The organism is Streptomyces sp. NPDC053750, from assembly GCF_044544295.1.
Taxonomy (GTDB): Bacteria; Actinomycetota; Actinomycetes; order Streptomycetales; family Streptomycetaceae; genus Streptomyces.
The window spans coordinates 284779-330717 of record NZ_JBITXB010000010.1; the positions used below are offsets into that span (position 1 = coordinate 284779).

Below are 45939 nucleotides of genomic sequence, written 5' to 3' on the forward strand. Positions count from 1 at the left end.
GCCTGCTTGACTTCCAGGGCTATACCGCCGACCTCGCCCTGCATCCGCAGCAGGGGCGCGAAATGCGTCTCGTGGTAAAGCTTGCCGCCCACGGTCAGCAGGTCGGTGAAGCGCATCCTCCCCACCACGTTCTCCCGCTCCAGGCCCAGCCAGCCCAGCAGCGTGGTGTTGATCTTGGCGATGGTGCCGTCCATCAGCGTGGACAGGTACCCGCAGGGAGCGCTCTCGTAGAGTTCCTCGGCACTGTCCTCCAACAGTGAGGCGAAGATCGCACTCGGTTCCTCCCCGTTGCCGGGGTCGGAGGGGTCGGGCTGCTGACCGGTTCGGCACATCACTTCAGACGCGCCAGGAAGTCGGTGATCGCCTCGTTGGTGGCCTCCGGCGCGGACAGCTGCGGGCAGTGTCCGGTGGCGTCCAGCGTGACCAGAGTCGAGCCTTGGATCGCACCGTGCACGAAGGCACCCACCTCCCGCGGGGCGATGACGTCCTGGGTGCACTCCAGCACCAGCGTCGGCACGCTCACCCTCTTCAGGTCGTCCCGCGAATCCGACAAGAACGTCGTCCGGGCGAAGACGCGCGCCATGTCCGGGTCAGTGGCACAGAAGCTGTTCTTGAGTTCCTCGCCCAGTTCGGGCCGATCGGCGTTGCCCATGATGACCGGTGCCATCGCCGCCGACCAGCCCAGGTAGTTGGACTCCAAGGACGCCAGCAGCTCGTCGATGTCCTCGGCGCTGAACCCGCCCCGGTAGGCCTCGTCGTCGATGTATCGAGGGGACGGCGCGACCATGACCAGGGCACCGATCCGCGAGGGGGCCGTTTCGGCCGCCAGCACGCCGATCATCGCGCTCACCGAGTGCCCCACCAACACCGCGTCGCGCAGGTCGAGGGCTTCGCAGACCTCCACCACATCGCGGGCATAACCGTCCAAGGACGCGTAACGGTCCCCCGAGAACGCGGACAGATCCGAGCGGCCCGAGCCCACGTAGTCGAACAGGACCACCTGATAATCCTCGACCAGGGCGGGCAGGGTCAGCCGCCACATGTTCTGGTCACAGCCGAACCCGTGCGCCAAAACCACCGTGCGCCCCAGCGGGTTACCGGTGACAGTGACGTTGTTCCTGCGCTCGATGTCCATGACGCCACTCTCTCAGTTCTCGTCGACAGCTTCCCCAGGGGGCCGAATCACCCCACGCCCCACCCGCCGCCTTCACATGTGACAGATATGACATACGCGAGCACATACGGGACCGGGGCCATGCACGGATCGGCGGCGGAGGTGGGGGTAGGTGCCGTCGGCGTGCGTGGGGAACGTATGGCGGCCGTCATGGAAGCAAACCCGGGTGAGCGAGACGACGCGGCACCAGGCGGCCGACCCACGGACGCCGGCCGGGTCAACCCTGCTCATCTGTTGTGTACGCCATACCAAGGGACCGATTCACGCCAGGGATCCCGGCCGATCCGTACCGTGCCCCGGCGTCAATACCGCATCAGGGGGTAGACGCGACTGGACGAGACCAAACCACGGATGTGTATTCAGGTGGACAAACCAGCGGTCAGGGCGGTGGGTTGGGCGCGGTCCCTTCCGATGAGCAGCGACGTGAAAGCGGCGAGGGACTGGTCCCGCGAGCGCCTGAGGACACTCGGCTGGACGGACAGCGCTCCGCAGACGGTGGATGCGGTACTCCTGACCGTTTCGGAACTGGTCACCAACGCTCATATTCACGCCCACAGTGACGCCCAGCTGGTGATGACGTGGGACACGCGCTGCCTGCACGTCGCTGTCCATGACGCCTCCAGCGGCCTGCCCACTCCCCGGCCTCCGAGCGCCGAACGCATCGGCGGGCGGGGCATCCTTCTTGTCGATGCCCTTGCCGACAGCTGGGAAGCGCGCCCCTGCCCCTACGGCAAAACCATCGTCGCCTGCTTCCACCCGCCCGCCGCACCTGAGCCCGACGGCCAGCAGACGTAGGAGTACGCCCGGCAGGCCACGGTCCTCGACGTTGCTTCAGTTGAAGGTCTGTCACGACTGGTGACGGGCCTCCGGGTCCCGGAGCACCTGTTCGCGGACTCGCTCGCAGCACCGGCTGATCAGCCGGGAGACGTGCATCTGGGAGATGCCGAGCTGTTCGGCGATGCGGCTCTGGGTCATGTCGTCGAAGAACCGCATGTAGAGGATGGCGCGTTCCCGTTCGGGCAGGGCGGCCAGGCGGCCCTTGACGGCCTCGCGGTCGACGACGGTGTCCAGGGCCGGGTCGGGCGCGCCGAGGGCGTCGCCGAGGGAGTAGCCGTCCTCGCTGCCGGGCAGTTCGGCGTCCAGCGAGAGGGCGGTGAAGCTCTCCAGGGCCTCCAGGCCCACCCGGACGTCCTCCTCGCTGAGGGAGGCGTGCTCGGCCAGCTCGGCGACCGTGGGCCGGCGGCCCGAGATGGTCTGCGACAGGTCCTGACCGGCGAAGCGGACGCGGTTGCGCAGCTCCTGGACCCGGCGCGGGACGTGCAGGGTCCACATGTGGTCCCGGAAGTGCCGCTTGATCTCGCCGGTGACGGTCGGCACGGCGTAGCTCTCGAAGGCGTTGCCGCGGTCGGGGTCGTAGCGGTCGACCGCCTTGACCAGACCGAGGGCGGCGACCTGGCGCAGGTCCTCGTAGCTCTCGCCGCGGCTGCGGAACCGTCCCGCGAGCCGTTCGGCCATGGGCAGCCAGGCCTCGACGATCCGGTCGCGGACCGCGTCGCGTTCCGGGCCGTCGGGCAGGGTGGCCAGCCGACGGAAGGCGTCGGCGGTGTCCGGAGCGTCGTCGTGCGGGTGCTTCACGCTGGCGTGGATCGGCATGGTGCGTCGCAACTCCCTCGGAGCGCGGGGTCTGTCGTCGCGCCGGGCGGCGGCCCGGTCGGCGCGGGCGGCACCGGGGACTCGAACAGCCCACCGGTGCGCGGGGCGGGCGTCACCGTGCGACGACACGGCCCTTGGTCGGGCGGTCACCGTGGGAGGAGGTCCGGTCCGGACGGACGCGTCCGTCGCGGCCTCACGCCGCTCCCACGGACGTGCCTCCTGTCCGAAGCACTGCATCTGCACCTGCCCCCGCGCCCGCGCGCCAAACACCCCGATGTCCCCGGCGGCCCCTGAAGCCGCCGGAGCTACCGCTGGCGCGGCTGGGTGAAGCGCAGCATGTTGCCGGCCGGGTCGCGGAAGGCGCAGTCGCGGACGCCGTAGGGCTGGTCGACCGGTTCCTGGAGGACTTCGGCGCCGGCGGCGCGGATGTGCTCGAAGGTGGCGTCGACGTCCTCGGTGGTGAAGATGACGCCGCGCAGCAGGCCCTTGGCCAGCAGCTCGGCGATGGCCTCCCGGTCCGCGGCGGAGGCGTTCGGGTCGGCGAGCGGGGGTTCGAGGACGATGTCCACGCCGGGCTGCGCCGGCGAGCCGACGGTCACCCAGCGCATCCCCTCGAACCCGACGTCGCCGCGCACCTCCAGTCCGAGTACGTCCCGGTAGAAGGCGAGCGCCTTGTCGTGGTCGTCGACGGCGATGAAGCACTGCGAGAGGTTGATGTCCATGCGCCTCACGCTACGGGCGGCGGCGCGGGCCTGGCTTCTCCGTTCCTGACCGGTCGGGTGTAGATCTTGGCGACGCAGGCCGGGACGGCGGCGCCGTCGCCGTGGTCGCGGGCGCGGTACGCGCTGGGGCTCTCGCCGACCAGTTCGGTGAAGCGCGCGCTGAAGGACCCCAGCGAGGTACAGCCGACCTCGAAGCAGACCTCCGTCACGCTCAGGTCGCCGCGCCGCAGCAGCGCCTTGGCCCGCTCGATCCGGCGCGTCATCAGATAGCTGTACGGCGTCTCCCCGTACGCGGCGCGGAAGCTGCGGGAGAAGTGGCCCGCCGACATCAGGGCGACGCGCGCCAGCGCCGGTACGTCGAGCGGCTCGGCGTACTCGCGGTCCATCAGATCACGGGCGCGGCGCAGCCGGGCCAGGTCCTCCAACGTCGTCACGCCACCCACGATCCCACAGCCCACGGTCCCGCAGCACCGGCCACGACCGGTACCGGCGCTGTGGGCCCGTTCACGGTCAGGCGCCGACGTAGGCCGCGAGGTGCTCGCCGGTGAGGGTGGAGCGGTCGGCGACGAGGTCGGCGGGGGTGCCCTCGAAGACGACCCGGCCGCCGTCGTGGCCGGCGCCGGGGCCGAGGTCGATGATCCAGTCGGCGTGCGCCATGACGGCCTGGTGGTGCTCGATGACGATGACCGACTTGCCGGCGTCGACCAGCCGGTCGAGCAGGCCGAGCAGCTGCTCGACGTCGGCGAGGTGCAGGCCGGTGGTGGGCTCGTCGAGGACGTAGACGCCGCCCTTGTCGGCCATGTGCGTGGCCAGCTTCAGCCGCTGCCGCTCGCCGCCGGAGAGCGTGGTGAGGGGCTGGCCGAGGGTGAGGTAGCCGAGGCCGACGTCGGTGAGCCGCTCGAGGATCTTGTGCGCGGCGGGGGTGCGGGCCTCGCCGGCGCCGAAGAACTCCTCGGCCTGCGCCACCGACATCGCGAGCACCTCGCTGATGTCCCGGCCGCCGAGCCGGTACTCCAGCACCGCGGGCTGGAACCGCTTGCCCTCGCAGTCCTCGCAGGGGGTGGCGACGCCGGCCATCATCGCCAGGTCGGTGTAGATGACGCCGGCGCCGTTGCAGGTGGGGCAGGCGCCCTCGGAGTTGGCGCTGAACAGGGCCGGCTTGACCCCGTTGGCCTTGGCGAATGCCTTGCGGATCGGGTCGAGCAGTCCGGTGTACGTCGCCGGGTTGCTGCGCCGCGAGCCCTTGATGGGGCTCTGGTCGACCGAGACGACGTCCGCGCCGGGCGGGACGGAGCCGTGGATCAGCGAGCTCTTGCCGGAGCCCGCCACACCGGTGACCACGCACAGCACGCCCAGCGGGACGTCGACGTCGACGCCCTGGAGGTTGTGGGTCGTCGCGTCGCGGATCTCGAGCGCGCCGGTGGGCTTGCGCACCGTCTCCTTGAGCGTGGCGCGGTCGTCGAGGTGGCGGCCGGTGACGGTGCCGGTGGAGCGCAGGCCCTCGAGGGTGCCCTCGTAGCAGACGGTGCCGCCGGCCGTGCCGGCGCCGGGGCCGAGGTCGACGACGTGGTCGGCGATCGCGATCGTCTCCGGCTTGTGCTCGACGACGAGGACCGTGTTGCCCTTGTCCCGCAGGCGCAGCAGCAGGTCGTTCATCCGCTGGATGTCGTGGGGGTGCAGTCCGACGGTGGGCTCGTCGAAGACGTACGTGGTGTCGGTGAGCGAGGAGCCAAGGTGGCGGATCATCTTGACGCGCTGCGCCTCGCCGCCCGACAGCGTGCCCGCCGGCCGGTCCAGCGAGAGATAGCCGAGGCCGATCTCCACGAACGAGTCGAGGGTGTCGCGCAGCGCGGTGAGCAGCGGCGCCACCGACGGGTCGTCGAGGGTGCGGACCCATTCGGCGAGGTCCCGGATCTCCATCGCACAGGCGTCGGCGATGCTGACCTTCCCGATCCGCGACGACCGCGCGCCCTCGCTGAGCCGGGTGCCCTCGCACTCGGGGCAGGTGGTGAAGGTGACGGCCCGCTCGACGAACGCCCGGATGTGCGGCTGCATCGCCTCCTTGTCCTTGGACAGGAACGACTTCTGGATCTTCGGGACGAGGCCTTCGTAGGTGAGGTTGACGCCGTTGACCTTCACCTTGACCGGCTCGCCGTAGAGGAAGTCGCGCAGCTCCTTCTCGGTGTAGTCGCGGATCGGCTTGTCGGGGTCGACGAAGCCGGACTGGGCGTAGACCTGCACGGTCCACTGGCTGTCCGACTTCCAGCCGGGGATGGTGAAGGCGCCCTCGGCGAGCGACTTGGTGTCGTCGTAGAGCTGGGAGAGGTCGATGTCGGAGACCTTGCCGCGGCCCTCGCAGTGAGTGCACATGCCGCCGGTGCGCTCGTAGGTCGCCTTCACCGCCTTCTTGTTGCCGCGCTCGACGGTGATCGCGCCGCTGGCGCGGACGGAGGCGGTGTTGAAGGAGTAGGCGCTGGGCGGGCCGATGTGCGGGTCGCCGAGCCGGCTGAAGAGGATGCGCAGCATCGCGTTGGCGTCGGTGGCGGTGCCGACGGTGGAGCGGGGGTCGGCGCCCATCCGCTGCTGGTCCACGATGATCGCCGTCGTCAGCCCGTCGAGGACGTCCACCTCGGGCCGCGCCAGGTTCGGCATGAAGCCCTGCACGAAGGCGCTGTACGTCTCGTTGATCAGCCGCTGCGACTCGGCGGCGATGGTGTTGAACACCAGTGAGCTCTTGCCCGATCCGGAGACACCGGTGAACACCGTCAGACGGCGCTTGGGGATCTCGATGCTGACGTTCTTGAGATTGTTCTCGCGGGCGCCGTGCACGCGGATCATGTCGTGGCTGTCGGCAACGTGCGGTGCGGGCGACTGCGGGTCCGTCCTCTTGGCGCTGCTCATCGTGTCTCCATCGTCTGTCGGGCGGGGCCGCGGGGCGGTCTCCGTCGGCCAGTACACGCTAGAGGGGGCGTGGTGGCCCGCGCTTCTCGATTACTGACCGGAAATCGGAACGGACCGGTCCGGGGGAATCCGTGTCGGCCCGCGGTGTCCGGGTACGCGGTCGGCACCCTGAGGATGTGGAGGGAGACATGCAGCGAGGCAGCGACCGGATGAGCGTCCACCGCGACGACGAGATGAAGCACGAACTGCAGGGTCTGCTCCGGTCCGGGCACCCCACCCGTACCGAGGAGTGGAACGACCCGGAACCGACCGCCGAGGACGACCCGGACGTCATGTACGGCCCGGTGACCCCCGGACGCGGACCGACGTACCTGGAGGCTCTCCGGCTCGAACTGGCCCGGAACCTGACCCGGGGCACCTTCCCCGCGAGCCCGCGGGAACTGTCCCGCGCGCTGCGCCGCGGCAACGCGCCGGACGCCCTGGTCGAAGGGATGGAACGGCTCCCGAACAAGGCGCGCTACGACAACGTCCAGGAACTGGCGGTGGCCCTGACCGAGAGCGGCGGGCCCGGATCCGCCGGGCCGCGCGGCGCGTAGCCGCCGGGAAGGGCGGGCTCGTATGAACGAGAAGCCGGCCGAGTACGTGAAGGACGTCATGACCCCGGGTGTGACCGCCGTACGCCCGGACTCCTCCCTCGTCGAGGCGGCGCAGCTGATGCGTACGCAGAACATCGGCGATGTGGTCGTCGCGGACGGGCAGGACGTCGTGGGCCTGCTCACCGATCGGGACATCACGGTGCGGGCGGTGGCGGAGGGCGTCGATCCGATGGCGGTGAGCGTCGGGGCGGTCTGCACCCGGGGCCCGCTGGTGGTCGCCCCGGACGACCCGGTGGCGGACGCGGTCGCGCTGATGCGCGAGCACGCCGTGCGCCGCCTGCCGGTCGTGGAGGACGGGCTGCCGGTCGGAATGGTGAGCCTCGGCGACCTGGCCGAGGCCCGGGCTCCCGGCTCGGCGCTCGCCGACATCAGCCGTGCGGAGCCGGACGCCCGGGACAGCGGCTGAGGCCGCCCGGGACGGCGGTTGAAACGGGGCCGAACGAGACACGCGCGCCGGGCGGCGACACCGGCCGACGCGCCACGAAAGGAACACGGACCACATGCGCATCGCATTTCTGGCCGCGCCCGAAGGCGTGGAGCAGGTCGAGCTGACCGAACCGTGGCAGGCGGCCGAGGACGCGGGGCACGAGCCGGTGCTCGTGTCGACGCAGTCCGGTGAGATCCAGGGCTTCCACCACCTCGACAAGGCGGACACGTTCCCCGTGGACGAGGTGGTGGGCGACACGTCGGCCGACGCGTTCGGCGGGCTGGTGCTGCCCGGCGGGGTGGCCAATCCGGACTTCCTGCGGACCGACGCGAAGGCCGTCGCGTTCGTCAGGGATTTCTTCGAGCAGGGCCGGCCGGTGGCCGCCATCTGCCACGCCTCGTGGACGCTGATCGAGGCGGACGTCGTACGCGACCGGGTCATGACCTCGTGGCCGAGCCTCGCCACCGACCTGCGCAACGCCGGCGCCACCTGGGTGGACGAGCAGGTGAAGGTCTGCGACCACGGCGAGAACGTCCTCGTCACCAGCCGCAAGCCGGACGACCTCGACGCGTTCTGCGAGACCTTCCTCGCGGAGTTCGCCAAGGCGGGCGGCTGAGGCGCCCGAGCACTGAGCACTGCCGAGGTCGAGTGCCCGTCCCTGCCCGGGACGGGCACTCGGCTCACGCGCCGGGGGCCGCGGCGTTCCCGCAACCGCGTTCCCGGGCGCCCTCGCGGGTGCGGCCCGCGGCGACCGGGCGCCGTGGGTTGCGGCGCAGCCACTCCCCCTCGAGCTGCGCCATGCGCTCGTTGTGGGCCCGCAGCGCGTCGTTCGACCCGTACAGCAGGGTGTCGTGGCGCGTGCGGTGGATGGTCTCCAGCTCCTTCATGAGCTGCTGGTCGTCCAGGCGACCCGGGTCCACTCCGGTCATGGTGTCGTCCCGTGTGTCGTGTTCGTTCATGCGGGCCGGGTACCCGCCCCGCAGCACTACCACCCCCGAGCGGCACCCGGGAGGGAGCCACCATGGATCTCGCGTTTCTGCACCCCCTCTACGAACACCAGGGGCCCTGGGCCTCCGTGTACGTGGACCTGTCCCGGCACACGGAGGACACCCCCCACGAGCGTGAGCTGACGGCCGCCGCGGTGGCCCGGGAGCTGGCGGAGCAGGGCGCCGACGACGCGACCTGCCGGGCCGTGCGGGCGGCGGTGGAGGAGCTGCGCCACGCCACCGACCCGCACGGGCGGGCGCTGTTCGCGTGCGGCGGGCGGGTGGTCCTCGATCCGCCGCTGGCCCGGCCCCCGTACGGCGGGACCACCGCGGACTGGGCGCCGCTGCCGCACGTCGCTCCGCTGCTGGAGCTGGCCGGGGAGGATCCGGTGTGCGTGGTGGCGTACATCGACCGCAAGGGCGCCGACTTCGAACTGCGCAGTGGGCTGGGCAGCTCGGACGCCGGCGGTGTGACCGGCAGGCAGTGGCCGTTGCACCGCACGAGCAGCGTCGACTGGTCGGAGCGCCACTTCCAGCTGCGGGTGGAGAACACCTGGGAGCACAACGCGGCGGAGATCGCGGACTCGCTCGCCGTGTGCCAGGAGGAGACGGGCGCCGATCTGCTGATCCTGGTGGGCGACGACCGGGAGCGGCGGTCCGTGCACGAGCGGCTGCCCAAGCGGTTGCAGGAGCGGATCGCCGAGGCCTCGCGCGGCGCCGGCAGCAGGCTGCTGGACGACGAGGTGGAGCAGCTGCGCGACGACCACGTGCGGTCGCGCGCGCGGGAGGACCTGGACCGGTTCCTGGCCGCCCGGACGCCGGACGACGAGGGCCGGGCCGGCGCGGCGGAGGGCGTGCCCGCGCTGGTCGAGGCCGCCCGGGAGCACCGGATCGACGAGCTGTTGATCATCCCGGACGCCCCCGACACCCACCGCGAGGTGTGGATCGGCGAGGAGGCCGACCAGCTGGCGGTGCGCCGTACGGAGCTGAAGACGCTCGGCGAGCAGAACTCCTGGTCGGCCCGTGCGGACGACGCCCTGCTGCGCTCGGCGGTGATGACCGGCGCACCGGCGATCTCGGTGACCGCGGCCCTGCCGTCCGAGGCGGCGGCCAAGGCGCCGGTGGGCGGCCTCGGCGCGCTGCTGCGCTGGAAGTGACGACGGCGGCCCGCCTCCGGGACCGCCTTCAGCGGGCCCGCTCCACCCGCCGTTCGTCCCAGACCGGCTCCGGCGTCTCGCGGACGCGTCCGTCGCTGCCGAAGACGAGGTAGCGGTCGAAGGAGCGGGCGAACCAGCGGTCGTGGGTGACGGCGAGCACCGTGCCCTCGAAGCCCTCCAGGCCCTCCTGGAGGGCTTCGGCCGATTCCAGGTCGAGGTTGTCGGTCGGTTCGTCGAGCAGCAGGGCGGTGACGCCCTGGAGTTCCAGCAGGAGGATCTGGAAGCGGGCCTGCTGGCCGCCGGAGAGCCGGTCGAAGGTCTGCTCGGCCTGCTGGGTCAGCTCGTAGCGGCGCAGCCTCGACATGGCGGCGCCCCGGTCCTGGGCGTGTTCGGTCCACAGGATGTCCAGGAGGGTGCGGCCCAGCAGCTCCGGGTGGGCGTGGGTCTGCGCGAAGTGGCCGGGCACCACGCGCGCGCCGAGCTTCCAGTTCCCGCTGTGCGCCACGTCGTCGCCGGCGAGCAGCCGCAGGAAGTGCGACTTGCCGGAGCCGTTCGAGCCGAGGACGGCGACCCGTTCGCCGTAGAAGACCTCCAGGTCGAAGGGTTTCATCAGGCCGGTGAGTTCCAGCTGCTCGCAGGTGACGGCGCGTACGCCGGTGCGGCCGCCCTTCAGGCGCATTTTGATGTCCTGCTCGCGCGGCGGCTCGGGCGGGGGTCCGGCCTCCTCGAACTTGCGCAGCCGGGTCTGCGCGGCGCGGTAGCGGGACGCCATGTCGTCGCTCACCCCGGCCGCCTGGCGCAGGGTCAGTACCAGCTTCTTCAGCTGTGCGTGCTTCTCGTCCCAGCGGCGGCGCAGTTCCTCGAAGCGGGCGAAGCGTTCGCGCCGGGCGTCGTGGAAGGTGGCGAAGCCGCCGCCGTGCACCCAGGCGTCGGCACCCGCGGGGCCGGGCTCCAGGGAGACGATCTTCTGGGCGGCGCGGGCGAGGAGCTCGCGGTCGTGGGAGACGAAGAGGACCGTCTTGCGGGTCTCCTTCAGCCGGTCCTCCAGCCAGCGCTTGCCGGGGACGTCGAGGTAGTTGTCCGGCTCGTCGAGCAGCAGCACCTCGTCGGTGCCGCGCAGCAGCGCCTCCAGGACGAGGCGTTTCTGCTCGCCGCCGGACAAGGTGCTCACCTGCCGCCACTGGGCCTTCTCGTAGGGGACGCCCAGCGCGGCCGTGGTGCAGATGTCCCACAGGGTCTCGGCCTCGTATCCCTGGGCCTCGGCCCAGTCGGCGAGGGCCTGCGCGTAGCGCATCTGGGCGGCCTCGTCGTCGACCGTCATGATCGCGTGTTCGGCGGCGTCGACGGCCCGGGCGGCCTCGCGGATGCGGGGCGGCGCCACGGAGACGAGCAGGTCGCGCACGGTCGTCTCGTCCCGGACGGAGCCCACGAACTGGCGCATCACCCCGAGGCCGCCGCCGACGGTGACGGTGCCGCCGTGCGGTTTGAGCTCCCCGGACAGCAGGCGCAGCAGGGTCGTCTTGCCGGCTCCGTTGGGTCCGACCAGGGCCACGACGGCCCCCTCGCCCACCCGGAAGGAGGCGTCGCCGAGCAGCGCCCTCCCGTCGGGGAGGTAGTACTCGAGGTGCGCGGCTTCAAGATGACCCATGGGGCCGGATTCTGCGGCTCCGGCCACGTCCGGGGCAAACTCTTTTCGCCCGTCGCGCACGGCACGCCCGCACGTGCGGCAGGCCGCACGCAGCAAACGCCGCCCGCAGGGTAGGTGGGGATCCATGAGCCCCGACGTAGACCTCACCACCCCGACGCCCGGACCGCATCCCTTCCGCAACGGTTTCCTGCGGCTGGACCAGCGCCTGTTCGACACCGTCGCCGCCCGGACCTGGCCCGGCGCCGACCCCCTGCTGCCCCGTCTGAGCCGTGCGGCCAACCACGGCGTGCTGTGGTTCGCGGCCGGCGCCGCGCTCGCCGCGTCCCGCACGCCGAGGGCCCGTCGCGCCGCGGTCCGGGGTCTTGCCTCGCTCGGTCTGGCCTCGCTGACGATCAACACTCTCGGCAAGCGCTCGGTGCGCCGGCCCCGCCCCGTGCTGGACCCGGTGCCGCTGGTCCGGCAGCTGAAGCGGCAGCCGATCACGACGTCCTTCCCGTCCGGACACGCCGCCTCCGCCGCCGCGTTCGCGACCGGGGTCGCGCTGGAGTCCCCGGCGTGGGGCGCGGCGGTGGCGCCGGTGGCCGCCGCGGTCGCCCTCTCGCGGGTCTACACCGGCGTCCACTTCCCGAGCGACGTGCTGGCCGGCGCGGCCCTCGGGGCGGGGGCCGCGTTCGCCGTACGGGGCATGGTGCCGACGCGCGCCCAGCACCTCCCGCCGGCCCGGCCGCGCGCCGACGTGCCGGCGCTGCCCGGGGGCGAGGGCCTGGTCATGGTGGCGAACATCGGCTCGGGCACCTCGGACCGGGTACGGGCGCTGTGCGACGCGCTGCCCGACGCGGAGGTCGTCGAGTGCGAGCCGGAGGACCTGCGGGCGGAGCTGGAGAAGGCCGCGGGCCGTGCCCGGGCGCTCGGCGTGTGCGGCGGCGACGGCACCGTGAACGCCGCCGCCGAGATCGCGCTCCGGCACGGGCTGCCACTGGCGGTCCTGCCCGGCGGCACCCTCAACCACTTCGCCTACGACCTGGGCGTGGAGGACGTACGGGATCTGTGCCGGGCGCTGGAGCGCGGTGAGGGCGTGCGCGTGGACGTGGGCCGGTTCGCCTCCGGCGGTCGGCGCGGCATCTTCCTGAACACCTTCAGTCTCGGCGTCTACCCCGAGCTGGTGCGCGAGCGGGAGCACTGGTCGCCTCGGATCGGCGGCTGGCCGGCCGGGGTCCTCGCGGCCGTGCGGGTGCTGCGCGCCGACCGGCATCCGCTGGAGGCCGAGGTCCGGGGGCGTCTGCGCCCGCTGTGGATGCTGTTCGCGGGCAACGGCACGTACCACCGCAGGGGCATCGCCTCGGGCCGTCGGCTGGACCTGGCGGACGGGCAGTTGGACGTGCGGGTGGTGCACGGTGGTCGCCGGCCGGCCCTGCGTCTGCTCTCCGCGGCCCTCGCCGGTCCGCTGACCCGCTCCCCCGCCCACGCCGCGGTGCAGGTGCGACATCTGCGCCTGTCCGGTGTCGCGCCGGGGACGCTGATGGCGTTCGACGGTGAACTGACCGAGACCCGGGGCGATCTGACGCTGGAGAAGCTGCCCCAGGCGCTCACGGTGTACCGCCCGCTGGCGCCGTCCATCATGTGAAACACCGGTCTCATCATCCGGTCGGCGGGCGTACGGTGATCCCATCGCCGGGAGAGGGGATCCACCATGCCGAAGCCGCAGGAGACCGCCGTCTACACGCACGGGCACCACGAGTCCGTGCTGCGCTCGCACACCTGGCGCACCGCCGCCAACTCCGCCGCCTACCTGCTCGACTCCCTGAAGCCCCACATGCGGATCCTGGACATCGGCTGCGGGCCGGGCACCATCACCGCGGACCTGGCGGCTCTGGTCCCGGACGGGCACGTGACCGGCGTGGACCGGGCTCCGGAGATCGTGGAGCAGGCCCGGGCGACGGCCGCCGGACGCGGGCTGGCCCACACCGACTTCACGGTCGCGGACGTCCACGCGCTGGACTACCCGGACGACACGTTCTGCGTGGTCCACGCCCATCAGGTGCTCCAGCACGTGGGCGACCCCGTGCAGGCGCTGCGCGAGATGAAGCGGGTCGCGAAGCCGAACGGGATCATCGCCGTCCGCGACTCGGACTACGGCGCCATGACCTGGTACCCGGCGTCCCGGGGCATGGACGACTGGCTGGACCTGTACCACCGCGTGGCCCGCGCCAACGGCGGCGAGCCGGACGCCGGACGCCGGCTGAAGGAGTGGGCGCTGCGGGCGGGGTTCACGGACATCACGACGACCTCCGCCACCTGGACCTTCTCGACACCGCAGGAGCGCGCGTGGTGGAGCGGCCTGTGGGCCGACCGCACCGTGGCCTCGTCCTACGCCGAGCGCGCCACCGAGGGCGGCCACGCGACGGCGGAACAACTGCGGGCCGTGGCGGCGGCGTGGCGGGAGTGGGGAGAGCGGCCGGAGGGCTGGTTCAGCGTCCTGCACGGAGAGATTCTGTGCCGAAAGGAAGCCTGACGTACGCCTGATCGGTGAATTCCGGGAAACCAGTACGACAGGAGGTTCAACATTATGGTTCCGCTTCTGCTCGTACTGCTTCTCGCCATCGTTCTTTTCGGCGCCGGATTCGCCGCGAAGGTGCTCTGGTGGATTGCCTTGGCAGTCCTGGTCGTATGGCTGCTGGGCTTTTTGGCCCGCGGGACGACGGCCGGCGGCGGCCGGGGGCGCTGGTACAGGTGGTGAACCGCATGCGGTGACAACCCGCGAATGAGGCTGCTGCCCCGGGAGGCTCACTCCCGGGGCAGCAGCGGTCCCAGCGGCCCGAGGTCCAGGTTCAGGTCCTCGGGCCGCAGGCCGTAGCGGTCGCGCAGTTCGGTCATCCGGTCGTCGAGGAGCATCAGGGTCAGCCCGATCCGCTCCTCCTGCTCCTCGCTCAGGTCGCCCTCGTCGACCCGGCGCAGCGCCTGGCGCTCCATCAACTGGCGCAGCAGTTCGACGACGGTCAGCACCAGCTTGACCAGGTCGCGTTCGACCGTGTCGGGTTCGAGGTCGAGGCGCTTGCGCCGTTCGGGTTCGGTCATGTCAGTGCCCGAACGGCGAGGAGACGTTGCGGTTGACCGAGCTGATCAGCGCGTTGAGGTCGATGCGGACCAGGTCGACGTCCGCGATGCGCAACGTGACGTCGCCGGTGATGACGACGCCGCCGGCCAGCAGCCGGTCGAGCAGGTCCACGAGGGCGATCTCACGGCGTTCGACTACGGTCACGGCCCCTCCTCCCCTTCTCCGGTGGCCTCTCCGGCGAAGGAATAGGCCGCCCACGGTCCGGTGAGTTCCACGCGAATTCCGGGGGCGTCGTCCTTCGTGCGGTCCACCATTTCCACGAATTCCTCGGAAACGTCCCGGCGCACCAAATAGGCGGCGTTGAGAACGTTCCGGCCCGCGGCACCGGAAAGGCTGGGATTCTGCGGCGCGTGCAACCGTGCGTCGTCGGCCCGGGAGGACAGCGTCTCGTGGAGGCGGGTCGCGAACTCCTCGGCCCGCGTCCACAGGTCCTCGTTGGCCCGGGTCTGGCGGCGCCGCTGCCGCAGGTAGTCCCGGCCCGACGCCGGTTTGGGAGCGGGCCCGGCGGGCTCCGCGGCCCGCTCGGGCGCCGCCTCGACGTAGACCTTGACGCCCCACTCCACCCGGCCGTCCAGCCGGTCGAGCGTGCGCAGGAAGGCCGCTTCCCGCTCCTCCATCATCACGCGTACGCCGCTGTCGTCCCGGAAGACGGTGGCCAGCCGGAGCGGCAGCGGGGTGGTGACGGCGGTGAGCGCGTCGATGACCTGCTGGTGGGCGCGGGCGGTGCCGGCCAGCCAGTCCAGGTCCTCCAGGTGGGCGCGCAGCGCCTCCTCGGAGAAGTCGGCCTCGGGCACATGGCTGACGACGGCGATCAGGCCGTGGTGGGCCAGCAGCCGGGGCGGGTCGCCCGCCACCCCCGTCAGCTGGGTCTGGAGGGCCGCGCCGAAGGGGCGGCAGACGGCGTAGACGTACCGCAGTCCGGTCACGGTGCCTCCCTCGGTACACGGCCCGGGTCCAGCTCGCGCAGACGTTCACGCAACTCGGCGTTCTCCCTCGTCAGTTCGTCGCGCCGGGCGCGCGAGGAGAGCGCGGGGTCGCTCTCCCACCAGTCGATGCCCATTTCCTTGGCCTTGTCGACGGAGGCGACGATGAGCCGCAGCTTGATCGTCAGCAGCTCGATGTCGAGCAGGTTGATCCGGATGTCGCCGGCGATCACGATGCCCTTGTCGAGCACCCGCTCCAGGATGTCGGCGAGGTTGGCGCTCTGTCCCTGGCCGTAGGGTTCGGGCAGTCGGCCGGGTGTGGTCATCGACGGCTCCCGCGCTCGGCGTACTCTTCCTCGTCGTCGTACTCGTCCGCCTCGTATTCACCCTCGGGCTCGTCGTCGTAGTCGCCCTCCGGTTCCTCGTCGTACTCGCCCTCGTCCTCGTCGTGGTCGTCCTCGCCCTCGTCGTGCTCCTCGTCGTGGTCGTCCTCCGCCTCGTCGTGTTCCTCGCCGTTCTCCTCGCCGTTCTCCTCGTCGTGCTCCTCCTGCTCCTCCTGCTCCTCCTGCTCCTCGGCGAGGGCGTCCTCGTGGCTGCGGACGACCTCGCCGTCGCGGATCTCGCCGCGCCAGCCGTCCTCCGCCTCGCCCTTGAGGGTGACGAAACGGACGTAGTTCTTCAGGTCGAGCCGGGCCCGGCGGCCCTGGGCTCGCCAGATGTTGCCGGTCTTCTCGAACAGGCCCGAGGGGTAGTACTCGATGACCAGGATCACGCGGGTGAGGCTGTCGGCGAGCTGGTGGAAGCTGACGACGCCCTTGGTCGTGCCCTTGGCGCCCTCGGATGTCCAGGAGATCCGGTCGTCGGCCACCTGCTCGGTGGTCGTCGCCTTCCAGCTGCGGTTGGACCAGAAGACCTTCAGCTGCCAGTCGGAATGGGTGTCGTCGGCACGGTTCGCGCTCTTGACGCCCTTGGCGAAGGTGCTGAAGTCCTGGTACCGGGTCCACTGGTCGTAGGCCGTGCGCAGCGGCACGCCGACGTCGACGTACTCGATGATGACGGTCGGCTTCTGGCCGCCGCCCTTGCCCTTGCCCTTGCCTTTGCCCTTGCCGCCGACGAGGCCCTTGAAGGCACCGACCACGTTGTCCTTCACTCTGCCGGCGCCGACCTCGAACGCGGCCCGCATCGGGCTCTTGCCCTCGGCGAGCTTGCGTCCGCCGTCGAGTGCGAGCTTGGCGAATCCGGGGCTGTTGCCCTCCGCGATGTCGTTGAGCTTGCCGGTGGTCTCGCCGAGCTTGGTGCCGACGCCGGTCAGCAGCCGCGTGACCTGGGCGGCGAGGTAGTCCTGCACCTCCGCCTTGAGCCGGTCGGCCGCTTCGCTGTGGGCCACGTCGGCCAGCGGGTTCTGCTTCGCGGCTTTGCCCGCCGTGGAGGCCGCGGAACCGAGGGTGTCGCTCATCGCTCACCACCGCCCTTCGACTGCCGGGGGCCGGCACCGCGAGCGGCGCTCCTGGCACCCGCCGTCTTCTTGCCGACCGCCTTCTTGGCGGGCTGCGTCCGCTTCGCCGCCGCCTTCTTGCCGGGGGCCTTGGCGGCGGCCTTCTTCGCGGGCGCGGGCGCCTTCTTGGCCGCCTTCCGTGCCGGGGGCGGAGCCTTCTTCGCGGCCCGTTCACGCCGGGGCTCGCGCCGCGCCTCGGGCTCCTCGCCGCGCTCCTCCCCGTTCTCTTCCCTGTTCTCCTCCCCGTTCTCTTCCTCGTCCCCCTGCTCCTCGTCGTACTCGTCGTACGGCTCCGAGTCCTCCGAGTCCTCGGAGTCCTCGGAGTCGCGGGAGTCGCGGGAGTCGTCGGATCCGACGCCCGGCACCTGGGAGGTCACGCCGGAGAGCTGGTCACGCACCTCGGCGGTGCGCCCGTGCAGACGGTCGGCGAGCGCGTTGATCTGCCGTTCGACCATGGCGCCCGAGGCGGCCTTGCCCACTCCCCTCAGGTCCGTGCGCAGCTGATCCCCGATCTCCTTGAACTGCGGGTTGTTCTGCAGCTGGGTGGAGACCAGTTCCGCGATGCCCTTCGGGGTCAGGTTCATCTTCTTGCCGGCCACCATGGTGCCCACGGCGACCGCCATCTTCAGTTTCCTCGTACGTCCCAGCAGATAGCCGGCCCCTACCGCGAGGCCGAGTCCCACTCGATTCATGGTGCCGTCCCGTTGCCCAATCCCGCGCGGTTGCGCGAAGCGAACTCAAGCCGGTCCAAAAGCTCGTCCTCCCGTAGGTCGAACTCCTCCTCGGTGATCTCACCGGCTCCCAACTGCTCCTCCAGACGGGCCAGTTCGGCCCGGACCGTCGCGGGGTCGTAGTAGATCCGCTCGGCCTCGTTCAGCAGCTGTCTGACGGCCCAGGCGCTGCCGCGCACAGGAGCCAACGGCAGCAGCAGGACCTCGGAGATCAGTCCCACGGTGCTCACCTCATCCCACTCCGGCGCCCCCGCCGCCGGCCGCGGTGCCCGCGGGCTCGGACGGGCCGGGCTCCACGAAGCTGTACGGCGGTAGCGGCCCGTTGACGCGGACCTCCAGGTGCGGCATCTCGCCCCGCACCCGGTCCACGGCTGCCAGGAACTCCTCGGCCGACTCCCTGTTCACCAGGAACGACACGTTGGCCAGCCAGCCGGTGGACTCGGGGCCCACGCTCACCGCCTCGGCGGCCCCTTCCAGGGCCCGCTCCAGTGCGGTGGCGTCCTCGGCCTCCTTGCCCTTGACCGCGGCCGCGACCATCTCGCCGAGCTGGATCTTGTCCTCGTAGCTGCCGCCGCCCGACTGCCGGTTGGCCTCGGCCAGGGCGCGGATCTCCGGGTTCCGGGCCATGACGTGGTGCAGGACGGCCTCTTCGACGTGGTTGGCCTTGATGTTGTACTCGACCCGGCCGTCCAGCGCCCCGAGGCGTTCCCGGTAGTGCTCGGCCCGCTCGGCGAGCACGTCGGTGACCGCCTTGTCGTCCGGGGCGACACTGCCGAACCGCATGGGCAGCACACAGCCGGCCGCGCCCACCTCGCTCAGCACGGTCTGGTGGGCGAGCAGCTCCCTGCGCTTGGGGCGCAGATCTTCGGGCGCGTCACTGACGACGGCCGCCAGCTCGCCCTCCTTGAGGATCCGCACCCCGCGCGGCGGGTCACCGACGCCGCCCAGGTCCTCGGGGAGCGAGGGATGCGATACGGCGGTGATGCCGTAGACGTACGTGCTCACTCCTGCTCCTCCTTGCGGCGCGAGGGCGCGGACCTGCGGGCACGCGGACGCGAGGCGGTCTCACGCTCGGAGCCGCTCTCCTCACGGGCCTGCTTGAACGCGTCGGAGATGGTCTCGGCGGCGCCGGACAGCGCTCCCTTGGACTTGCCGCGGGCGCCGGACTCGGTCATCTCGCCGACCAGGTCGGGCAGGCCCGGGTCCTTGCGCGGCCCGGCCTCCAGGTCGAGCCGGTTGCAGGCCTCGGCGAAGCGCAGGTACGTGTCCACGCTGGCGACGACGACGCGTACGTCGATCTTCAGGATCTCGATGCCGACCAGGGAGACGCGCACGAAGGCGTCGATGACGAGCCCCCTGTCCAGGACGAGCTCAAGTACGTCGTAGAGACCGCTGCTGCCGCCTCCGCCGCCGGTCTGTTGTGCCGGTACGACAGTCATGCCTGTTGTTCCCTCCATCAGTCGGGTACGGGGTGCGGTGCGTCCGGTCGGGCGGCCTAGCGGCCGCCGGCTCCGCGGGCGTCGGCCCGGCCCCGCTCGTAGCGCCTGACGCGCCGGTAACCGGTGAGCAGCCCGTCGGTGTCGATCTCCACCTGGTAGCTCGCCATCAGGCTCATCGTGTCGGGGATGCGCTCGAGCTCGAGGACCTCGACCTCCAGCGCCCAGCCCTCCTCCGTCTGCTCGAAGGACGACACGGACTCGACGGTCATGCCGGTCAGCTCCGCGAGCTGGGCACGCGCCTCGCGCAGAACCTCCATCGGCCGGGGCCGACGCGACTCCTGTGATTCATGTGACTTCTGTGAACTCTGTTGTGAATCTTGCGACTCGGACGTCTTGTTCGTGTTCGACATGGCCACCTCCCCCTCCGTGTGGCCGCAAGAGTGTTCGCCAAACCTCCGGAGGACCTCCGCATGTCGGGCGGCTCAGCCGCGCAGGGCGTTCAGCCGCCGCCGGGCGGGCCCCAGGGACCGGCCGCGGCTCATGAGCCCCTCCCAGGGCCGGGTGCGTGCCTGGTCGACGGCGTCCGCGATCGTCCAGCGGCGGGCGTGCAGCGCGGGGTCGTCCAGCTGGTCCCAGGAGACGGGAGTGGCCACGGGGGCGCCGGGCCGGGCACGGACGGTGAAGGGGGCGACCGCGGTCTGCGCGTAGGCGTTGCGCTGGATGTCCAGGTAGAGCCGGTCGCCGCGGTCCTTCTTGCGGACGGCGGTGGTGAGCCGGTCGGGGTGGGCCGCGGCCAGGACGTCGGCGACGTCCCGCGCGAACTCCCGCACGTCGTCGAAGTGCTGGTGTCCGGGCAGCGGCACGACGACGTGCAGGCCGCGGGAGCCGGTGGTCATGAGCCCCGAGGGCATCTTCAGTTCGTCGAGCAGCTCGCCCAGCAGTGCCGCGGCCCGTCGGACCGCCCCGAAGTCGTCGCCGGCCGGGTCGAGGTCGAAGACCATCCGGTCCGGCCGGTCGACCCGCCCGGCCCGGGAGAGCCAACGGTGCAGGGTGAGGGCGGCCTGGTCGGCGAGGTAGAGGAGAGTGGCGGTGTCGTCGCACACGGTGTGGCAGACGGTGCCGCCCTCCTTGTCCACCTCCACCCGGCTGATCCAGTCGGGATAGTGCGCCGGGGTGTTCTTCTGCATGAACCGCGGTCCGTCGACGCCGTCCGGATGCCGCTCCAGCATCAGGGGGCGGCCGCGCAGGTGGGGCAGCATGAAGGGGGCGACGGCCCGGTAGTAGTCGACGAGATCGCCCTTGGTGTACTCCGGTGTCTGCTCCTGCGTGTGCTCCTGGGCACCGTCGGTGTCCTCGGGGAACAGCACCTTGTCCGGCCGGTGGATCTCCACCGTGTGCCGGCCGGTCCGGACCGTGCGCACGGCGTCATCGCTCACGGGACGATCGCCTGCTCCACCAGCATCCGTCCGGCCGCCTCGATGGAGTCGGCGTCGATCCCGGCGGCGTGCAGTTCCTCGGCCGGGGTCGCGGAGCCCGGCATCGTCCCGACGGCGAGCCGGACCAGGCGTGGCACGGGCCGCCCGTCGCAGAAGGCGTCGACGACCGCGTCCCCGATGCCGCCCTCCTGACGGTGGTCCTCCACGGTCAGCAGACAGCCGGTGTCCTCGGCGGCCTGGCGCAGGGTGGCCCGGTCGACGGGCTTGACCGAGTACAGGTCGATCACCCGGATCCGGATGTCGTCCTGCCCGAGGGCGTCGGCCGCGGCGAGGGCCTCGTGCACGGTGACGCCGGCGGCGACGACGGTGAGCCGGTCGCGGTCGGAGGAGCGCAGCACCTTGCTGCCGCCGACGGGGAACTCCTCGTCGGGGCCGTAGATCACCTTGCTCCCGCCGCGCGAGGTGCGCAGATAGCGGATGCCCTCCAGGCCCGCCATCTCGGCGACGAGGCGGGCGGTCTGGTTGGCGTCGCACGGGTACAGCACCGTCGAGCCGTGGATCGCCCGCATCATCGCGAGGTCCTCCAGGCCCATCTGGCTGGGGCCGTCCTGGCCGATGGCGACGCCCGCGTGGGAGCCGACGAGGTTGATCCCGGAGCCGCTGACCGAGGCCATGCGCACGAAGTCGTGGGCGCGGGTCAGGAAGGCGGCGAACGTGGTGGCGAACGGCACCCAGCCGCGCGCCGCCATCCCGACCGCGGCGGCGACCATCTGCTGCTCGGCGATGTAGCACTCGAAGTAGCGCTCGGGGTGTTCCTTGGCGAAGAACTCGGCGCGGGTGGAGTCACCGACCTCGCCGTCGAGGGCGACGACGTCGCCGCGGGCGGTGCCGAGTGCGGCGAGCGCCTCTCCGAAGGCGTTGCGGGTGGCGACCTCGTCGCCCTTGTCGTAGCGGGGCAGCTCGATCTGCCCGGTGCCGGCCGAGTGCAGCGCCCGCGCGGACGGCGGCTCCTGCACCCGTACGGTCAGGTCGCGCGGGCCGCCCAGTTCGGCGATCGCCTCGTCGGCGTCCGGCAGTGGCTTGCCGTGCTGTCCCTCACGGTTCTCCACGGCCTCCACGCCCTTGCCCTTGAGCGTGCGGGCGATGATCGCGGTGGGCTGGCCCCGGGTGGACAGGGCCTCGCCGTAGGCGCGGTCGATGGCGTCCACGTCATGGCCGTCGATCTCGATCGTGTGCCAGTCGAAGGCCCGGAAGCGGCGCCCGTACGCGTCGAGGTCGTGACCGTGCCGGGTCGGGCCGCGCTGGCCCAGCCGGTTGACGTCGACGATCACGGTGAGGTTGTCGAGGCCCTCGTACCCGGCGTGCTCCGCGGCCTCCCACACCGAGCCCTCGGCCAGCTCGCTGTCGCCGCACAGCACCCAGACGCGGTAGTCGCTGTGGTCCAGTCGCTTGCCGGCCAGCGCGATGCCGACTCCGACGGGCAGCCCCTGACCGAGCGAACCGGTGGCCGTCTCGACCCACGGCAGCCGCTGCGGCGTGGGGTGTCCCTCCAGGCGGCTGCCCAGCTTGCGGAAGGTGAGCAGCTCCTCGTCGTCGATGGCCCCGGCCGCCTTGTAGGCGGAGTAGAGGAGGGGTGAGGCGTGGCCCTTGGAGAGGACGAAGCGGTCGTTGCCGGGGTGGGCGGGGCGCGCGAAGTCGTAGCGGAGGTGGTGGGCCAGGAGTACGGCCATCAGGTCCGCGGCGGACATCGAGGACGTCGGGTGTCCGGAGCCCGCGGCGGCGGACGTCCGTACGCTGTCGACGCGCAGCTGCTGTCCGAGGTCGACGAGTTCACCGGTGTTCATGAGTCTCCTTCCGTGGCACGGCCGTCGGAGCGCTTTACGGGGCCGGGGGCGATGTCGGGTCCGGGGGGCGGCTGGTTCGCGGGGGGTTCGGGTCCGGGGTCACCGGGCGGCACACCGGCGGCCCGGGTCGGCGCCGGGGCACCGCCGGCCCGCGGTTTCCCACCCGCCCCGGCCGGCCTCGCCGCCCTGCCGGACGGCTTGGCGCCCGAGGCTTTCCCACGCGCCCCGGCGGACGAGGGCTTGGCGCGCGCCCCCGTGGGGCGGGGTTCGGCGGGGACGCCGCCGGTGCGAGGCGCGTCGGGCCGCCCCTTGGCGGGCTCACCACCGCCCCGGCCTCGCGCAGGCTCACCACCCGGCTGGTTCCTGGCCGGCTGCCCCTTCGCGGGCTCACTACCGGGCTGGTTCTTGGCAGGCTCACCACCGGGCTGGTTCCTCGCCGGCTCACCACCGGGCTGCCCCTTCGCGGGTTCGCGAGGCGTGTGGTTCGTCGCTGTGGGCGGTGCGGCGGTCCGGGGCGCAACGGCGCGGTTCCCGCGGGGCTCCCCTCCACCCGGCACCCGCGCCAGCTCCGGCGACGCCGACTCCAGGGGGACGGATCCGGAGCGTACGAGGCCCAGCTGCACGGCCTGGCGGGGCAGGACCGCGTCGAGGATCCAGTCCGCGGCGACCCGTACGCGGTTGCCCGGCATCGCCGCCAGGTGGTAGCCGCGGGTGACCGCGCCCGCCGCCGGGCCGGACAGCGGGACACCGAGCGGGTTGGCGGCGGCCTTGGCGCCCCCCAGGTCCACGACGAACCCCATGTCCCGGTGGCGGTAGACACGCCGCTCCCCGAGGCCCAGCGACGCTGCGACGTTCTGGGCGCAGACCTTGCCGTGCCGCCACGCGTGCTGCGCGGTCATCGGCGTGTACTGGCCGGGCCGGTCCAGGTCGGGCACCGCCGCCACGTCACCGCACGCGAACAGCTCGGGCCGCCCCGGCACCTGGAGGTGCGGGTCGACGAGGAGCCGGCCGCGTTCCATGGGCAGCCCCAGGGACTCCACCAGCGGGTCGGGCCGTACGCCCACGCACCACACCAGCGTGCGGGTGTCCACGGTCGTACCGTCGGTCAGCAGGACCCCGTCGTGCGTGGCCTCCTTCACGGAGGTCCCCATGCGCACGTCGACGCCCCGCTGCCGCAGCACCCGCTCGGCGGTGCGGGACAGCCGTTCGTCCAGCTCCGGCAGCACCCGTTGCGCCACATCCAGCAGCATCCAGCGCGGCCGCATGCCGGTCCGCATCGGATGCCTGCGCACCTGCGCCTCGGTGTACATCTGACCGTGCGCGGCGACCTCGGTGCCCGTGTAACCGGCGCCCACCACGACGAAGGTGCACCGGGCGGCGCACTCCGCGCGATCGCCGGTCGCGGCGGCCAGCTCCACCTGCCGCGTCACGTGGTCACGCAGGTACAACGCCTCCGGCAGCCCGCGGAAGCCGTGGGCGTGCTCGGCGACGCCGGGGATGGGCAGCAGCTTGTTGACGCTGCCCGCGGCGAGCACCAGCCGGTCGAAGCGCAGGCTGCCCTCGCCGCCCTCCGGGTCCGTGTAGTGCACGGTGTGCCCGTCGAGGTCGACGCCGTCGGCCTCTCCCAGCACCAGCCGGACGCGCGGCAGCGTGCCCGACAGGGACACGCTGACCCGGCGCGGTTCCAGGATGCCGGCGGCGACCTGCGGCAGCAGGGGCAGATAGAGGAAGTAGTCGGTCGGGTTGAGCAGGGTGATGTCGGCCTGGTGCCGGGTGAGCCGGGACAGGGTGCGGGCCGTCCGGTACCCGGCGAAGCCGGCACCGACGATCACGATGCGGGGTCGGCTCACGGTTCGCCTCCGGGCTGTCGCGTACCTCGTGAGCCTTCCGCGTCCCCTGGGCCGGGGCGCCCAAACGTTCGCGGGGGACGCCGCGACGCCGCCGGTTGTCCCCCGTACGCCCGGGTACTCGGCCCCGGACCCACTCACCCGCTCCCTGTCCGGAGGCAACCCCCCATGCCCGAGTACGGCTACTTCCTCTCGTGCGAGCAGTACGGTCCCGCGGAGCTGATCGAGCAGGCCCGGATGGCCGAGCAGGCCGGATTCCAGGCCCTGTGGATCTCGGACCACTACCACCCCTGGAACGGCGAGCAGGGGCAGAGTCCCTTCGTGTGGTCGGTGATCGGCGCCCTCTCCGAGGCGGTGTCCCTGCCCGTCGAGACGGCCGTGACCTGCCCGACCGTGCGCATCCACCCGGCGGTGGTGGCCCAGGCGGCGGCGACCTGCGCGGTGATGACGGACGGCCGCTTCCGGCTCGGCGTCGGCACCGGCGAGGCGCTCAACGAGCACATCTTCGGCGACGCCTGGCCGGCCGCGCACGTACGCCTGGAGATGCTGGAGGAGGCCATCCTCATCATGCGTCGGCTGTTCACCGGCGAGGAGGTCAACCACCACGGCACGCACTACACGGTGGAGAACGCCCGCCTGTACACCGTCCCGGACGAGCCCGTCCCGATCGACATCTCCGGCTTCGGCCCGGCGGCGACCAAGCTGGCCTCCCGGGTGGGCGACGGCTACATCACGATGATGCCGGACCCGTCGATGGTGGAGCAGTACCGCAAAGGAGGGGGCGGCGGAAAGCTGGTCAGCGGGGGCACGAAGGTCTGCTACGACACGGACCGGGAGGCGGCCGTACGGACCGTGCACCGGCTGTGGGCCAACGAGTTGCTGCCCGGCGAGCTGGGCCAGGTGCTGCCCTCGCCGAAGCACTTCGAGCAGGCGCAGACCCTGGTCACCGAGGACATGGTCCGGGGCAACCGGGTGTGCGGCGACGACGTGGACGAGCATGTCGCGGAGTTGAAGGAGTTCGCCGACGCAGGCTTCGACCGGATCTACGTCAACCAGATCGGCCCCGACCTGCGCGGCTTCTTCGACTTCTACCGCACCAAGGTGCTGCCGCAGCTCCAGCAGGAGTCCTGACGGGCCGTCAGTCGCGGCCGTGCGACCACTGGGGGTCGACGTCGTCCTGGCGCGGCGCCGTCGCGCCCGGTGGCGTTGGCGGCATCGGCGGGTACGGCCGGCCGGGTCCGTTCGACGGCGCGCCGGCCGTCGCGTCACCACCGACGGCGGGCCCGCGCGCGGTCCCCGGCCGGGCCGCACCGCGCAGCAGGTACGCCACGACGCCCAGGAGGGCGGCCGTGATCAGCGCGGCGGCCCAGTCGGGCAGGCCGACGGCGAGGGCCAGTCCCACGGCGAGCGCGAGGGCGGCGCCCGCGTACAGGGCGGCGGCACCGGACGCGGCGTACAGCGTCGCCTTGCGGCGCTGCTTGCGCGTCTGCTCCCGCAGCTCGTCGCGCACGGTCTCGCGTGCCACCTGCGCCAGTTCGTCGACCAGATGCTTGTCCAGGTGTTCCAAGTGATCCATGCGGTCCATACGGTGCGGGTACCCGTGCGGCGAACTTCCATGGCCCGGACGGTGAGTGCGCCCCCGCCACCCCCAACTAGGCTCGTCCGCATGGACATTCTGGGAGCCACACTGCGTATCTATGTCGACGACCTGGACAAGGCGATCCCCTTCTACGAAGGTCTGGCCGGCGGCCGGGCCCTGCGCTTCGAGCGCGGCGGTGTCGAAGTCGCCGCCGTCGGCTGCTTCCTGTTGATGAGCGGGCCCGAGTCCCAGCTCGAGGTGTTGCGCAAGGTCGCGGCGACGATCGCCGTGACGGACGTCGAGGAGACCCATCGTGTGCTCGCCTCGCTCGGCGCGGACATCATCGCGGGCCCCGTCCCGACGCCCGCGGGCCGCAACCTGATCGCGCGGCACCCGGACGGCGCGATCTACGAGTACGTGGACCGGCGGGCGTAGCGGCGGGCCGGGCGGGGCTCACTCCCCGTCCGGCCGCATCCTGAAGTCGTGCCGGGCCGGGAGCGGTTCGTCACCGAGCCGGGCCCACAGCCGGCCGAGAATCTCGTCGCCCTCGCGCAGGTCGGCGACCTCGAAGCCCTCGTCGAAGACGGCCCGCGCCTGCGTCTTGCGGCCCTCGGCGGCCAGCAGCGCCGCCTCGGTCAGCCGGAACCGGCCGCGGGCCCGGGCGGCGGGAGGCAGCCGCTCCCAGACGGCACGGGCATCGGCCGTGCGTCCGGCCGCGAGCAGCTCCCCGATCGCCTCACGGCCGAGCGCGGCGGCGACGGCCGTCCACCTCCCGTCGCCGCTCCCGTCCGAGTCCCGCGACGCGTCCGGCACCCACGCGCACAGGTCGTCGAAGGCCTCCGCGTACCGGTCGGCGGCCCGCTCCCGGTGCCCGTCCTCCTGGTCGGCGACGGCGAGGCAGCGCAGCAGCGGCCAGCGGACGGTGGCGTCCTTGAGACCGCGCTCCCAGCTGCGCACCGCCTGCGCGCGGTCGCCTTCGTGCCACTGGGCGACACCGAGGTGGTACTCGGCGACGGGCGTCGCCGCCGTGGTCTCCAGCATGTCGCGCCAGGGCCGGGCGACCAGCGTGCCCCCGGGCGGGGCGTGGTGGTCGGGCTCGGGCAGCGACCCCGCGTGCAGGAGGTGCAGCCAGGGCCGCTGCTCGTCTTGGAGGGTGGCCTCGTCGAAGGGGGTACCGGGCAGTTTCCAGCCCGTGCGGAGCACTTCGAGGGCGCCCCAGCCCGATCCGGTGGCCAGGCGCTCGCCGGGCTCGTCGTCGGCGTGGGGCAGCCACGCCGCGTACGCCGCGTCCACGTCGGCGCGCGGCAGGGCCGTCTCCAGCTGCTCCTCCGCCCCGCGCAGGACGCCGTGCCACTCCCCCTCGGGGTCGGCGTCCAGCGGCCCGTACGCCTCCAGCCAGGACACCTCGCTCTCCGCCTCCAGCTTCACGTGCTCCAGCTGGGTGCGGGCGAGGCCGGCCTGGATCTCGCAGTAGCCGCCGGTGCCGGGCTCGGTGAGCCACTCCTGCCAGCGCCGCCCGCCGGGCCCCGTGCCCCACACGAACAGCTTGCGGCCGCGCAGCACGTCGGTCGACGTCTGCACCAGCCCGTGCCCGTGCTCGTCGAGCGCGGCGATCCAGCGGCGCCGGCCGTCCGGCACCTCGTAGAAGTAGTCGGCGGCGTACGTGCTGTTGCGCGGGTACGTCCGGTCGGCTCCGTCGTACGACGGCACGGGCACGCGGCGCAGCCGGCGTTCGTAGCCGAAGAGCCAGGCCTCGTCGGCCGGGGCGAGGACACGCCGTTCCTCGGGCACGGCGATGTTGGACCACCAGTACGTCGGCACCGGGCGCTCGTGCGGATTGCGGATCCGGACGCCGACGTGGAGGAAGTCGGAGCCGTCCGGCAGCCACAGGTCGACCTGGAAGGGCAGGTCGCGCAGCCGCTCCCACTCCCACAGGCGCAGCATCTCGCCGCCGTCGGGGGCGGGCACGCGGGCGGCGTGCACGGGTGAGCAGGAGAGGGTGGTGTGGCCGGTGGCGCCGATGTTCCATTCGATGCCGCCGGAGAACCAGGCGCCGTTGAGGGCGAAGTTGGCGGGCTGGAACACCGGGTTGACGTAGAGGAGTTCGCGGTCGGTCGGCTTGTGGTGGAGGGAGGCGATGCGGCCGCCGAGGGCGGGCAGGACGGTGGCCCGCAGCCGGTCGTTCTCGATCACGAGGGCGTCGACCTCACGGGGCTCGCGCACCCGGTCGTAGCCGTCCCGGACCCGCACCGGCAGCAGGCTGCGCAGCGGCTCGTAGTCGACCTGGCGGGCCATGTCGCGCGGCAGGCCGGCCCGGTCGCGGTCGTCGATGCGATGGGCCTCGTCCAGGGGGCGCAGCGGCGGCAGGGGGTTGTCCGGTCCCAGCGGCGCGGCGGGCAGGGTCAGTACCTCACGTCGGATCGTCGTCACGGTCCCCATGGAAGCCGTTCGCGGGCACCCTGAACAGGGCGCCCACGGATATTCGATGGGCGGCGCCCGGGAGCCGACGTAGAGTCGGGCGGTCGGCGGCATGCGCGAAGGAGCGACACGTGAGTGAGCAGCACACCTACCGGGTGATCGTCCGGGGCACCTGGGAGGGGCTGACCGAGGAGTCCCGTTCCCGGTTGCTCGCCGAGGCCGCCGACCACGGGATGGCGAGCATGCGGTTCACCGAGGAGGGCTCGCTGTCCTACGAGGCGTCGCCGCTGAAGCACTTCTCGATGCGGTACGTGGTGGTGTCGGACGCGGCGGACAGCGAGGAGATGGCCGGCGCGATCGCCGAGGACCGGGCGGAGACGACGCTGCGCGGACTCGGCCACGGGTTCCGCGATCTGCGGTCGACGGTGACGGACCTGGACACGATGAAGATCAACCGGAAGTCACGGACTCGGCGGTGATCGCCCACCGCTGGTGGTCGCGCCAGGCCCCGTCGATGTAGAGCATCCTCGGCGAGAAACCCTCCAGGCGGAAGCCGCAGGCGCGGGCCAGCCCGATCGAGGCGGCGTTGCCCGGCTGCACGTTGATCTCCAGCCGGTGCAGCCGCATGGGTCCGAACGCGTGGCGCACGACGAGGTCCAGCCCTTCGCGCATCAGCCCGCGCCCCGCCGCGTGCGCGAAGGCGCCGTAGCCGAGCGCCCCGCAGAGGAAGCCGCCCTCGACGATGTTGTTGATGTTGACGAACCCGGCGATGGAGCCACCGTCCGGCCCGTCACCGCGCACCCCGTCCCCGTCCGTGGCCGTGTCCTTCACGCACACCAGGAACCCGGCCTTGGTGGGGTCCTCGATGAGCCGGCTCGCGTAGGCCTCGTACGCCTGGATGCTGTCCGGCGGGAAGAGCCACGGGTGGTGCAGGTCCTTGCTCTCCCGGGCCCGGGCGGTGAACTCGGCGCCGTCCTCGTAGGTGAAGTGCCGTACGCCCACGCGTGGGCCCTCGGCGAGGTGGCGGGATGCGTTGTGCGGCATTCGCCCAGCCTACGACGCGAGGCCCGCCGGGTCAGCGCAGCGCGGGCCGGTCCAGTGTCAGGGTGCTCGCGTCCGCGTCGAGTTCCGCCGTCACGCCGAAGGGCACCGTCAGCGCACCCTCGCAGTGCCCGAAGCCGAACTCCTCGACGACCGGCACGCCGAGGCCGCCGAGCCGGTCGGCCAGCATCGGCCGCAGCCGCTCGTAGGGCCCGCACTCCTGCCACGACCCGAGCAGCACCCCGGCGACCCCGTCGAGCCAGCCGGCGCGCAGCAACTGGGTGAGGTAGCGGTCCAGCCGGTACGCCTCCTCCCCCACGTCCTCCAGGCACAGCAGCCCACCGCGCGCGGAGGGACGGGCGTGCGGGGTGCCCAGTTCGGCGGCGAGCAGGGCGAGGCAGCCGCCGAGGGTGACGCCCCGCGCCCGGCCGGGGACCAGCGGGGTGCCGCCGGAGGCGACCACGCGGACCGTCTCGGGCGCGAACAGGGTGGCCTTCAGGTGTTCCTGCGCCCGCGCGTTCTTGAGGAAGTCGACGCCCGCGGCCATCGGCCCGTGCAGGGTGACCAGGCCCAGTCGGGTGGCGAAGGCCTCGTGCAGCGCGGTGATGTCGCTGAAGCCGACGAAGACCTTCGGTCCGGCCGCGCGCATCGCCTCCCAGTCGAGCAGGTCGGTCATGCGCTGGACGCCGTACCCGCCGCGGGCGCACAGCACCGCGTCCACGGACGGGTCGCACCAGGCGGCCTGGAGGTCGGCGGCCCGGTCGGCGTCCGTGCCGGCGAGGTAGTCGAAGGTGGCGTGCCGGTCCAGGACGTGCGGGGCGACGACCGGGTCGAGGTCCCAGCCGCGCAGCACGTCCAGGCCCGCCTGCAACCGCTCCTCGGGCACGGGCCCGCTGGGCGCGACGACGGCCACCCGGGCGCCGGGGGCGAGCCGGGCGGGCCGGATCAGGTCTTTCACTGGGGCAGGTCCTTCACTTGTTCAGGCGCTTCACTCGGTCAGCTCCAGGGTCGGGACGCCGCGTGGGCTCAGGCCGAAGGTCTGGGCGTAGAGGGAGAGTTCGGCCTCCAGGGCGCGCACCATGGTCCCGGCCCGGCGGAATCCGTGTCCCTCGCCCTCGAAGGCGAGGTAGGCGTGCGGCACGCCCCGGCCGGCCATGCGGGCGAGGAACCGCTCGCACTGCACAGGCGGGCAGATCACGTCGTCCAGCCCCTGGAGCAGCAGGAACGGCGCGGTGACACGGTCGGCGTGCTCGGCGGGCGACCGCTCCACGTACCGGGCGGGCACCTCGGCGTACGGGCCGATGAGGCTCTCCAGGTACTGCGACTCGAAGTCGTGGGTCTCCCCCGTGCCCCAGCCGGTCAGGTCGAGGATCGGGTAGATGACGGTGCCGCAGGCGTAGACGTCGGTGGTGGTCAGCGAGGCGGCGGCCGTCCAGCCGCCCGCGCTGCCGCCCCGCACGGCGAGCCGCTCCCGGTCGGCGGTGCCCTCGTCGGCGAGGGCGAGCGCGACGGCGGCGCAGTCCTCGACGTCGACCACGCCCCACTGTTCGCGCAGCCGGTTGCGGTACTCCCGGCCGTGTCCCGTGGAGCCGCCGTAGTTGACCTCCGCGACACCGATGCCGCGCGAGGTGAAGTAGGCGATCTCCAGGTCCAGCACCAGGGGCGAGCGGCTGGTGGGACCGCCGTGCGCCCAGATGACGTACGGCGCCCGCTCACCGTCGGGGGCGACACAGTCGGGGTGGTGCGGCGGGTAGACGTGGGCGTGGATGTCGCGGCCGTCGGGGCCGGTGAAGGTGCGGATCTGCGGCTCGGGGTAGTACGCCGGGTCCACGGCGTCCTCGTGGGCGGCGCCGATCGCGCGGGCCCGGCCGGTACGGGTGTCCAGCTCGACGACCTCGTAGGAGCGGTGCGGGCCGGCGCCGACACCGACGATCCTCCCCGACCCTCCGGGCGGGGGGACCCCCATCTCGCTTCGCTCGCCGTGGGCAGCGAGGGTGCCCGCGAACTCGGTCCAGGGCCCCACCGCGTCGACGACCTCGCCGGTCTCCGGATCGAGTATCCCGAGAACGGCGGCGCCACGGCCGTGCACGACGGCGACCAGGCCGCTGTCCAGCGGGGCGAACCAGCGCTGGCCGAGCTTCCACAGCGGCCCGCCGAACTCCTCGTCGCGGGCGCACAGCGGCTGCCCGTCGCGGTAGAGGTTCCACCAGCCGGTGCGGTCGGAGGCGTACAGCAGCGCGCCGTCGGGGGCCCACTCCACCTGGGCGACCGACTCCTCGGGCCCGCCCGCGACGGTCCGCGCGTCCCGGAACGTGCCCTCGGGGCCGATGTCGGCGACGAGCAGCTCGGTGCCGTCCCAGGGCATGCGCGGATGGTCCCAGGCGAGCCAGGCCGCGCGCCGGCCGTCGGGTGAGACGCGGGGCCCGGTGACGAACCGGTGCCGGTCGTCGGTGAGCTCGCGCACCGCGTCCCGGTCCTCGGCCGCCGAGCCGTCCAGCGGCACCGCCGCCAGGACCCGGCGCACATCGGTGGGTCCGTCGCCGGTGAACTCCTCCAGCACGCACCACACCTCCCCGCGTTCGGGACGCAGGTCCGGCTCCACCCAGCGCAGCCCGCCGCCCACCGGGGAGAGGGGCGTCAGCGGGCGCGGCTCGGCGCCGCCCGGCTCGTGGGCGTACAGCCGCTGGTCGGCGAAGTTCACGAAGACCAGCAGCGGACCGGTGTCGGTCATGAGCGCGGCCCAGGGCCGACCGCCGTACTCGATGACGCGGCTGCGCACGTTCCACGGCGCGGGCAGCACCGGCTCCTCGGTGCCGTCGGAGTGCCGCCGCACCAGGGTGCGCCGGCCGCCCTCGGTGGGCCGGGGCGCGGTCCACCAGACCTCGTCACCGACGAAGCCCACGTCCTCCGGGCGCCCGTCGTGTGCGGCGGCGAGCGCCGCGTCGATGGGCGACGGCCACGATCCGTACGCGAGGGTCTGCACTGTCTCCCCCACTCCTTCCCTAGGCGGTGCGCAGGAACCGGTCGAGGAGGTGGACGCCGAAGTGCAGTGCCTCGACGGGGACGCGTTCGTCGACGCCGTGGAAGAGGGCCTGGTAGTCGAAGCCCTCGGGCAGTCGGAGCGGCGCGAAGCCGTAGCCGGTGATGCCGAGCCGCGAGAACTGCTTGGCGTCGGTGCCGCCGGACATGCAGTACGGCACCACGTGCCCCTCGGGGGCGAACTGCTCGACGGCGGCACGCATCCGGGCGTACGTGGGCGAGTCGACCGGCGCCTGGAGGGCGACCTCGCGGTGGGCGAACTCCCAGTCCACGTCCGGTCCGGTGAGCCGGTCGAGGGTGCTGCGGAACTCGTCCTCGCAGCCGTGCAGGAACCGCCCGTCGACGTACGCGACGGCCTCTCCGGGGATGACGTTGACCTTGTAGCCGGCGTCCAGCATGGTCGGGTTGCTGCTGTTGCGGACGGTGGCCTCGACCAGCTGGGCGGCGGGTCCGAGCTTGTCCAGCAGCGCGTCGACGTCGTGCAGGTCGGTCTCGATGCCGTAGACGGCGGCGAGTTCGGTGAGGGCGGCGCGCACGGTCGGGGTGAGGCGCAGCGGCCACTCGTGGTCGCCGATGCGGGTGATCGCCGCGGCGAGCCGGGTGACCGCGTTCTCCCGGTTCACCTTGGAGCCGTGGCCGGCCCGTCCGCGCGCGGTGAGCTTGAGCCAGCCCGTGCCGCGTTCACCGGCGGCGATCGGGTAGAACTGCCGGCCGGCGCCGTCGTGGAAGGTGAACGCCCCGGACTCGCTGACCCCTTCGGTGCAGCCCTCGAAGAGCGCGCCGTGCCGGTCCGCGAGGAAGCCGGAGCCGTCCTCGGCGCTGGCCTCCTCGTCCGCGGTGAACGCGAGCACGATGTCCCGCCGGGGTCGTACGCCCTGCCGGGCCCAGTCGCGCACGACGGCCAGGATCATCGCGTCCATGTTCTTCATGTCGACCGCGCCGCGCCCCCACACGACGCCGTCGCGGATCTCGCCCGAGAACGGGTGGACGCTCCAGTCGGCGGCCTCGGCGGGCACCACGTCCAGATGGCCGTGCACGAGCAGCGCGCCGGCCGACGGGTCGGTGCCCGGGATACGGGCGACGACGTTGGTGCGGCCCTTGGTGCGTTCCAGCAGCGTGGGTTCGATCCCCGCCTCGGCGAGGCGCGCGGCGGCGTACTCGGCGGCGGGGCGCTCCTGGCAGTCGCCGCCGCCCCGGTTCGTCGTGTCGATGCGGATGAGCTCGGAGGTGAACCGGACGACCTCGTCCAGTGCCTGCGCGTCCACGCCCTCGGACGTGCTCCCTGCGTGCTCAGCCATACTGCTCCTCCACGGCGGCCGAGGCGATCGTGGTGACCGCCTTGAAGGTACGGATCGCCTCGAACATGGTGTCCTGCGTGTACGCCACCTTGCGCTCGCCGATGCGGGCCACGCCCGGCACGACGGTCGAGGCCGCCGCCAGGTGCTCGGCGTCGAACTCCACGGCGACGGTGAACGGCCCGCCGCTCACCGGTTCGTACCGCACCGCGAGCGCCGCGGCCTCCTTGGCCGCCGCCCGGATGTCGGCGGCGGTCCTGGCCGGCGTACGGCACACGGCCGCGTAGCGCGAGACATGGTCCTTGACCGCGACCTTCAGCGCCTCGGGCGCGTACCCGAGCGCGTCCTCGCAGGCCACGTCGTCCCCGGTGACCAGCACGACCGGCACCCCGTACTCGGCGACGACGTGTGCGTTGAGCAGACCCTCACTGGCCCGTACGTCGTTCAGCCACACGCCGGTGATCTGGTTGGCGAGGTAGGTGTGCGCGAGGACGCCCTCCATGCCTGCGCCCGCGTGGTACCCGATGAACGCGATGCCGTCCACGTCGCCGTGCTGGACGCCCTCCACCATGGACAGCGCCTTGTGCCGTCCGGTGAGCATCTGCGTCCGCTCGTCGAGCTGCTCCAGGAGCAGGTTGCGCATGGTCCAGTGGGCCTCGTTGACCAGCACCTCGTCGGCACCACCGTCGAGGAAACCCAGCACGGCGGCGTTCACGTCCGAGGTGAACATCGACCGGCACCGCTCCCACTGCGGCGTGCCCGGCAGCACGTCGGCCGGCCAGGTGACACCGGTGGCGCCCTCCATGTCGGCACTGATGAGGATCTTCATGCGGATGACGCTACATGCCACCGAATGCGCTGGCCAGGGGCCACACAGCAGCCATAGGTCTGTACCGCTGACATCAGTTCCACGAGGTCCGGGCAGGCACCGGCGGCCTCAACCGGGCAGGTCCAGTTCGGCGACGACCGTCTTGCCGACGGGGACGCGGTCCAGGACCTCCCAGCGGTCGGCGAGCGCTTCCACGAGGACCATGCCCCGGCCGGTCTCCACGAGCGGCGGGGGCGCGGTGCGGACCGCCCCCGGGGCCGGAGGCCTGTGCTCGCCCCGGGTGTCGGAGACCTCGATGCGCAGCGTCCGGCCGAGGAGCTTGACGGCGACCTCGAAGTCCCGGCCCGGGACACGGCCGTGCGTGACGGCGTTGGCGGCCAGCTCCGCGACGAGCAGAGCAGCGGTGTCGGACGCCTCGCAGCAGTGCGGGACGCCCCAGGCGTCGAGTTGGTGCAGCGCGAGGCGGCGGGCGAGGCGGGCGCCTCGCGGGGTGGAGCTGAACCGCTGGGTGAACACACGTACGGTAACGGGTTCTTGACGGGTCGCGGGAGCGGACGGTGGTGTCATGCGCCCAATCTGGCGGTGTCTCCGGCCCGTTCGCCAGCGGCAACCCGCGTACGCAGCGTCAGCGTACGCGCACATTCGGTAGACAGTACGCGTCACTCGGCGTGACGATGGAGCCCAGTCAGAAGCAGTGGGGCGTGGCGGGTGCGCGGGAGGTGGGCGACGGTGGCCTACGAGAACACGGACGGCGGGGCGGGCGCGGGGAGTTGCGGCGAGCCCGGAACCTCGGACAGCTTGCGTACCTTCGGCGCGGTTGTCCAGGCCCTACGAGAACACGCGGGCCTGAGCCGGGAGGAGTTCGCCGGGCTGGTCCGCTTCTCGAAGCACACGGTGGCCTCGGTGGAGCAGGGCCGCCGGATGCCGGACCGGGACTTCGTGGAACGCGCGGAGGCGGCAACCGGCAGTACCGGCGCGCTGCGCAGGGCCGCGCCGCATCTGTCACGGCAGGCGGGGCTGGCGAGTTGGTTCCGGCAGTGGGCGCGACTGGAGACTCGGGCGGTGACCCTGTGGACCTACGAGTGCCGAGTCGTTCCCGGCCTGCTCCAGACCGAGCGGTACGCGCGAGCGGTGACCGAAAGCGTGCCGCCCGTGAAGGACGAGGAGCAGGTGGCCGAGCAGGTCGCGGCCCGGCTGGAGCGCCAGCAACTGTTCGAGCGCAGGCCGGCGATCGCGTTCAGCTTCATCATCGAGCAGGCGCTGGTCGAGCGCGGTACCGGAGGACCCGACGTGACGCGGGAGCTGCTCGACAGCCTCCTGGCGCGATCCCTGCGGTTCAACGTCGAGTTGCAGATCATGCCGCGACACCAGCCGGACCATGCCGGGTTCGACGGGACGTTGATGCTCCTGGAGGCCCCGGACAACAAGTGGTTCGGCTACGCGGAGGGTCAGCGCGGCGGGATGCTGATCTCGGACCCGAAGGAGGTCAGCATCATGCTCCAGCGGTATGCCAGACTGCGCTCACAGGCTCTCACCTCCGAGGACTCCAGGGGCCTGCTGAAGCAACTGCGAGGAGCGCTATGAGCAGCATCGATGAACGGGCTTGGTTCAAGAGCAGCTACAGCGGTTCCGACGGTGACGCCTGCATCGAGGTGGCGCACGGCGCGCAGGCGGTGCACGTCCGGGACTCCAAGGACCGGCGGCGCCCCGAGCTCGCCCTCTCCCCCACCGCGTGGCGCGACTTCGTCGGCCACGCCGCCCAGGGCTGACCTGCACGCACCGCAGCGCCCCGTACCGGATCCGTCCGGTACGGGGCGCTGCGGTCAGGTGACGTGGATGCGGTCCACCAGGATGTCGCTGGCGTCGGCGCCCGACCCCTTGCCGCCCATGTGGACGGCCGCGCTGCCGCGCATGTACGGGAAGGCCACCTTGGGCCTTCTGCCGTCGGGGACGGCGGCGCGGGCAGCGGGCGGAACGGGAACCCCGGGCGCCACCGGCGGCACCTCCACCTCCACCGGCGGCTCCGGATCAGCCTCGGGCACCGGTGCCACCACCGGCGGCTCGAACACCTCGGCGCCGGGCGGCAGCCTCGCCTCGACCGGAGTCACCGTGGGCTCGGCCGTCGCACTCGCGGCCGCCCTGCTGGCCACGGGATGGTTCCTGTACCGCCGCAACCGAACGACGGGCTGACTCCCGTACGGTCCTCCGTCGCCGGAAGCGGCGGAGGGCCGTACGGTGGCGGCATTTGACGGCCGATCAGCTGTCGTGGAGGGCCGTTCGCAGCGCGTCGACGGCGAGTTTGCGGGCGACATTGGCGGCGCGGGTGTCGCGCAGGCTGTCCAGGAGCAGGAAGTCGTGCACCATGCCCGCCACCCGTACGGACGTGACGTCCACGCCGGCCTCACGGAGCCTGTTGGCGTACTGCTCGCCCTCGTCGCGCAGCACGTCCGCCTCGTCGGTGACGACCAGGGTGGTGGGCAGCCCCCGGAGCTGATCCAGGGATGCCCGGAGCGGGGAGGCGTACACCTCGGTGCGCTGGGAGTCGTCGCTGGTGTAGGCGTCCCAGAACCACTTCATGCCGTCGCGGGTGAGGTAGTAGCCCTCGGCGAACTGCAGGTAGGACGGCGTGTCGAAATCGGCGTTGGTCACCGGGTAGAGCAGCACCTGCGCCTTGAGGTCGATACCGCCGCGCTCCTTGTTCATCAGCGCGAACACCGCGGACATGCAGCCGCCCACCGACTCGCCGGTGACGGCGACGCGGGACGTGTCGAGTCCGTGCTCCGCACCGTGCGCCATGACCCACCGGCCCACGGCGTAGTTCTGCTCGACCTGGGTGGGGTACTTCGCCTCCGGCGCACGGTCGTAGACGGGGAAGACGCCCGCCGCCCCGGCGCCGACGGCGAGTTCGCGGAAGAGCCGGTCGTGGGTCTTCTCGTCGCCGAAGACCCAGCCCGCGCCGTGGATGTAGAACACCACCGGCAGCGGCCCGCTCGCGCCCTTGGGCCGGATGATGCGGGTACGGACCGTGCCCCACTCGCCGGCGTCCACGTCGACCCATTCCTCGTCGACCTCGGGCCGGGGCACGCCCTGGTCGCTCTGCAGGCCGAGCAGGATGTCGCGGCCCTTCTCCGGAGGGACCTCGTAGATCCGCGGGTGGGGGTCCGTGGCCTCACACAGCTCCTTCGCGGCGGGCTCGAGGTAGGGGGTGATCGGAGGGGGGAGATCGGTCATGTCCACTCCAGTTCAGGGAATCCATGCCGCGTTCCATGGTTGATGCCCCTCATGTCCGCTGCAACCCGTGCTTGCGACCCACCCCGCACACGGTGTGGCCCATGCCGCAGGACACGTATCACCACGGCGACCTGCGCGCCGCCTGTCTGCGGGCCGCGCGTGAACTCCTCGAAGAGGACGGCAGCTCGGGCCTCTCGCTGCGCGCGGTCGCCCGGCGCGGGCGAGGTCTCGGCCACGGCCCCCCACCGCCACTACGCCGACCGTGACGCGCTCGTCTCCGCGGTGGCCGCCGAGGCCACCGCGAACTCGCCGGGCACCTGGCCGGGGCCCGTCCGGCGCCCTCGACACCCGTCGGACTCGCCGCGGTCGCCGTCGCCCACGTCCGGTTCGCCCTGGACCACCCGGCCCCGTTCCGGGCCGTGTTCGCCGAGCCCTGCGACCCGACCACGCGCTGTTCCACGCGTCCCCGGCGACGGCGCGGACGGCGACCGGGCAGTAAGCGGTCCAGGTGGACTGATCACCCCTGGTGCGGGGTCCGCGGCCGCAGTCGTTCTCCCTGCGGACCGAACAGGATCAGGTACTCGACCGGCCCGCCGGGGCCGGCGTTCGCGACGCCGTGCAGGGTGCGGGTGTCGAACTCGGCGACGTCCCCGGCGGTCAGGACGAGATCCTGGTCGCCGAGCGCGAGCCACAGGCGCCCGTACAGCACGCACAGCCACTCGTAGCCCTGGTGGGAGGTCTGCCGGGGCCGCGCGGGCACCTCCTCGACGGCGGGCAGCACGTGCTTGTGGGCGTGCAGGCCGCCGACGTACCGGGTGAGCGGCAGCACCGCCTTGTCGTCCCCGAAGCGGTGCAGCGGCGTGCTGCGGCGCGCGGGGGCGGGGGCGATACCGGCCAGCTCGTCCAGGGAGACGCCGTACTCCTTCGCCAGGCACAGCACGACCTCCAGGGTGGGCTTGCGCCGGCCGGTCTCGATCCGCGACAGCGTGCTCGGCGAGATGCCGGTCGCACGGCTGACACCGGCGAGCGTGGCGCCGCGCCGCTCGCGCGCGGCACGCAGTCTGGGCCCCATCGCCGCCGGCGTGCCGTCCAGGTCGTCGCCCGCCACCCTTCCCGCTCCTTCCCACCGCACCGCTCAACCGCCCTGTGCTGCGATCTTGCCAGACTGGCAACGCCGATCGCGTCGGAAGGCCGTCGCGCCGCATGATCGACAGGAGGCCGCGTCCCCGCCCGCGAACCGAGGAGAAGCCCATGCAGTCCGAAACGACCGCCGAGTTCCGCCACCGCACCGTCGAGAGCCCGGCCGGGCGCCTGCACCTGGTCGAGCAGGGCACCGGCCCGCTGGTCCTGCTCGTGCACGGCTTCCCCGAGTCCTGGTACTCCTGGCGCCGCCAGCTCCCGGCCCTCGCCGCCGCCGGCTACCGGGCGGCGGCGATCGACGTGCGCGGCTACGGCCGCTCCTCCAAGCCGACCGCGACCGACGCCTACGGCATGCTCGACCTGGTGCAGGACAACGTCGCCGTGGTGCACGCCCTCGGCGAGGAGAGCGCGGTGGTCATCGGCCACGACTGGGGATCCAACATCGCCGCCACCTCCGCCCTGCTCCACCCCGAGGTCTTCCGCGCCGTCGCCCTGCTGAGCGTCCCCTACGCGCCACCCGGCGGCCCCCGCCCCACCGACGTCTTCGGCCGGATCGGCGGCCCCGAGCAGGAGTTCTACGTCTCCTACTTCCAGGAGCCCGGCCGCGCCGAGGCGGAGATCGAGCCCGACGTCCGGGGCTGGCTCGCCGGCTTCTACGCGGCGCTGTCCGCCGACACCATGCCCGCCCCGAACGAGCCCGACCCGCACTTCGTCACCCGCGGCGGCCGGCTGCGCGACCGCTTCCCCGCAGGCAGGATGCCCGCCTGGCTGAGCGAGCACGACCTCGACCTCTACGCCGCGGAGTTCGAGCGCACCGGCCTGACCGGCGCCCTCAACCGCTACCGCAACATGGACCGCGACTGGGAGGACCTCGCCTCCCACCGCGGAACCCCGATCAAGCAGCCGTCCCTGTTCATCGGCGGCACCCTGGACGCCTCCACCACCTGGATGGCCGACGCCATCGACGCCTACCCCACCACCCTCCCCGCCCTGTCCGCCTCCCACCTGCTGGAAGGCTGCGGCCACTGGATCCAGCAGGAACGCCCCGCCGAGGTCAACCGCCTGCTGACCGACTGGCTCACCGCCCTCGAGGACTGAACCGGACGGTGGCCGGCCCGTCTCAGTCCTCGTGCCCGAGCTGGAGGTCGCGCTCCGTGCGGCCACCGCCGGCCACCTGGAGCACGGTGGCGACGGGCGGGTAACCGGCGGCGATGACGGTGTACTCGCCGGACGACAGGTCGACGAACCGGAACGTGCCGTCCGGCCCGGTGGTCAGCGTGTCCACCACGTTGCCCGCCGCGTCGAGCAGCGTCACCCGCGCGTCCTCCACGGCCCGCCCGCCGCCGGCGCGCACGGTGCCGCGCAGGACCGCGCCCCCGGCCAGCTCGACGTCCTGGCGGGTCTCCCGGGCGGCCTGGACGCTGACCGGCAGCGCGGCCGGACGGAAGGCGGGGGCGCTGCCGGCGAGGGTGTACTCGCCGGCCACCAGCTCGGTGATGACGTAGCCGCCCTCCCGGCCGCTGCGGGTGGTGGCGACGACCTCGCCGTGGACGTTGGTGAGGGTGACCGTCGCGTCGCGTACGGGGCTGCCGTCCGCGGTGAGGACGCTGCCGGCGAGACGGCCGGCGCCGCCGAGGACCACGTCCAGTTCCACCGGGCGTTCGCCGACGGTCACGGAGACCGCCTGCGGCTGGTGACCACCCGCGGCGGCGATCAGGACGTACGCCCCGGAGCCGGGCGTGGCCAGCGCGTACCGTCCGTCGTCGCCGCTGGCGCCGCGGCCGATCTGCTGTCCGCCGACGTCGATGAGGGTGAGTGCCGCGCGGGGCACCACCGTGCCGTCGGGGTGCTGCACCGTGCCGCAGACCGGGATGCCGGCGGCGTACGGCGATCGGGCCTGCGGGACTTGGCCGGTGGGCTGCGTGATTTCCGGCTCGGTGGTGGGGGCGTTGTGGGACACCAGGGGTTTCTCCTTGAGGAAGAAGGCGATGAGCAGCCCGAGGACGAGCACCGGCACCAGGTAGAGGAAGATCCGCGGCATGGCGTCGGCGTACGCCCCGATGTAGGCGTCGCGCAGCGCCGGGGGCAGGGAGTGGACGAGCTGGGGGGTGACGGCTTCGGCGTCGGGCAGTCCGGCGCCGGCCTCGGCGGGGAGCCGGTCGGCCAGTGCGTCGGTGAGCCGGTCGGCGAAGAGCGTGCCGAAGACGGCCGCGCCGACGCTGCCGCCGATCTGACGGAAGTAGTTGTTGGCGCTGGTGGCGGTGCCCAGGTCGGCGGGGCGCACGGAGTTCTGCACGGCGAGGACCAGGACGGGCATGACCATGCCGATGCCGGCGCCGAGGACGGCCATCCAGATGCTGTAGTGCAGCCGGGGCGTGTCCGCGTCGAGCCCGGACAGCAGCCACATGCCGACGACGGACAGGGCGCTGCCGAGGATCGGGTGGGACCGGTAGTGCCCGGTACGGCTGATCATCTGTCCGGAGATGATCGAGGCGCCCACGATGCCGCCCATCATCGGCAGCATCAGCAGGCCGGACTCGGTGGCGGTGGCGCCGTCGACCATCTGCAGGAAGGTCGGCAGATAGCTGGCGGCGCCGAACAGGGCGACGCCGATGACGAGGCCGACCAGGCCGGTGATGTTGAAGACGGAGTCCCGGAACAGCCGGAGCGGGATCAGCGGCTCGGGCGCGAAGTGCTCGGCGACCAGGAAGAGGAGGGTGGACCCGGCCGCGCCGGCACCGAGGCCGACGATGACCTCCGAGTCCCAGGCGTACTCGGTGCCGCCCCAGCTGGTGAGCAGCACCAGGCAGGTGGAGGCGGCGGCGAGCAGCAGCGCGCCGAGGACGTCCAGGCGGGGTTTGGCCGTCGGCTTGGGCAGCTTCAGGACCACGGCCACGACGGCCATGGTGACCAGTCCGAAGGGCACGTTGATGTAGAAGCACCAGCGCCAGGAGAGGTGGTCGGTGAAATAGCCGCCCAGCAGGGGGCCCGCGACCGAGGCGAGCCCGAAGGCGGCGCCGATCAGACCCATGAACCGGCCGCGCTCGCGGGGCGGCACGATGTCCGCGATGATCGCCTGCACGCCGATCATCAGGCCGCCCGCGCCGACGCCCTGCACGGCCCGGAAGGCGATCAGCTGGTCCATGGTCTGCGCCCGGCCGGCGAGTGCCGAGCCGACGACGAACACCAGGATGGCGAACTGGAAGACACCCTTGCGCCCGAAGAGGTCACCGAGCTTGCCGTAGATCGGCAGTCCGACGGTGGAGGTGAGCAGGTAGGCGGTGATCGCCCAGGACATCTTGTCCAGGCCGTGCAGCTCTCCGACGATCTTCGGCAGCGCCGTGGCGACGATCATCTGCTCCAGCGCGGCGAGCAGCAGCGCCAGCATCAGCCCGACGAAGACCAGCCGCACCCGGCGCGGGCTCAGCCCGGCCCCCGGCTCGGGTGCGGGGGGCTCGGGTGGCGCCGGGGGTGCGGTGGCCGGTTCGTCCTGCACCAGAGTGATCCCGCCCACGTACCGCTCCCCTCGTCACACCTGCTCACAATTGCCACCTGGGGCGACAACTACGAACAACTGCGACGAGTTACGGCATACGGCCGGATCTCACGGACATCACTCGAACCGGTGAGGGGCCCAACAGGCCCCACAGAACTGCCCTTTGGCTACTTCTCGACCTCGGCGGCGAGCTTGGCGAGCACCGCGTCGTAGATCCGGGCGAGCCCCTTGGGGGCGAAGGTCTTCTCGAAGAAGCCACCGACACCGCCCGCGCCCTGCCACGTGGTGACGACGACCACCCGGGACTTGCCCTCACCGGCCGGGGTGACCCGCCAGGTGGTGACCATGGAGGAGTTGCGGTCCTTCTCGACCAGTTCGCCGTCGGCCGGCTCGGTGACCTCCAGCAGACAATCGCGGATGCGCTTGCTGGTGGCCTGGAGCTTCCAGTGCACGAGGGTGCCCTCGCCGTCGCCGCCCTCGCGGACCTCGTACTCACTGAAGTGCTCCGGCAGCAGCCTCGCGCGCGTGCCGCTGTAGTCGGCGAGGGTGTCGAACACCGTCTCCGCGTCCGCCGCGACGATTCGCTCCGTCGTCGACTCGACCTGCGCCATCGGGTCCCTCCAGGGCCTGGTTCCAAGGGTTCGGGGCAAGCCAACCACCCCGCCGCACGGCCACCAAATCCGGGGGCGTGAAGCGGCCCCGTGCGACGGGGCCGCACGATCAAGGGAACAAGTGTTCTATTGTGGCGTTCGCAGCACTACCGAGGAGGCGCCATGCGCTGGGACAACCTCACGGACTCCGACCACGCCCGGGTCGCCGACCCCGCGCTGTTCGGCGCGGACGCGGTCACCACCCGCACGTTCGACATGCCCGAGTTCCGCGGCATCACCTTCCACGAGGTGCGGGCCCGTTCGATCCTCAACCGGGTGCCGGGGGCCTCGCGCATGCCGTTCGAGTGGACGGTGAACCCCTATCGGGGCTGTACGCACGCGTGCGTGTACTGCTTCGCCAGGAAGACGCACAGCTACCTGGACCTCGATACCGGACTCGGCTTCGACTCCCAGATCGTCGTCAAGGTGAACGCGCCCGAGCTGCTGCGCCGCCAGCTGGCCTCGCGACGCTGGCAGGGCGAGCACGTCGCGATGGGCACCAACGTCGACTGCTACCAGCGGGCCGAGGGCCGCTACCGGTTGATGCCGGGCATCATCACGGCGCTCACCGAGCGGGCGAACCCGTTCTCGATCCTCACCAAGGGCACGCTGATCCTGCGCGACCTGGACCTGCTGACCCGCGCGGCGCGCGTGACGGACGTGGGGATCTCGGTCTCGGTCGGCTTCACCGACCGCGAGCTGTGGCGCACCGTGGAGCCGGGCACGCCCGCGCCGGAGCGCCGCCTGGAGGTCGTGCGCACTCTCGGCGAGCACGGCATCGGCTGCGGTGTCCTGATGGCGCCGGTCATCCCGTTCCTGAGCGACGAGCCGGCCCAACTCCGCGCGACCGTGCGGGCCGTCGCCGCCGCGGGCGCCACGTCCGTGACGCCCCTGGTGCTGCATCTGCGGCCGGGCGCCCGGGAGTGGTTCATGGCCTGGCTCGCGCAGCACCACCCGCACCTGGTGCGCCGCTACGAGCGGCTGTACGCGGAGGGGGCCTACGCCCCGAAGTGGTACCAGCGCCGGATCACGCGTCAGGTGCACGATCTGGCCCGGGAGTACGGGATCGGCCCCACGCGCGCGGGGATGCCGCGCAGGTCCGGTGAGCCGGAGCGGCCGGACCGGGCCGGGCCCGGCGTGTCGGGGCCGGCCGCACCCACGGCGTCCGAGCCGGTCCAACTTTCGTTGATCTGACAGCGCCCGGGCGCATTCGAGGGCATCCGGCGACCCAATCGGGTCAAGTATGAACAGAACGCGTTCCTCCGGGGGCGCTCCCCGGGACGATGCGGCGAGGACCGCGACCCACGCGGACCGCAGCCTCTCCGTCCTGGGAGGACTCCATGAGACAACGCGCAGCCGTGCTGTGCGGGGCCGCCGTCATCGCCGCCGGGGCCGTCACGGCCGTGCCCGCCGGGGCGAGCGCGCTCCCTCCCGCGGGCACGCCGCACGCCGCGGCACCCAGCTGGAAGAAGTGCGGCACGAACGACTACCCGACGCTCCAGTGCGCGTCGCTCGAGGTGCCGCTCGACCACGCACGCCCGAACGGCAGGCGGATCACGCTGGCGCTGTCCCGCATCCCGCACACCGCGGCGAAGTACCAGGGGCCGCTGCTGGTCAACCCCGGGGGCCCCGGCGGCAGCGGGCTGACGCTCGCCGGGTTCGTGGCGTCCTCGCTGCCGAAGAAGGTGGCCGCCCAGTACGACGTCATCGGCTTCGACCCGCGAGGCGTGGGCCGGAGCAAGCCCTCCCTGGACTGCAGGCCGGGCCACTTCTCCGCGGTGCGCCCCGACACCGTGCCGGCCGCCCCGGTCGTGGAGCAGGCCAATCTCACGCGCGCCAAGGCCTTCGCCGACGCCTGTGCCAAGAAGTACGCGGACGTGCTGCCGTACATCGACACGGTCAGCGCCGCCCGGGACCTGGACGTGATCCGCAGGGCGCTCGGCGCCAAGAAGATCAACTATTTCGGCTACTCGTACGGCACCTACCTGGGCGCCGTCTACGCCAAGCTCCACCCGGACCGGGTGCGGCGCCTGGTGCTGGACTCCGTCGTCGACCCGATCGACGTCTGGTACGACGCCAACCTCAACCAGGACCTCGCCTTCAACGACCGCCACCGCGCCTTCCTGGCCTGGGTCGCGCGGCACGACGCGACGTACGGCCTCGGCAGTGCCCCGGAGCGGGTCGAGGCGCGGTGGTACGCCATGCGGAGCGCGCTGGCGAAGAAGCCGGCCGGCGGCAAGGTCGGCGCCGCGGAGCTGGAGGACACCTTCATTCCCGGCGGCTACTACAACGGCTACTGGCCCCATCTGGCGGAGGCGTTCGCGGCGTACGCGAAGGGCGGGGACGCCGGCCCGGTCGTCGAGGCGTACGAGAACTTCGGGGCCGTGGACGCCTCCGGCGACAACGGCTACAGCGTCTACACCTCGGTGCAGTGCCGGGACGCGGGCTGGCCGCGGGAGTGGAGCCAGTGGCGCAGCGACAACTGGGGCGTGTACGGGAAGGCGCCGTTCATGGCCTGGAACAACGCCTGGTACAACGCGCCGTGCGCGTTCTGGCCGACGGCCCCGCGCCAAGCCGTGGACGTGGCCAACAACGAGCTGCCCCCGGCGCTGCTGTTCCAGGCGACCGACGACGCGGCCACCCCCTACGAGGGCGGCGTCACCGTGCACCGGCTGCTGAGCGGCTCCCGCCTGGTGGTCGAGGAGGGCGGCGGGAACCACGGCATCACGCTGAGCGGCAACAGCTGCCTGGACAAGCACCTGGCCTCGTACCTGACCGACGGCACCGTGCCGCGCGGCGACGGCGGCGGTGAGGCGGACGCGGTGTGCGCGGCGCTGCCCGGTCCGGAGCCGCTGCAGTCCAAGGCGGCGTCCACGGCCTCGCGCGGCTCGGCGCTGCACGGGCTGCTCGGGTTCCGCGGGTAGTCGCCGCTCCCGCCCCCGTCCGGCGAACCGTCGGGGGCACGGGGGGCGTTGATGCTCCTATTGCTGTCAAGCGGCTTGAAGCCAGTCGCGGTAGGCGTGGGTGAGGTCGTCGTCCCTGCTGAGTCCTCGTTCGAGTCTGGAGA

General features: G+C 72.3%; 50 protein-coding genes and 1 pseudogene (1 of these 51 only partly in view). 17 read left to right on the forward strand and 34 right to left on the reverse strand.

The genetic code is table 11. The features are described 5' to 3' along the window. A protein-coding gene (locus ACIGO6_RS27215) for a PP2C family protein-serine/threonine phosphatase (protein ID WP_399880704.1) crosses the window boundary here: on the reverse strand, positions 1–332 show its 5' end (the start). Its footprint begins 958 nt before the window's first position; the window shows 332 of its 1290 coding nt (coding positions 1–332); the start codon lies at positions 330–332; its stop codon lies beyond the left edge, outside the window. Further along, positions 332–1135, reverse strand: coding sequence for an alpha/beta fold hydrolase (locus tag ACIGO6_RS27220; protein ID WP_399880706.1), 804 nt, complete (start codon positions 1133–1135; stop codon positions 332–334). Before ACIGO6_RS27220 ends, ACIGO6_RS27215 begins: the two co-directional genes overlap by 1 nt. Positions 1136–1585: 450 nt before the next feature. On the opposite strand from ACIGO6_RS27220, the gene ACIGO6_RS27225 reads away from it, so the two are divergent. Beyond that, positions 1586–1969: an ATP-binding protein gene (locus ACIGO6_RS27225; RefSeq protein WP_399880709.1), complete on the forward strand. Its 384-nt coding sequence runs from the start codon at positions 1586–1588 to the stop codon at positions 1967–1969. Between the two features lie 51 nt (positions 1970–2020). Here the strand turns inward: ACIGO6_RS27225 and ACIGO6_RS27230 are convergent, their stop codons facing one another. The 4 genes from ACIGO6_RS27230 to ACIGO6_RS27245 form a co-directional block, all read right to left on the reverse strand. Then, the gene (locus ACIGO6_RS27230; protein WP_399880712.1) at positions 2021–2827 is read right to left on the reverse strand and encodes an RNA polymerase sigma factor SigF; all 807 of its coding nucleotides are present in this window, start codon (positions 2825–2827) and stop codon (positions 2021–2023) included. 305 nt (positions 2828–3132) lie between these two features. Next, positions 3133–3549, reverse strand: coding sequence for a VOC family protein (locus tag ACIGO6_RS27235; RefSeq protein ID WP_399880714.1), 417 nt, complete (start codon positions 3547–3549; stop codon positions 3133–3135). Positions 3550–3554: 5 nt separating this feature from the next. Next, the gene (locus ACIGO6_RS27240) at positions 3555–3983 is read right to left on the reverse strand and encodes a helix-turn-helix transcriptional regulator (RefSeq protein WP_399880717.1); all 429 of its coding nucleotides are present in this window, start codon (positions 3981–3983) and stop codon (positions 3555–3557) included. Between the two features lie 76 nt (positions 3984–4059). Further along, positions 4060–6450, reverse strand: coding sequence for an ATP-binding cassette domain-containing protein (locus ACIGO6_RS27245; RefSeq protein WP_399880719.1), 2391 nt, complete (start codon positions 6448–6450; stop codon positions 4060–4062). Positions 6451–6638: 188 nt separating this feature from the next. On the opposite strand from ACIGO6_RS27245, the gene ACIGO6_RS27250 reads away from it, so the two are divergent. From ACIGO6_RS27250 to ACIGO6_RS27260, 3 genes are all read left to right on the forward strand, one after another. Further along, positions 6639–7046 (forward strand): DUF2795 domain-containing protein, encoded by a 408-nt coding sequence (locus tag ACIGO6_RS27250; protein ID WP_399880722.1) that lies wholly within the window; start codon positions 6639–6641, stop codon positions 7044–7046. Between the two features lie 22 nt (positions 7047–7068). Continuing rightward, entirely contained in the window at positions 7069–7512 is a 444-nt protein-coding gene (locus ACIGO6_RS27255; RefSeq protein ID WP_399880724.1) for a CBS domain-containing protein, read from the forward strand. Between the two features lie 94 nt (positions 7513–7606). Continuing rightward, a complete protein-coding gene (locus ACIGO6_RS27260) occupies positions 7607–8149 on the forward strand; it encodes a type 1 glutamine amidotransferase domain-containing protein (protein WP_399880727.1) in 543 nt (180 codons plus the stop codon). Between the two features lie 64 nt (positions 8150–8213). On the opposite strand, the gene ACIGO6_RS27265 is transcribed toward ACIGO6_RS27260, so the two are convergent. Next, the gene (locus tag ACIGO6_RS27265; RefSeq protein WP_399880730.1) at positions 8214–8492 is read right to left on the reverse strand and encodes a DUF6158 family protein; all 279 of its coding nucleotides are present in this window, start codon (positions 8490–8492) and stop codon (positions 8214–8216) included. Positions 8493–8554: 62 nt separating this feature from the next. Here ACIGO6_RS27265 and ACIGO6_RS27270 point away from each other — a divergent pair, with 62 nt between their 5' ends. Further along, on the forward strand, positions 8555–9676 hold the full coding sequence (locus ACIGO6_RS27270) for a Vms1/Ankzf1 family peptidyl-tRNA hydrolase (RefSeq protein WP_399880732.1): 1122 nt from the start codon (positions 8555–8557) through the stop codon (positions 9674–9676). Between the two features lie 28 nt (positions 9677–9704). Here the strand turns inward: ACIGO6_RS27270 and ACIGO6_RS27275 are convergent, their stop codons facing one another. Continuing rightward, entirely contained in the window at positions 9705–11324 is a 1620-nt protein-coding gene (locus ACIGO6_RS27275) for an ATP-binding cassette domain-containing protein (protein WP_399880735.1), read from the reverse strand. Between the two features lie 124 nt (positions 11325–11448). On the opposite strand from ACIGO6_RS27275, the gene ACIGO6_RS27280 reads away from it, so the two are divergent. From ACIGO6_RS27280 to ACIGO6_RS27290, 3 genes are all read left to right on the forward strand, one after another. Continuing rightward, positions 11449–12948 carry a bifunctional phosphatase PAP2/diacylglycerol kinase family protein gene (locus ACIGO6_RS27280; RefSeq protein ID WP_399880738.1) on the forward strand — a complete coding sequence of 500 codons (1500 nt, stop codon included), beginning with the start codon at positions 11449–11451 and terminating at the stop codon, positions 12946–12948. A 66-nt stretch (positions 12949–13014) separates the two neighbouring features. Then, on the forward strand, positions 13015–13836 hold the full coding sequence (locus ACIGO6_RS27285) for a class I SAM-dependent methyltransferase (protein ID WP_399880741.1): 822 nt from the start codon (positions 13015–13017) through the stop codon (positions 13834–13836). Positions 13837–13890: 54 nt separating this feature from the next. Further along, entirely contained in the window at positions 13891–14061 is a 171-nt protein-coding gene (locus ACIGO6_RS27290) for a hydrophobic protein (protein ID WP_399880744.1), read from the forward strand. Positions 14062–14108: 47 nt separating this feature from the next. On the opposite strand, the gene ACIGO6_RS27295 is transcribed toward ACIGO6_RS27290, so the two are convergent. The 13 genes from ACIGO6_RS27295 to ACIGO6_RS27355 form a co-directional block, all read right to left on the reverse strand. Then, the gene (locus ACIGO6_RS27295) at positions 14109–14399 is read right to left on the reverse strand and encodes a gas vesicle protein K (RefSeq protein WP_399880746.1); all 291 of its coding nucleotides are present in this window, start codon (positions 14397–14399) and stop codon (positions 14109–14111) included. A gap of 1 nt (position 14400) precedes the next feature. After that, positions 14401–14583: a gas vesicle protein gene (locus ACIGO6_RS27300; RefSeq protein WP_399880748.1), complete on the reverse strand. Its 183-nt coding sequence runs from the start codon at positions 14581–14583 to the stop codon at positions 14401–14403. Next, positions 14580–15365: a GvpL/GvpF family gas vesicle protein gene (locus ACIGO6_RS27305; RefSeq protein ID WP_399880751.1), complete on the reverse strand. Its 786-nt coding sequence runs from the start codon at positions 15363–15365 to the stop codon at positions 14580–14582. Before ACIGO6_RS27305 ends, ACIGO6_RS27300 begins: the two co-directional genes overlap by 4 nt. Further along, a complete protein-coding gene (locus ACIGO6_RS27310) occupies positions 15362–15688 on the reverse strand; it encodes a gas vesicle protein (protein ID WP_399880753.1) in 327 nt (108 codons plus the stop codon). The genes ACIGO6_RS27305 and ACIGO6_RS27310 overlap by 4 nt, the downstream gene beginning before the upstream one ends. After that, positions 15685–16818 carry an SRPBCC family protein gene (locus tag ACIGO6_RS27315; RefSeq protein ID WP_399880756.1) on the reverse strand — a complete coding sequence of 378 codons (1134 nt, stop codon included), beginning with the start codon at positions 16816–16818 and terminating at the stop codon, positions 15685–15687. The genes ACIGO6_RS27310 and ACIGO6_RS27315 overlap by 4 nt, the downstream gene beginning before the upstream one ends. Continuing rightward, positions 16815–17549 (reverse strand): DNA primase, encoded by a 735-nt coding sequence (locus tag ACIGO6_RS27320; protein WP_399880759.1) that lies wholly within the window; start codon positions 17547–17549, stop codon positions 16815–16817. The genes ACIGO6_RS27315 and ACIGO6_RS27320 overlap by 4 nt, the downstream gene beginning before the upstream one ends. Further along, a complete protein-coding gene (locus ACIGO6_RS27325) occupies positions 17546–17809 on the reverse strand; it encodes a gas vesicle protein GvpG (RefSeq protein WP_399880761.1) in 264 nt (87 codons plus the stop codon). The genes ACIGO6_RS27320 and ACIGO6_RS27325 overlap by 4 nt, the downstream gene beginning before the upstream one ends. Positions 17810–17819: 10 nt before the next feature. Further along, positions 17820–18593, reverse strand: coding sequence for a GvpL/GvpF family gas vesicle protein (locus ACIGO6_RS27330; RefSeq protein WP_399880763.1), 774 nt, complete (start codon positions 18591–18593; stop codon positions 17820–17822). Further along, positions 18590–19027, reverse strand: a complete 438-nt coding sequence (locus ACIGO6_RS27335) for a gas vesicle structural protein GvpA (RefSeq protein WP_399880766.1) — start codon at positions 19025–19027, stop codon at positions 18590–18592. Before ACIGO6_RS27335 ends, ACIGO6_RS27330 begins: the two co-directional genes overlap by 4 nt. A gap of 56 nt (positions 19028–19083) precedes the next feature. Continuing rightward, a complete protein-coding gene (locus ACIGO6_RS27340; protein ID WP_399880768.1) occupies positions 19084–19437 on the reverse strand; it encodes a gas vesicle protein in 354 nt (117 codons plus the stop codon). Between the two features lie 72 nt (positions 19438–19509). Beyond that, positions 19510–20463: a non-homologous end-joining DNA ligase gene (gene ligD / locus ACIGO6_RS27345; protein ID WP_399880771.1), complete on the reverse strand. Its 954-nt coding sequence runs from the start codon at positions 20461–20463 to the stop codon at positions 19510–19512. Continuing rightward, positions 20460–22307 (reverse strand): transketolase, encoded by a 1848-nt coding sequence (locus ACIGO6_RS27350; RefSeq protein ID WP_399880774.1) that lies wholly within the window; start codon positions 22305–22307, stop codon positions 20460–20462. The genes ligD and ACIGO6_RS27350 overlap by 4 nt, the downstream gene beginning before the upstream one ends. Continuing rightward, positions 22304–24157: an FAD-dependent oxidoreductase gene (locus tag ACIGO6_RS27355; RefSeq protein WP_399880776.1), complete on the reverse strand. Its 1854-nt coding sequence runs from the start codon at positions 24155–24157 to the stop codon at positions 22304–22306. Before ACIGO6_RS27355 ends, ACIGO6_RS27350 begins: the two co-directional genes overlap by 4 nt. A gap of 165 nt (positions 24158–24322) precedes the next feature. On the opposite strand from ACIGO6_RS27355, the gene ACIGO6_RS27360 reads away from it, so the two are divergent. Further along, a complete protein-coding gene (locus ACIGO6_RS27360) occupies positions 24323–25285 on the forward strand; it encodes an LLM class F420-dependent oxidoreductase (RefSeq protein ID WP_399880779.1) in 963 nt (320 codons plus the stop codon). Positions 25286–25292: 7 nt separating this feature from the next. Here the strand turns inward: ACIGO6_RS27360 and ACIGO6_RS27365 are convergent, their stop codons facing one another. Next, positions 25293–25739: a phage holin family protein gene (locus tag ACIGO6_RS27365; RefSeq protein WP_399880782.1), complete on the reverse strand. Its 447-nt coding sequence runs from the start codon at positions 25737–25739 to the stop codon at positions 25293–25295. 81 nt (positions 25740–25820) lie between these two features. Between ACIGO6_RS27365 and ACIGO6_RS27370 the strand changes: the two genes are divergently transcribed. Then, a complete protein-coding gene (locus ACIGO6_RS27370) occupies positions 25821–26168 on the forward strand; it encodes a VOC family protein (RefSeq protein ID WP_399880785.1) in 348 nt (115 codons plus the stop codon). Positions 26169–26186: 18 nt separating this feature from the next. Here ACIGO6_RS27370 and ACIGO6_RS27375 read toward each other — a convergent pair whose 3' ends face one another. After that, positions 26187–28172, reverse strand: a complete 1986-nt coding sequence (locus tag ACIGO6_RS27375; protein WP_399880787.1) for a DUF5107 domain-containing protein — start codon at positions 28170–28172, stop codon at positions 26187–26189. Positions 28173–28282: 110 nt separating this feature from the next. Between ACIGO6_RS27375 and ACIGO6_RS27380 the strand changes: the two genes are divergently transcribed. Further along, complete coding sequence (locus ACIGO6_RS27380; RefSeq protein ID WP_399880789.1) at positions 28283–28630, forward strand: DUF6204 family protein; 348 nt, start codon at positions 28283–28285, stop codon at positions 28628–28630. On the opposite strand, the gene ACIGO6_RS27385 is transcribed toward ACIGO6_RS27380, so the two are convergent. The 6 genes from ACIGO6_RS27385 to ACIGO6_RS27410 all read right to left on the reverse strand — a co-directional run bounded on the left by ACIGO6_RS27385 (position 28602) and on the right by ACIGO6_RS27410 (position 34922). Further along, positions 28602–29195, reverse strand: coding sequence for a GNAT family N-acetyltransferase (locus ACIGO6_RS27385; RefSeq protein WP_399880792.1), 594 nt, complete (start codon positions 29193–29195; stop codon positions 28602–28604). The genes ACIGO6_RS27380 and ACIGO6_RS27385 overlap by 29 nt on opposite strands. 31 nt (positions 29196–29226) lie before the next feature. Beyond that, entirely contained in the window at positions 29227–30150 is a 924-nt protein-coding gene (locus ACIGO6_RS27390; RefSeq protein WP_399880795.1) for an LD-carboxypeptidase, read from the reverse strand. A gap of 30 nt (positions 30151–30180) precedes the next feature. Further along, complete coding sequence (locus ACIGO6_RS27395; RefSeq protein ID WP_399880798.1) at positions 30181–32175, reverse strand: prolyl oligopeptidase family serine peptidase; 1995 nt, start codon at positions 32173–32175, stop codon at positions 30181–30183. Positions 32176–32194: 19 nt separating this feature from the next. Beyond that, on the reverse strand, positions 32195–33529 hold the full coding sequence (locus ACIGO6_RS27400) for a M20/M25/M40 family metallo-hydrolase (RefSeq protein WP_399880801.1): 1335 nt from the start codon (positions 33527–33529) through the stop codon (positions 32195–32197). Then, entirely contained in the window at positions 33522–34355 is an 834-nt protein-coding gene (locus tag ACIGO6_RS27405) for a M55 family metallopeptidase (RefSeq protein WP_399880804.1), read from the reverse strand. The genes ACIGO6_RS27400 and ACIGO6_RS27405 overlap by 8 nt, the downstream gene beginning before the upstream one ends. 108 nt (positions 34356–34463) lie before the next feature. After that, on the reverse strand, positions 34464–34922 hold the full coding sequence (locus ACIGO6_RS27410) for an ATP-binding protein (RefSeq protein WP_399880807.1): 459 nt from the start codon (positions 34920–34922) through the stop codon (positions 34464–34466). A gap of 162 nt (positions 34923–35084) precedes the next feature. On the opposite strand from ACIGO6_RS27410, the gene ACIGO6_RS27415 reads away from it, so the two are divergent. Together ACIGO6_RS27415 and ACIGO6_RS27420 are read left to right on the forward strand one after the other, a co-directional pair. Further along, positions 35085–35939, forward strand: a complete 855-nt coding sequence (locus ACIGO6_RS27415; protein WP_399880810.1) for a helix-turn-helix domain-containing protein — start codon at positions 35085–35087, stop codon at positions 35937–35939. Continuing rightward, positions 35936–36124 (forward strand): DUF397 domain-containing protein, encoded by a 189-nt coding sequence (locus ACIGO6_RS27420; RefSeq protein ID WP_399880813.1) that lies wholly within the window; start codon positions 35936–35938, stop codon positions 36122–36124. Before ACIGO6_RS27415 ends, ACIGO6_RS27420 begins: the two co-directional genes overlap by 4 nt. Before the next feature lie 54 nt (positions 36125–36178). On the opposite strand, the gene ACIGO6_RS27425 is transcribed toward ACIGO6_RS27420, so the two are convergent. Continuing rightward, positions 36179–36505 (reverse strand): hypothetical protein, encoded by a 327-nt coding sequence (locus ACIGO6_RS27425; protein WP_399880815.1) that lies wholly within the window; start codon positions 36503–36505, stop codon positions 36179–36181. A 106-nt stretch (positions 36506–36611) separates the two neighbouring features. Further along, positions 36612–37586 carry an alpha/beta hydrolase gene (locus ACIGO6_RS27430; protein ID WP_399880817.1) on the reverse strand — a complete coding sequence of 325 codons (975 nt, stop codon included), beginning with the start codon at positions 37584–37586 and terminating at the stop codon, positions 36612–36614. A 101-nt stretch (positions 37587–37687) separates the two neighbouring features. On the opposite strand from ACIGO6_RS27430, the pseudogene ACIGO6_RS27435 reads away from it, so the two are divergent. Next, positions 37688–38035, forward strand: a pseudogene (locus ACIGO6_RS27435) (TetR/AcrR family transcriptional regulator); the annotation flags it as partial. A gap of 68 nt (positions 38036–38103) precedes the next feature. Here the strand turns inward: ACIGO6_RS27435 and ACIGO6_RS27440 are convergent. Next, positions 38104–38694, reverse strand: a complete 591-nt coding sequence (locus ACIGO6_RS27440) for a helix-turn-helix domain-containing protein (protein WP_399880819.1) — start codon at positions 38692–38694, stop codon at positions 38104–38106. A gap of 143 nt (positions 38695–38837) precedes the next feature. On the opposite strand from ACIGO6_RS27440, the gene ACIGO6_RS27445 reads away from it, so the two are divergent. Beyond that, on the forward strand, positions 38838–39824 hold the full coding sequence (locus ACIGO6_RS27445) for an alpha/beta fold hydrolase (protein ID WP_399880822.1): 987 nt from the start codon (positions 38838–38840) through the stop codon (positions 39822–39824). Between the two features lie 22 nt (positions 39825–39846). Here ACIGO6_RS27445 and ACIGO6_RS27450 read toward each other — a convergent pair whose 3' ends face one another. Together ACIGO6_RS27450 and ACIGO6_RS27455 are read right to left on the reverse strand one after the other, a co-directional pair. Continuing rightward, positions 39847–42240, reverse strand: a complete 2394-nt coding sequence (locus tag ACIGO6_RS27450) for an MFS transporter (protein ID WP_399880825.1) — start codon at positions 42238–42240, stop codon at positions 39847–39849. A 149-nt stretch (positions 42241–42389) separates the two neighbouring features. Beyond that, positions 42390–42833, reverse strand: a complete 444-nt coding sequence (locus tag ACIGO6_RS27455; protein ID WP_399880828.1) for an SRPBCC family protein — start codon at positions 42831–42833, stop codon at positions 42390–42392. Positions 42834–42995: 162 nt separating this feature from the next. On the opposite strand from ACIGO6_RS27455, the gene ACIGO6_RS27460 reads away from it, so the two are divergent. After that, positions 42996–44066: an Rv2578c family radical SAM protein gene (locus ACIGO6_RS27460; protein ID WP_399880830.1), complete on the forward strand. Its 1071-nt coding sequence runs from the start codon at positions 42996–42998 to the stop codon at positions 44064–44066. A 146-nt stretch (positions 44067–44212) separates the two neighbouring features. Next, positions 44213–45796 (forward strand): alpha/beta hydrolase, encoded by a 1584-nt coding sequence (locus ACIGO6_RS27465; protein ID WP_399880833.1) that lies wholly within the window; start codon positions 44213–44215, stop codon positions 45794–45796. The last annotated feature ends 143 nt before the right edge of the window (positions 45797–45939 follow it).

Excerpts from the sequence above, each read along its gene's own strand:
- ACIGO6_RS27220 (WP_399880706.1), bottom strand. The coding sequence starts at position 1,135 with ATGGACATCGAGCGCAGGAACAACGTCACTGTCACCGGTAACCCGCTG.
- ACIGO6_RS27225 (WP_399880709.1), top strand. The coding sequence starts at position 1,586 with ATGAGCAGCGACGTGAAAGCGGCGAGGGACTGGTCCCGCGAGCGCCTG.
- ACIGO6_RS27230 (WP_399880712.1), bottom strand. The coding sequence starts at position 2,827 with ATGCCGATCCACGCCAGCGTGAAGCACCCGCACGACGACGCTCCGGAC.
- ACIGO6_RS27235 (WP_399880714.1), bottom strand. The coding sequence starts at position 3,549 with ATGGACATCAACCTCTCGCAGTGCTTCATCGCCGTCGACGACCACGAC.
- ACIGO6_RS27245 (WP_399880719.1), bottom strand. The coding sequence starts at position 6,450 with ATGAGCAGCGCCAAGAGGACGGACCCGCAGTCGCCCGCACCGCACGTT.
- ACIGO6_RS27250 (WP_399880722.1), top strand. The coding sequence starts at position 6,639 with ATGCAGCGAGGCAGCGACCGGATGAGCGTCCACCGCGACGACGAGATG.
- ACIGO6_RS27255 (WP_399880724.1), top strand. The coding sequence starts at position 7,069 with ATGAACGAGAAGCCGGCCGAGTACGTGAAGGACGTCATGACCCCGGGT.
- ACIGO6_RS27260 (WP_399880727.1), top strand. The coding sequence starts at position 7,607 with ATGCGCATCGCATTTCTGGCCGCGCCCGAAGGCGTGGAGCAGGTCGAG.
- ACIGO6_RS27265 (WP_399880730.1), bottom strand. The coding sequence starts at position 8,492 with ATGAACGAACACGACACACGGGACGACACCATGACCGGAGTGGACCCG.
- ACIGO6_RS27270 (WP_399880732.1), top strand. The coding sequence starts at position 8,555 with ATGGATCTCGCGTTTCTGCACCCCCTCTACGAACACCAGGGGCCCTGG.
- ACIGO6_RS27275 (WP_399880735.1), bottom strand. The coding sequence starts at position 11,324 with ATGGGTCATCTTGAAGCCGCGCACCTCGAGTACTACCTCCCCGACGGG.
- ACIGO6_RS27280 (WP_399880738.1), top strand. The coding sequence starts at position 11,449 with ATGAGCCCCGACGTAGACCTCACCACCCCGACGCCCGGACCGCATCCC.
- ACIGO6_RS27285 (WP_399880741.1), top strand. The coding sequence starts at position 13,015 with ATGCCGAAGCCGCAGGAGACCGCCGTCTACACGCACGGGCACCACGAG.
- ACIGO6_RS27290 (WP_399880744.1), top strand. The coding sequence starts at position 13,891 with ATGGTTCCGCTTCTGCTCGTACTGCTTCTCGCCATCGTTCTTTTCGGC.
- ACIGO6_RS27295 (WP_399880746.1), bottom strand. The coding sequence starts at position 14,399 with ATGACCGAACCCGAACGGCGCAAGCGCCTCGACCTCGAACCCGACACG.
- ACIGO6_RS27310 (WP_399880753.1), bottom strand. The coding sequence starts at position 15,688 with ATGACCACACCCGGCCGACTGCCCGAACCCTACGGCCAGGGACAGAGC.
- ACIGO6_RS27315 (WP_399880756.1), bottom strand. The coding sequence starts at position 16,818 with ATGAGCGACACCCTCGGTTCCGCGGCCTCCACGGCGGGCAAAGCCGCG.
- ACIGO6_RS27320 (WP_399880759.1), bottom strand. The coding sequence starts at position 17,549 with ATGAATCGAGTGGGACTCGGCCTCGCGGTAGGGGCCGGCTATCTGCTG.
- ACIGO6_RS27335 (WP_399880766.1), bottom strand. The coding sequence starts at position 19,027 with ATGACTGTCGTACCGGCACAACAGACCGGCGGCGGAGGCGGCAGCAGC.
- ACIGO6_RS27340 (WP_399880768.1), bottom strand. The coding sequence starts at position 19,437 with ATGTCGAACACGAACAAGACGTCCGAGTCGCAAGATTCACAACAGAGT.
- ACIGO6_RS27350 (WP_399880774.1), bottom strand. The coding sequence starts at position 22,307 with ATGAACACCGGTGAACTCGTCGACCTCGGACAGCAGCTGCGCGTCGAC.
- ACIGO6_RS27360 (WP_399880779.1), top strand. The coding sequence starts at position 24,323 with ATGCCCGAGTACGGCTACTTCCTCTCGTGCGAGCAGTACGGTCCCGCG.
- ACIGO6_RS27365 (WP_399880782.1), bottom strand. The coding sequence starts at position 25,739 with ATGGACCGCATGGATCACTTGGAACACCTGGACAAGCATCTGGTCGAC.
- ACIGO6_RS27370 (WP_399880785.1), top strand. The coding sequence starts at position 25,821 with ATGGACATTCTGGGAGCCACACTGCGTATCTATGTCGACGACCTGGAC.
- ACIGO6_RS27375 (WP_399880787.1), bottom strand. The coding sequence starts at position 28,172 with ATGGGGACCGTGACGACGATCCGACGTGAGGTACTGACCCTGCCCGCC.
- ACIGO6_RS27385 (WP_399880792.1), bottom strand. The coding sequence starts at position 29,195 with ATGCCGCACAACGCATCCCGCCACCTCGCCGAGGGCCCACGCGTGGGC.
- ACIGO6_RS27400 (WP_399880801.1), bottom strand. The coding sequence starts at position 33,529 with ATGGCTGAGCACGCAGGGAGCACGTCCGAGGGCGTGGACGCGCAGGCA.
- ACIGO6_RS27405 (WP_399880804.1), bottom strand. The coding sequence starts at position 34,355 with ATGAAGATCCTCATCAGTGCCGACATGGAGGGCGCCACCGGTGTCACC.
- ACIGO6_RS27410 (WP_399880807.1), bottom strand. The coding sequence starts at position 34,922 with ATGACACCACCGTCCGCTCCCGCGACCCGTCAAGAACCCGTTACCGTA.
- ACIGO6_RS27420 (WP_399880813.1), top strand. The coding sequence starts at position 35,936 with ATGAGCAGCATCGATGAACGGGCTTGGTTCAAGAGCAGCTACAGCGGT.
- ACIGO6_RS27430 (WP_399880817.1), bottom strand. The coding sequence starts at position 37,586 with ATGACCGATCTCCCCCCTCCGATCACCCCCTACCTCGAGCCCGCCGCG.
- ACIGO6_RS27445 (WP_399880822.1), top strand. The coding sequence starts at position 38,838 with ATGCAGTCCGAAACGACCGCCGAGTTCCGCCACCGCACCGTCGAGAGC.
- ACIGO6_RS27455 (WP_399880828.1), bottom strand. The coding sequence starts at position 42,833 with ATGGCGCAGGTCGAGTCGACGACGGAGCGAATCGTCGCGGCGGACGCG.
- ACIGO6_RS27460 (WP_399880830.1), top strand. The coding sequence starts at position 42,996 with ATGCGCTGGGACAACCTCACGGACTCCGACCACGCCCGGGTCGCCGAC.
- ACIGO6_RS27465 (WP_399880833.1), top strand. The coding sequence starts at position 44,213 with ATGAGACAACGCGCAGCCGTGCTGTGCGGGGCCGCCGTCATCGCCGCC.